Origin of the sequence: Streptomyces sp. P9(2023) (assembly GCF_032436795.1) — a bacterium.
In the GTDB taxonomy this organism is placed as follows: Bacteria; Actinomycetota; Actinomycetes; order Streptomycetales; family Streptomycetaceae; genus Streptomyces.
Genome location: NZ_JAUPWM010000014.1, coordinates 56,346 through 112,835, shown reverse-complemented (window position 1 = coordinate 112,835; position 56,490 = coordinate 56,346). Strand labels below are relative to the sequence as shown.

Below are 56,490 nucleotides of genomic sequence, written 5' to 3'. Positions count from 1 at the left end.
GGCGACGTTCTCGTTGCGCAGGGCGCGGACGGTGGCGACCAGCATCAGCCAGAGCACCGAGACCGGGATGAGGACCTTCCAGCCGAGCTTCATCAGCTGGTCGTAGCGGACGCGGGGCAGGGTGCCGCGCAGCCAGATGAAGAAGAAGAGCAGCAGCTGGACCTTGAGGACGAACCAGAGCATCGGCCACCAGCCGTGGTTCGCGCCCTCCCAGAAGGTGGAGATGGGGTACGGGGCGCGCCAGCCACCGAGGAAGAGCGTCACGGAGACGGCGGAGACCGTCACCATGTTCACGTACTCGGCGAGCATGAACATCGCGAACTTGATGGAGGAGTACTCGGTGTTGAAGCCGCCGACGAGGTCGCCCTCGGACTCCGGCATGTCGAACGGGGCGCGGTTGGTCTCGCCGACCATCGTGACGATGTAGATGATGAACGAGACCGGCAGCAGGATGACGAACCAGCGGTCCGCCTGCGCCTCGACGATCGCCGAGGTCGACATCGACCCGGAGTAGAGGAAGACGGAGGCGAACGCGGCGCCCATGGCGATCTCGTACGAGATCATCTGGGCGGCGGAGCGCAGGCCGCCGAGGAGCGGGTACGTGGAGCCGGAGGACCAGCCGGCGAGCACGATGCCGTAGATGCCGACGGAGGCGATGGCGAGGACGTACAGCATCGCGATCGGCAGGTCGGTGAGCTGCATCGTGGTGCGGTGCCCGAAGATCGAGACCTCGTTGCCGGCCGGGCCGAACGGGATCACGGCGATGGCCATGAACGCGGGGGCGGCGGCGATGATCGGCGCGAGGATGTAGACGACCTTGTCGGCGCGCTTGACGACGACGTCCTCCTTCAGCATCAGCTTGATGCCGTCCGCGAGGGACTGGAGGAGACCCCAGGGTCCGTGCCGGTTGGGCCCGATGCGCAGCTGCATCCAGGCGACGACCTTGCGCTCCCACACGATGGAGAAGAGCACGGTGACCATGAGGAAGGCGAAGCAGAAGACCGCCTTGATCAGAACGAGCCACCAGGGGTCGGTCCCGAACATGGAGAGGTCTTCGGCAGCGAGGACGCTGCGCTGTGCGTCCGCGAGTTGAGCGAGGCCCGTCATGAGCGCACCTCCCGTGCGGGGGCGGCCGGGGCTTCGCCCGGCCGGACGACATGGGTACGGGCGGTCGGGCCCGGCGCGGTGGGCGCGACGGCGGCCGCACGGCCCGGCGCGGGCCGCTGGGCGCGTCCGGCGGGGCGGGTGCCGCAGCCGGTGGCGCGCGGGACGAGCGTGGTCACGCGCCCACCTCCGTCGAGGTCGCCGCGCCGATGCGGACCACGGTGCCCGGGTGGGCGCCGGTGTCGGAGAGGACGCCGCCGCCGGCCGAGTTGAGGGGGAGCCAGACCACTCGGTCGGGCATCTCCGTCACCTGGAGCGGGAAGCGGGTGGTACCCGCCGGGCCGGTGACGGCGAGGACGTCGCCGTCCTTGACCCCCGTCTCGGCGGCGGTGGTGGCCGAGAGCCGGGCGACGGCCGCGTGGCGGGTGCCCGCGAGCGCCGTGTCGCCCTCCTGGAGCCGGCCGAGGTCGAGCAGGAGCCGGTGGCCGGCGAGAACCGCCTCGCCGTCGCCCGGGCGGGGCGCGGCCTGGGCGGGCTCGGTCGGCTCGGAGGCCCGCTGGCCGGTCCAGCCGCCGAGCCGGTCCAGCTCCCGGCGGACCGACCGCAGGTCGGGCAGGGCCAGGTGGGCGTCGAGGGCGTCGGCGAGCATGTGGAGCACGCGCGCGTCCGCCGGCGGCAGCGTCCGGGTCATCTGCTCGGGCTTGAGCGCGGCCTCGAAGAGCCGTGCCCTGCCTTCCCAGTTGAGGAAGGTGCCGGGCTTCTCGGCGACCGCGGCGACCGGCAGGACCACGTCGGCCCGCTCGGTGACCTCGCTCGGCCGCAGCTCCAGGGAGACCACGAACGCCGCGTCGAGCGCCTCACGCGCGCGTGCCGGGTCCGGCAGGTCGCGGAGCTCGACGGCGCCGACGAGCAGCGCGCCCAGTTCGCCGGTGGCCGCGGCCTCGACGATCTGGCCGGTGTCGCGGCCGTAGCCGTGCGGCAGGTCGCGTACGCCCCAGGCGGCCGCGACCTCCTCACGCGCGCGTGGGTCGGTCGCGGGGCGGCCGCCGGGCAGCAGCGTCGGGATCGCGCCGGCTTCGAGCGCGCCGCGCTCACCGGCCCGGCGCGGGATCCACACCAGCTTCGCGCCGGTCGCGGTCGCCGTCCGTACGGCGGCGCTCAGCCCGCCCGGTACGGCGGCGAGCCGCTCGCCGACCACGAGGACCGCACCGTCCTGGCGCAGCGCCTCCGCCGCCCGCATGCCGGCCTCGTCGAGTCCGGTACGGGAGGTCAGCGCGTCCAGCCACTCCGTCTCGGTGCCGGGCGCGGCCGGCAGCAGCGTGCCGCCCGCCTTCTGCAGGCCCCGGGTCGCGAACGCGGCCAGCGCGTACGTCTGCTGGCCGTGCTTCCGCCAGGCCTTCCGCAGCCGCAGGAAGACGCCGGGCGCCTCCTCCTCGGACTCGAAACCGACGAGCAGGACCGCCGGGGCGGCTTCGAGGGAGGTGTACGTGACCCCCGAGCCTCCCCCAAGTTCTCGGCTTCGCTCGAACAGGGAGGTGCCCCCAAGGTCCCGCCCACGCCCCGCGACGGTGGAGGCCAGGAAGTCGGCCTCCTCGCTGGAGTGCACCCGGGCCCGGAAGTCGACGTCGTTCGTGTCGAGCGCGACCCGGGCGAACTTGGCGTACGCGTAGGCGTCCTCGAAGGTCAGCCGCCCGCCGGCCAGGACGCCGGTACGGCCCCGGACCAGTCCACGCGCCGCCGCCTCCAGGGCCTCCGGCCAGGACGCCGCTTCGAGGACACCCGTCTCCGGGTTCCGTACGAGCGGAGTCGTCAGCCGGTCACGCTGCTGGGCGTACCGGAACGCGAACCGTCCCTTGTCGCACACCCACTCCTCGTTGACCTCCGGGTCCTCCGCCGCGAGCCGCCGCATGACCTTGCCGCGCCGGTGGTCGGTGCGCGTCGCGCAGCCGCCCGCGCAGTGCTCGCAGACGCTCGGCGAGGAGACGAGGTCGAAGGGGCGGGAGCGGAACCGGTACGCCGCCGAGGTCAGCGCGCCCACCGGACAGATCTGGATCGTGTTCCCGGAGAAGTACGACTCGAACGGGTCGCCCTCGCCCGTGCCGACCTGCTGGAGCGCGCCCCGCTCGAGCAGCTCGATCATCGGGTCGCCGGCGATCTGGTTGGAGAACCGGGTGCAGCGCGCGCACAGCACGCACCGCTCGCGGTCCAGCAGCACCTGGGTGGAGATCGGTACCGGCTTCTCGAAGGTCCGCTTGTGGCCCTCGAAGCGGGACTCGGCCTGCCCGTGCGACATCGCCTGGTTCTGCAGCGGGCACTCGCCGCCCTTGTCGCAGACCGGGCAGTCCAGCGGGTGGTTGATGAGCAGCAGCTCCATCACCCCGTGCTGCGCCTTCTCGGCGACCGGCGAGGTCAGCTGCGACTTCACCACCATGCCGTCGGTGCAGGTGATGGTGCAGGACGCCATCGGCTTGCGCTGGCCCTCGACCTCGACGATGCACTGCCGGCAGGCGCCGGCCGGGTCGAGGAGCGGGTGGTCGCAGAACCTCGGGATCTCGATGCCGAGCTGCTCGGCGGCGCGGATGACCAGGGTCCCCTTGGGGACGGAGATCTCGGCGCCGTCGATGGTCAGCGTGACGAGGTCCTCGGGCGGTACCGCGGGGGAACCCCCGCCGGCGGAGCCGGCCGTGGTGACCGTCATGCCGTCACCTCCTTGTGGTTGTCCGCCCAGGCGGTCGACTTGGCCGGGTCGAAGGGGCAGCCCCGGCCGGTGATGTGCTGCTCGTACTCCTCGCGGAAGTACTTCAGCGAGGAGAAGATCGGGGAGGCGGCGCCGTCGCCGAGCGCGCAGAACGACTTGCCGTTGATGTTGTCGGCGATGTCGTTCAGCTTGTCGAGGTCGGACATGACGCCCTTGCCGGCCTCGATGTCGCGGAGCAACTGCACCAGCCAGTACGTGCCTTCACGGCACGGCGTGCACTTGCCGCAGGACTCGTGGGCGTAGAACTCGGTCCACCGGGTCACCGCGCGCACCACGCACGTCGTCTCGTCGAAGCACTGGAGCGCCTTGGTGCCGAGCATCGAGCCGGCCGCGCCCACGCCCTCGTAGTCGAGCGGGACGTCGAGGTGCTCGTCGGTGAACATCGGGGTGGAGGAGCCGCCCGGGGTCCAGAACTTGAGCCGGTGGCCCGGCCGCATCCCGCCGCTCATGTCGAGCAGCTGGCGCAGCGTGATCCCGAGCGGGGCCTCGTACTGGCCCGGCGAGGCGACGTGGCCGCTGAGCGAGTAGAGGGTGAAGCCCGGGGACTTCTCGCTGCCCATCGACTTGAACCAGTCCTTGCCCCGGTTCATGATCGCGGGAACGGACGCGATGGACTCGACGTTGTTCACCACGGTGGGGCACGCGTACAGACCGGCGACCGCGGGGAAGGGGGGACGCAGCCGGGGCTGGCCGCGCCGTCCTTCGAGCGAGTCGAGCAGCGCGGTCTCCTCGCCGCAGATGTACGCGCCGGCGCCCGCGTGCACGGTGAGTTCGAGGTCGAGTCCGCTGCCGAGGACGTTCTCGCCGAGGTACCCGGCCTCGTACGCCTCGCGCACCGCCTCGTGGAGGCGGCGCAGTACGGGGACGACCTCGCCGCGCAGATAGATGAAGGCGTGGTTCGAGCGGATCGCGTAACAGGCGATCACGATGCCCTCGATGAGCGAGTGCGGGTTGGCGAAGAGGAGCGGGATGTCCTTGCAGGTGCCCGGCTCGGACTCGTCGGCGTTCACGACCAGGTAGTGCGGCTTGCCGTCGCCCTGCGGAATGAACTGCCACTTCATTCCGGTGGGGAAGCCGGCGCCGCCGCGGCCGCGCAGACCGGAGTCCTTGACGTACGCGATGACCTCGTCGGGCGACATCGCGAGGGCCTTCCGCAGGCCCTCGTACCCCTCGTGCCTCTTGTACGTCTCCAGGGTCCAGGCGTTCGGCTGGTCCCAGAACGCCGAAAGGACCGGCGCGAGAAGCTTCTCGGGGCTGCTGTTGTTGATCTCGGCTGCCAAGGTCATCACTCCCCCTCCCCACTGGCTGATTCGCCGCGCGGGTGGACGATCTTGTGGTGCGGGGTCTCGCCCTTGGCAAGCCGCAGCCCGACGAGCGAGGCCGGGCCGGCCCCTCCGGTGGCCTCGACGGCCCCCTCGCGCTCGTCGGGGAAGCCGGCCAGGATGCGGGCGGTCTCCTTGTACGTGCAGAGGGGCGCGCCGCGCGTCGGTTCGACGGGGCGGCCGGCCCGCAGGTCGTCGACGATCTTCTTCGCGGACGCGGGCGTCTGGTTGTCGAAGAACTCCCAGTTGACCATCATCACGGGCGCGAAGTCGCAGGCCGCGTTGCACTCGATGTGCTCCAGCGTGACCTTGCCGTCCTCGGTCGTCTCGTCGTTGCCGACGCCGAGGTGCTCCTTCAGCTCCTCGAAGATGGCGTCGCCGCCCATGACCGCGCAGAGCGTGTTGGTGCAGACGCCGACCTGGTAGTCGCCCGACGGCTTGCGCCGGTACATCGTGTAGAAGGTGGCGACCGCGGTGACCTCGGCGGTGGTCAGGTCGAGCACCTCGGCGCAGAACCTCATGCCGGTACGGGTCACATGGCCCTCCTCCGACTGCACGAGGTGCAGCAGCGGCAGGAGCGCGGAGCGGGACCCCGGGTAGCGGGCGATGATCTCCTTGGCGTCCGCCTCCAGCCGGGCGCGTACCTCGGCCGGGTAGTCGGGGGCGGGGAGCTGGGGCATCCCGAGACTGGTCTGTCCGTCCGTCATCGGTCGACGCCTCCCATCACGGGGTCGATGGACGCGACGGCGACGATGACGTCGGCGACCTGGCCGCCCTCACACATCGCCGCCATGGCCTGCAGGTTGGTGAAGGACGGGTCGCGGAAGTGGACCCGGTAGGGGCGGGTGCCGCCGTCGGAGACGACGTGCACGCCCAGTTCGCCCTTGGGCGATTCGACGGCCGCGTAGGTCTGTCCGGCGGGGACCCGGAAGCCCTCGGTGACCAGCTTGAAGTGGTGGATCAGGGCCTCCATGGAGGTGCCCATGATCTTCTTGATGTGGTCGAGGGAGTTGCCGAGTCCGTCCGGGCCGAGCGCGAGCTGCGCGGGCCAGGCGATCTTCTTGTCTTCGACCATGACCGGGCCGGGCTCAAGGCGGTCGAGGCACTGCTCGACGATCCGCAGCGACTGCCGCATCTCCTCCAGGCGGACCAGGAAGCGGCCGTAGGCGTCGCAGGTGTCGGCGGTCGGGATGTCGAACTCGTAGTTCTCGTAGCCGCAGTACGGGTCGGTCCTGCGCAGGTCGTGCGGGAGGCCCGCGGAGCGCAGCATCGGTCCGGTGACGCCGAGCGCCATGCAGCCGGCGAGGTCGAGGTAGCCGACGTTCTGCATGCGGGCCTTGAAGATGGGGTTGCCGGTGGCGAGCTTGTCGTACTCCGGCAGGTTCTTCTTCATGGTCTTCACGAACTCGCGCACGGCGTCGACCGCGCCGGGCGGGAGGTCCTGGGCGAGGCCGCCGGGGCGGATGAACGCGTGGTTCATGCGCAGGCCGGTGATCAGCTCGTACAGGTCCAGGATCATCTCGCGGTCCCGGAAGCCGTAGATCATGATCGTGGTGGCGCCCAGCTCCATGCCGCCGGTGGCGATGGCCACCAGGTGGGAGGAGAGCCGGTTGAGCTCCATCAGCATCACGCGGACGACCGTGGCGCGGTCCGGGATCTGGTCGGTGATGCCGAGCAGCTTCTCGACGCCCAGGCAGTACGCCGTCTCGTTGTAGAACGAGGTGAGGTAGTCCATGCGCGTGACGAAGGTGGTGCCCTGCGTCCAGTTCCGGAACTCGAGGTTCTTCTCGATGCCGGTGTGGAGGTAGCCGATGCCGCAGCGGGCCTCGGTGACGGTCTCGCCGTCGATCTCCAGGATGAGCCGGAGCACGCCGTGCGTGGACGGGTGCTGCGGGCCCATGTTGACGATGATGCGCTCGTCGTCGGCCTTGGCGGCGGCCTCGACGACTTCTTCCCAGTCGCCGCCGGTGACGGTGTAGACGGTGCCTTCGGTGGTCTCACGGGCGGAGGCGTGTTCAGTGCTCATCAGCTGTACGACCTCCGCTGGTCAGGAGCCGGGATCTGGGCGCCCTTGTATTCGACGGCGATGCCGCCGAGGGGGTAGTCCTTGCGCTGCGGGAAGCCCTGCCAGTCGTCCGGCATCATGATCCGGGTGAGGGCGGGGTGGCCGTCGAAGACGATGCCGAAGAAGTCGTACGTCTCGCGCTCGTGCCAGTCGTTGGTCGGATAGACCGCGACCAGCGACGGGATGTGCGGGTCGGCGTCCGGGGCGGACACCTCCAGGCGGATCAGCCGGCCGTGGGTGAGCGAGCGCAGGTGGTAGACGGCGTGCAGCTCGCGGCCCTTGTCGCCGAGGTAGTGGACGCCCGAGACTCCCGTACAGAGCTCGAAGCGCAGGGCCGGGTCGTCGCGCAGCGTGCGGGCGACGCGGACGAGGTGCTCGCGGGCGATGTGGAAGGTGATCTCGCCGCGGTCGACGACCGTCTTCTCGATGGCGTTCCCGGGCAGGAGCCCCTGCTCGTCGAGGGCGCCCTCGAGTTCGTCGGCCACCTCGTCGAACCAGCCGCCGTACGGGCGGGTGGCCGCGCCGGGGAGGCGTACGGAGCGGACCAGGCCGCTGTAGCCCGAGGTGTCGCCGCCGTTGTTGGCGCCGAACATCCCGCGCTGGACGCGGACCTCCTCGCCGTGCTCCCCGCGCTGCCCCGGAAGGTTCTGCTCGGAGAGCTCCTTCTCGGGGTTCGGAGTCTCGTCACTCACCGGAGCAGACCCTTCATCTCGATGGTCGGCAGGGCCTTGAGCGCCGCTTCCTCCGCCTCGCGGGCCGCCTCCTCGGCGTTCACGCCGAGCGGGGAGGTCTGGATCTTCTGGTGGAGCTTGAGAATCGCGTCCAACAGCATCTCCGGGCGCGGCGGGCAACCCGGCAAATAGATGTCAACCGGCACAACGTGGTCAACGCCCTGCACAATCGCGTAATTATTGAACATTCCGCCCGAAGACGCGCAAACCCCCATGGAGATGACCCACTTGGGGTTCGGCATCTGGTCGTAGACCTGCCGCAGGACCGGCGCCATCTTCTGGCTGACCCGGCCCGCCACGATCATCAGGTCGGCCTGGCGCGGTGAGCCGCGGAAGACCTCCATGCCGAAGCGCGCCAGGTCGTAGCGGCCGGCGCCGGTCGTCATCATCTCGATGGCACAGCAGGCGAGGCCGAAGGTGGCGGGGAAGACGGATGACTTGCGCACCCAGCCCGCGGCCTGTTCGACCGTCGTCAGCAGAAAGCCGCTCGGCAGCTTCTCTTCGATTCCCATAGGTGCCCCTCAGCCCCTCAGTCCCATTCCAGGCCGCCGCGCCGCCACACATACGCGTAGGCGACGAAGACGGTGAGCACGAAGAGCAGCATCTCCACGAGCCCGAAGATCCCCAGGGCGTCGAAGGTGACCGCCCAGGGGTAGAGGAAGACGATCTCGATGTCGAAGACGATGAAGAGCATCGCCGTCAGGTAGTACTTGATGGGGAAACGGCCGCCTCCGGCCGGAGTGGGCGTCGGTTCGATGCCGCACTCGTACGCCTCAAGTTTCGCCCTGTTGTACCGCTTTGGGCCGATTAGCGTGGCCATGACCACGGAGAAGATCGCAAACCCCGCACCCAGGGCACCGAGCACGAGGATGGGCGCGTACGCATTCACGCTCCTCGCTCCTTCCAGTCGTCCTTGACCGTTGGACCGCACTGTCGGGCGCCTCGGCGGCGTAAAGATCGCCCCCATGTGAGGCAGTTCACAAGCCCGACTGCCCCGCATCCTATGCCCGCCCCTCTGTGATCTGCGACACGGGGTACGTCAACGAGTTTGTGATCTCCACCACCTGACGAAGGATCATGAAGTCGGATGAGCGGTGATCTTGGCACTCGAAGCGCCCAGGTGATCACCAGATGTGACATCCGGACTCGAAAGCGCTGGTCGGAGGGGTGCTGCACTATCAAGAGATGGTGACTACAGGCAAATTGGCGATGGACCCGCGTGGGTGATAAAGCGGTGGCCCGTCGCCCGGTCGAGGGGTCGGGCGGAGCGAAGTGGACGTGTGCGCCGGTTCACGAGTGAACCCGGGCGCCTGATGGACCCCTGATGTGACCTGCGCCACACCACAGGGGACTCAAAGAAATCGGGGCTTGGCCATCGGTGTGAAGAGGTGGTAAGCGGCGGTCAATTCGGACGTTTCATTGAAAACCCGTGATCAAGGGCCAGATGGGCCCTGCCCGAATTGCCCGATACGGCGTCAATAAGGCCGCCAGATAAGCGGATTAGGTGCTTCCGTACGTAACTGTGGCGCAACCCACGTTTCTTGAAGGGAACCGTGAAGCCCTGATAGCGGTTGTCCTCATGTCCCTCACCGCTCACATACCCAGCCACCGGAAGCCCCGCCGTAGCGCCTCGAAGCTCGCGCTCCGTGCCGGAGTTGCCGGTGGCGTCCTCGGCACCATCGCGGTGGCCGGTGCTGCCGGGCCGGCCAATGCCGAGCCGGTGACCGAGACCATCGAAATGCCCACCCTGGGCTCGCTCGACACCGACCTGGCGAGCGCCGTCTCCGCCTCGGCCGAGGCGTCCCAGCAGGAAGCCCTCGACCTGAGCCTGCAGGCCCAGGAGAAGGCCGCCCTGGAGAAGGCCGCCAAGGAAGCCAAGAAGGCCAAGGCCGAGGCGGACCGCAAGGCCGAGGCCGAGAAGGCCGAGAAGGCCCGCGAGGAGGCCCGCGAGCGCGCCTCCCGCACTCAGGCCCGCACCACGCTCTCCGCGCCCTCCTCCGGCTCCTCGTCGTCCTCCTCCGACAGCGGCTCGTCGGACAGCAGCACGCAGGCCCCCACCGGCTCCGCCGCCGCGATCGTGGCCTTCGCCCGCGCGCAGCTCGGCGACGCCTACGTCCTGGGCAGCACCGGTCCGAACTCCTGGGACTGCTCCAGCCTCCTCCAGGCCGCCTACCGCCAGGCCGGCATCAGCCTGCCCCGCGTTTCGAGCGACCAGTCGTCCATGGGTACGTCCGTCTCGCTCAGCAACCTGCAGCCGGGCGACATCCTGTACTGGGGCAGCCGCAGCAACTCGTACCACGTGGCCGTCTACGTGGGCGGCGGCAAGTACATCGGCGCGCAGAACCCGTCGACCGGTGTCGTCGAGCGCTCCCTGGACTGGGACATGCCGTCGGGCGCGGTCCGGATCCTCTGATCACCGCTTCCTGACGACGCGATCTTGACGACGAAAAGCCGTCACTCCTCGGGGGAGTGGCGGCTTTTCCCTCTTTGTCCTACTTACGGAACGTCTCGACGCGCGTGCCCAGACGCTCCTGGAGTCGACCGACCTGCCGGTGGAGCAGATCGGCGACCGCAGCGGGCTCGGTACGGCGGCGAATCTGCGCCGCCACTTCACACGGTCGGTCGGGGTGTCCCCGTCCGACTACCGGCGGGCGTTCAGGCCTTCGGGGCCACCTTCGAGAGGCCGTTGATGATGCGGTCCATCGCGTCGCCGCCGGTCGGGTCGGTGAGGTTGGCCAGCATCTTCAGCGTGAACTTCATCAGGACCGGGTGGGTCAGGCCGCGCTGGGTCGCGATCTTCATGATCTTCGGGTTGCCGATGATCTTCACGAAGGCGCGGCCGAGGGTGTAGTACCCGCCGTAGGTGTCCTTGAGGATCTTCGGGTAGTTGTGCAGGGCCAGTTCGCGCTGGGCCGGGGTCGCGCGGGCGTGCGCCTGGACGATGACGTCGGCCGCGAGCTGGCCGGACTCCATGGCGTACGCGATGCCCTCGCCGTTGAACGGGTTGACCAGGCCGCCCGCGTCACCGACGAGCAGCAGGCCCTTGGTGTAGTGCGGCTGGCGGTTGAAGGCCATCGGGAGGGCCGCGCCCCGGATCGGGGTCGTCATGTTCTCGGGCGTGTAGCCCCAGTCCTCCGGCATCGAGGCGCACCAGGCCTTGAGGACCTCGCGCCAGTCCAGCTCCTTGAAGGCGGAGGAGGAGTTGAGGATGCCGAGGCCGACGTTGGAGGTGCCGTCGCCCATGCCGAAGATCCAGCCGTAGCCGGGCAGCAGGCGGTCCTGCGGGCCGCGCCGGTCCCACAGCTCCAGCCAGGACTCCAGGTAGTCGTCGTCGTGGCGGGGGCTGGTGAAGTACGTCCGTACGGCCACGCCCATCGGCCGGTCCTCGCGCCGGTGCAGGCCCATGGCGAGGGAGAGCCGGGTGGAGTTGCCGTCGGCGGCGACGACGAGCGGCGCGTGGAAGGTGACCTCGCGCTTCTCCTCGCCGAGCTTGGCGGTCACGCCGGTGATGCGGCCGGTGCGGTCGTCGATGATCGGCGACTGGACGTTGCAGCGCTCGTACAGCCGGGCGCCGGCCTTCTGCGCCTGGCGCGCGAGCTGCTCGTCGAAGTCGTCGCGCTTGCGGACGAGTCCGTAGTCCGGGTACGAGGCGAGGTCCGGCCAGTCGAGCTGGAGCCGGACGCCGCCGCCGATGATGCGCAGGCCCTTGTTGCGCAGCCAGCCGGCCTCCTCGGAGATGTCGATCCCCATGGAGACGAGCTGCTTGGTGGCGCGGGGCGTGAGGCCGTCGCCGCAGACCTTCTCGCGGGGGAACGCGGTCTTCTCCAGGAGCAGGACGTCGAGTCCGGCCTTGGCGAGGTAGTACGCGGTGGTGGAGCCGGCGGGACCGGCCCCGACGACGATCACATCCGCTGTGTGCTCGGAGAGGGGCTGCTCGGTCACTGCGGGATCTCCCGAAGGCTCGATGGGGGGTGCCGGTACAGCACGGGACATCCGCAGTCTATGCAGGGGGAGAGAGAGCGAACCGAAGGGCCCGGCGTGGGCCGGACCGCGACGTGTCGGAGCCGTGGCCGCACGAGCGCCCGCCCTTCGGGCGGACGGGCGCGCTACGTCCGCCGTCCGCCCTAGAAGACCGACAGACCGGTCAGGGTCGTGAAACGGTCCAGGGCTGCGACGCCCGCCACGCTGTTGCCCCGCGCGTCCAGTCCGGGGCTCCAGACCGCGAGGGCGCAGCGACCCGGGACCACCGCGACGATCCCACCGCCCACTCCGCTTTTCCCGGGCAGCCCGACGCGGTAGGCGAACTCGCCCGCCGCGTCGTACGTTCCGCAGGTCAGCATCACCGCGTTGATCTGCTTGGCCTCGCTGCGGGACAGGAGACGGGAGCCGTCCGCCCGCAGGCCGTGGCGGGCCAGGAGACGGGCGGCGAGGGCGAGGTCCGCGCAGCTGGTCTCGATCGAGCACTGCCAGAAGTAGTGTTCGAGCAGAGACGGCACCGGGTTGTCGATATTGCCGTACGCGGCCATGAAGTGGGCCACGGCGGCGTTGCGGTCACCATGCTCGTGCTCGGAGGCCGCCACGTCGGCGTCGAAGCGCAGGTCGGGGTTCTGACTCTCCTGCCGCAGGAATTCCAGCACCTCACTGCTCGCGTCGCCTGTCAGGGTCTGCAGCCGGTCGGTGACCACCAGCGCGCCCGCGTTGATGAACGGGTTGCGCGGGATGCCGTTCTCGTACTCCAACTGCACCAGTGAGTTGAACGGGTTGCCGGACGGCTCTCTGCCGACCCGCTCCCACAGGCTGCCACCGCCCTCGGCGAGCGCCAGGGCGAGTGCGAAGACCTTGGTGATCGACTGCGCGGAGAACGGGGTGCGCCAGTCCCCGACCCCGTACAGCCCGCCGTCGACGTCGGCCAGAGCCATGCCGAACTGCGCCGGGTCCACGGACGCGAGAGCCGGTATGTACGCGGCCGGGGCTCCGGCCCCGACCAGCGGGGCGATCTCCGACGCGATCTGCTTCAGAACCGCCGGGTAGTTCGGCTCCATGTGTCAGGCGGCCTTGAACCCTCGGTGCAACGCGACGATGCCTCCGCTGAGATTCCGCCACGCGACCTTCGACCAGCCGGCCTTCTGGAGCAGGCCGGCGAGGGTCGGCTGGTCGGGCCAGGAGCGGATGGACTCGGCGAGGTAGACGTACGCGTCCGGGTTGGAGGAGACCGCGCGGGCCACCGGCGGGAGGGCGCGCATCAGGTACTCCTCGTACACCGTGCGGAACGGCGCCCAGGTCGCGTGCGAGAACTCGCAGATCACGACGCGTCCGCCGGGCTTGGTCACCCGGTACAGCTCGCGGAGGGCGGCCTCGGTGTCCTGGATGTTGCGGAGCCCGAAGGAGATGGTGACGGCGTCGAACACGTCGTCGCGGAAGGGGAGGTTCATGCCGTCGCCGGCGGTGAACGGCATCCACGGGTGCTTCTTCTTGCCGACCTGGAGCATGCCGAGCGAGAAGTCGCAGGGGACGACGTACGCGCCCGCGCGGGCGAAGGGCTGCGAGGACGTGGCTGTCCCTGCGGCGAGGTCCAGGATCTTCTGCGCCGGGCGGGCGTCGACCGCCTTGGCGACCTCCTTGCGCCAGCGGCGGTCCTGCCCGAGCGAGAGCACGTCGTTGGTGAGGTCGTAGTTCGCGGCGACGTCGTCGAACATCGAGGCGACTTCGTGCGGCTGCTTGTCCAGGGATGCGCGGGTCACTGGCGTTCGGCCTCGCAGACTCGGGTACGGGCGGTTCGGGCGGTGCGGGCGGTGCGGGCCCATTCTCGCAGGCGCCCCGACCACGACGACGGCGGCATGCCCGGGGGTGCTCAGCGGCGGCGGTGGACCAGGCGGCCGGTGATGACCGTGGCCACGCAGGTCGAGGCGCCGTGGCGGACCAGGGCCGCGGGGGTGGGGACGTCGAAGACGGCGAAGCGGGCGGGGCCGCCCGGCGCCAGGCGGGGCAGCAGGACCAGCGGCACCGGGGAGAAGGACGGGGGCCCCGGCAGCACCTCCGGGCGCCGGCCGACCACGAGCCCCGCCCGCCGCACCGCGTCCACCGCGCCCCGGCCGCGCAGTTCACCGGCGACGGCGACCGTCCCGTGCGCCAGCATCCGCTGCACGCCGCGCCGGGCCGAAGCGGCCCGCCGGGACGGGTCGGCCCGGAAGATCCGCTGCGCCCGCTCCCCCGTGATCGGCTCGGTGCCGAAGGCGTCGGCCTCCCGCGGGTCCGGGTGGTACATGCCTTCGAGCAGCTCGGGCGCGTACGGGTTGAGCAGCCCCGGCGTGAGGATGCCCGGCCACCGCCGCACCCGTGCCTCCGGGCGCGCCGCGACCAGGTCCTCGAACGGGCCGACGGCGGCGAGGTGCGCGCCGTCGACCAGGACCGCGGTCTCGGGCGACGCCTCGGCTACGTGGATCGTCAGCACGGCGGCCTCAGTTGGCGTCGAGGAGCTTCAGCTCGGGGTGGGCCGTACCGCCCTCGATCGCCGTCGAGGAGATGTGCGAGACGACGCGCTCGTCGACCGGGTCGTTCGCCGGGTCCTCGTGCACGACCAGGTGCTCGTACGTCGTCGCCCGCTGCGCGGGCACGCGGCCCGCCTTGCGGATCAGGTCCATGATCTCCAGGCGGTTCGACCGGTGCTTGGCGCCCGCCGAGGAGACGACGTTCTCCTCCAGCATGATCGAGCCCAGGTCGTCGGCGCCGTAGTGCAGCGACAGCTGGCCGGCCTCCTTGCCGACGGTCAGCCAGGAGCCCTGGATGTGGGCGATGTTGTCCATGAAGAGCCGCGCGACCGCGATCATCCGCAGGTACTCGAAGATCGTCGCCTGCGTACGGCCCTTGAGGTGGTTGTTCTCGGGCTGGTACGTGTACGGGATGAAGGCCCGGAAGCCGCCCGTCCGGTCCTGTACGTCACGGATCATCCGCAGGTGCTCGATGCGCTCCGCGTTCGTCTCACCCGTGCCCATGAGCATGGTGGAGGTCGACTCGACCCCGAGCTTGTGCGAGATTTCCATGATCTCCAGCCACCGCTCGCCGCTCTCCTTGAGCGGGGCGATCGCCTTCCGTGGCCGCGCCGGGAGCAGCTCGGCGCCGGCGCCCGCGAAGGAGTCGAGGCCGGCCGCGTGGATCCGGGTGATCGCCTCCTCGACGGAGACGCCCGAGATCCGGGCCATGTGCTCGACCTCGGACGCGCCGAGGGAGTGGATGACCAGCTGCGGGAAGTCCTTCTTGATGGCCGCGAAGTGCTTCTCGTAGTACTCGACGCCGTAGTCCGGGTGGTGGCCGCCCTGGAACATGATCTGCGTACCGCCGAGCTCCACGGTCTCCGCGCAGCGGCGCAGGATGTCGTCGAGGTCGCGGGTCCAGCCCTTGGCGGTGTCCTTGGGCGGCGCGTAGAAGGCGCAGAACTTGCACGCCGTCACGCAGACGTTCGTGTAGTTGATGTTCCGCTCGATGATGTACGTCGCGATGTGCTCGGTCCCCGCGTACCGGCGCCGGCGCACCGCGTCGGCGGCCACGCCCAGCGCGTGCAGGGGCGCGGAGCGGTAGAGGTCGAGCGCCTCCTCGGGGGTGATCCGGCCACCCTCGGCGGCACGGTCGAGCACGGACTGGAGGTCGGCCTTCTCGGTCACCGGGTGCGTCCCTTTCGGAGGGGTTCTTGGGCTTCTTGGCGGGCTGAACCAGCCTACGCGAGGGCGCCGTACTCGCCTCACAGCACCCCGGCACCCGGACGTTGTCGCGGGCCGCTGTGCCCTCACTCCGTGACCACTGCGGCAGGCCATGCGAGCAGCGGGGCCGTCACGGGATCAGCCGGCCGACTCAAGGCCGACGCGCCAGGCAGGGAGGAGCTCGTCCAGGAGCGCCTCCGTCCGCGGAGGCAGGCCGCGCGAGCCGCCGTTCGCGACGAGGGAGGCGGCGAGCTCGCTGAGACGGGCGGTGTCTCCGGCGGCATGGGTCGCGCGGAGCAGCTCGTTCCACAGCCGCTCGTCCGTCGGCGAGGAGGACAGCCCCGCGGTCAGCGCGACGATGGCCGGCTTTGGCTGGTTCCGGCCGAGGTGGTGCTCGGCCAGGGCGAGCGCCACATCCGCGACGAGCAGCGGCAGTCGCGCGTCGATGATCTCGTGCGAGAGCCAGCCATAGCGGCCCTCCGGCCGGTTCGCCAGCAGCGGACCGCGTACGAGGCCGAGCGCGTCGGTCAGCAGCCGCTCCCGTACGGTCGCGCTGCCCGCGCCCTTCCCCTGCGTCGCCTCGTGGTGCAGCGAGCGCAGCACGTCCAGGTCGGAGACGACGGACGGCGCCAGGGTGAGGCGGCCGGCCGCGTCGGGCCGCAGGCGCGGCGAGCCGTCCGGGTCGGAGCCGAGCCAGTCGCGCAGCCGCTCGATGAGCGCGTCCCGTACGTCCTCGGTCGCGCCGCGCGGCCACAGAGAGGCGGCGAGCACGCGTGGGTGCACGCCCTCGCGGTGCAGCAGGAGCAGGGCCAGGGCCTCGTGCATCAGGACGCCGCGGTCGCTGTCGGGCGCGTCGAGGCCGATGAGCTCGTACGGCCCGACGAGACGGGCGTAGACCGCCGGACGGCCCCGCTCACTGATGTCGACGAGGAAGGGGGCGGTGGACGGGTCCGGGTTCGGGTCGTCGCCGGGCTCGGCGTCTCGGAAGAGCTGGACGACGGCCTCGTGCTGGGCGCGCGGGAGCATCTGGGCGTCGAGTTCGAGGCCGAGGAGGGGGGCGAGCAGACGCCCCTCGGCGTTGATCTCCAACTCCCAGGTGGCGCCGGGCAGTTCCCCCCGCTCCGTGCCGACAAGGTAGCCCAGGCCGAGACGGCCCGCACCGGCCGCGAGCTCGGCGAGCCTCGCGGCCTGGGCATCGGTGGGCTCGGCGGCGAGCAGGACGAGGTGCGGCGCCCAGCGGTTGTTCTGCGTGTGGCCGGTGCGGCCGGTGAGGACCGAGTCGTGCCCGGCGGCACCGAGCGCGCCCCGCCGCTGCCGGGTCTCGGCCTCCATGGCCTCCAGGAGGTCCTCGACACCGGCGAGGTGGCGCAGCCGGGTGGGTGCGAGCGCGCCGAGCTCCTCGCCGAAGCCGACGAGGGTGATCGTCATACGGTCCGACCAGCCGTTGGTGGCCAGCTCGGCGGCGATGGAGGCCATGACGGCGGCCCGGTCCTGCTCGGCCCCGGTCAGCGAGACGATGCCGGGCACGGACTCCAGGTTGAGCAGCAGTCGGGAGCCGTCGAGGGTGCCGAGGCTGACCAGACCGGGGTACGGGGCGGCGGTGTCGCTGCTCGCGTCCGCGGTGGCGTACGCGAGGGCGGCGGAGCGCTCCAGGCGCCAGAACGTCGGGTCCTGGCCCTGCTGCCAGGGGGCGGGCGGACGGTTCTCCGGCTGGGCGAGCTGGAGGTGCAGTTCACCTTCGGCCAGCCAGGCCGCGTACACGACCGGCAGGGGCCGGGACTCGGCCTCCAACGTGGCGGACAGCCCGCGCAGGGACTGGTCCAGGAGACGTACGGCCTCGGGGTCTGCGCCGACCATCAGCGCGTCGTGGACGTCGGCGGCGGCGCCGGTGGGTGCGGGGGGTTCCATGCCCGTACGACCAGTGACGGCGGCCATCGCGGACTGCCACAGCGCCGTACGGCGGCGGCGGCCGAGCGCGGCGAGAAGTCCTGCGGCGAGGAGCGGGGAGGCGATGAGGGCCTCGGGGAGACCGAAGGAGGAGCCGTCGGTGACCGTGGCGACGTCCGAGCCGGAGTCGGTGCCGGAGTCCGGGGCGGCGGGCCGCTCCCGCGAGGGCCGCTGCTCGGGCAGGGCGATCTGGGTGGTGTCGGTGTCCACGGCACCGCCCCCGCCCTGCCGTCCGCCGTCCTGCTGCTTCCCGCCGGCACCACCCTCAACGTGCGCGCGGTCGCCGGTCTCGATGTACTCCCCGATCTGCCGGCGTACTTCCTCGGAGACCTTCGGCGCCTCGTCGGGCATCTCGACGAGATCGCCGCCGAACGCGTCCGCGGGCAACTCCATGATCCAGCCCGGCCGGATGAGGCTCGCCTGCGAGAGCTTCGAACCGTCGGGCTGTGCCCGGTCCTTGTTGAGCTGGTAGATCTCCCCGTACCGGCGGCCGTCGCCGAGATGGCGCTCGGCGATCTCCCACAGGGAGTCGTGGTGACGGCCCTCCGGAGGCTGGATCCGGTAGAACTTCGTGCCCTGCCCCTCAGTGGCCTGCGTCGCACGCGCCGCCTCCCGCGCGCGCTCGGCGGCCTGCGCCTGCGCCTGCTGTTGGACGAGCTGGCCGGGGGTCTGCTGGGCCGCCGCCGCCACCGCCGGGCGGTGCTGCTCCTCCAGCGTCTGGCCGAGCTGCGAGAGACCGGGCGCGAAGCTCGCCGCGCTCGCGGTCACGAGGAGCAGCGCCGCCACCAACTGACGGGCGAGCGCCTGGCTCGCGCCGGCTCCGGGGATACGCGAGGGCATGCCGACCCCGGAGACCACCGCCTTCACCTCGACCAGCACGCAGGCGGTGAACTGTGCCCAGGCCAGCCAGACCACCACCGTCAGCACGCTGATGAAGGTGTTGACGGTGATCTGCCGCTGGAGCATGTCCAGCGAGGGCATCTCGTCGGGCAGCGGCCAGCCCACGAAATACGCCAGCGCTCCGGGTACGCCGACGACGAGGGCGGCCAGCGCGAGGAACGCGAGGAACGCCTTGGCGAAGTCGCCGAAGGTGCACCGGGGCGGTCGCGGACCGCTGCTCGTACGGGAGGAGGTGGTGGGTGCCATGGCAGGCTTCCTGTGGAGGAGGGTGGTGGGGCCCGGGTTGGTGGCGCCAGGGGCCAGCTCGGCCGGGCGGCCGGGCGCTCTACCCGGCGACGGACTCGGCGACCGATCTGCCTCGTACGGTCATCGAACCGCCGTAGAGGACACCGGCCAGGACCGGCTCGTAGGTGAGCTGGATCTCGACCTCGACGCGCTGGGCATCGGCCGACACGCACCCCGAGGCCGAGGCGTCGGGGATCGACATACCCGTCTCCCGGACGAATTCGCGTACCCGGGCATCACAGTTCGCGAAGTTGATCGGAGCCCCGCCGCCGGAACCGTCATACAGGGACTCCTTGTCGATGTCCTGCGCCGCGTACCGGGCGGCCTGCTCCGCGATGTCCGCGGCCCGCTCGCGCTGGGAGATCAGCAGCCCGCCGTCGATGACGAAGGCGGCCAAGGTCATGAAGACCAGCGCGAAGAGGATGAGGGCGCCGGCGCCCGAGCCCCGGTCGTCGAGTTGGTCCCGGCCCTCCCGGAGCCGGGCGCGTACTCTGTACGGCCCTCTCACGCCGCCCTCCGGAAGGGGTCGAGCGGCGAGGTCGACCGGCCGGTGATCCTGGTCTCGATGTCGAGGCCGAGCATGGCCAGGCCCCGGATCTGACAGCTGACCTCGACGGTGAAGAACCCTCCGGGTTCGAAGCCCGCGCTGGTCTTCGTCACCGTCACCGGGCCCACGCACACATCGGCGAGGTCGGCCTCCGCCGCCCTCCTCGCCTCGGTGTGGGCCGCACCGCTGTCCTTCTGGATCGAACCGGCCCTGGCCGCGTCGCGAGCGGCGCCGTCGACCGCGCCCCGCCCCTCGACGAGCTGGCCGAAGGCGACCATGACGAGGACGAGGAGAAAAGCGACGGGGGCGATGATGACCACCTCGACGGTCGAGATGCCCCGGTCGTCGGCCCGGCGCTCTTCGCCGCACCGTTCGGGTATCCATGCGCGCGCACGGTTCAGCACTACGGCGTCAGCCCCCTTCCGGCACGAATCGCTCGATCGGCCCCTGCGACCGCGCGTGGACCGTCATGTCGAGGCCGGGGAAGACGCTCGGCACCCTCCCGGTGATCTCGACGCCCACCGAGTCCTGCACCGCGTACGTCCGCACGGTGGGATCGAGGACCAGCTGCGGTCCCAGTTGGTCGATGTAGCTGTGGGCGACCTCGGACGCCTCTCCCCTCCAGCCCGGGTTCTCGTCCGCCTGCGTCCGGGCCTCGCGCGCACCCGCCTGGGCGGCGGCCTGCGTCACGTGATCCGCGAAGGAGTACAGGGCGAATTGCACCGTCGCGAAGATCAGGAAGAAGAGGAAAGGGGTGAGAAAGACGAACTCGACCGCGGACATGCCGGAATCGCCGCGGGTGGAGGCAGCCTCCACCCGGCGGCGTACGGCGGTGCGCAGGCGATCCGCGAGTCGGTTCATGGCGGCGGCCACCGATCCGTGCTCAGCCCTACTTGCACGTGCCGCTGTCGGTGGCGCCCGTGATGCAGTTCTCGACCTTCTCGGCGCCGGTTTCGAGAGCCCGGCTGATGACGACGGCGACCACGCCGACGATCGCCACGACGACGGCGGAGATGATCACCCACTCGACGGCGGACGCACCGCGGTCCAACTCGCCCGAGCGGGCGCGCTGGACCCGCCCCCGGAGAAACGTGACAAGGAAATCGGTGGCCGGGTTGCTGAGACGGAACTTGCTCATCGTTCGGGTCCTCTCGAAGAAATGGCAGTGGGGGCGTCGCCCCAGGTCAAAGGGCTCCCTGGAAGACACGCATCCCAGCCGGGAAGATCAGGAAGACCAGGAAGCCGGCGCAGAGCAGCAACTGGGCGACGAGCATCGACTGTGACTTCTCGCCCGCCGCACCTTCGATTTCGGCCATCTCCCGATGGCGCATCGTCTCGGCCCTGGACGACAGCGACTCGCGTACCTTCGCGCCGTCGTCGGCGACGAGCCCGAGGGAGGCCCCCAGGTCCTTCAGCTCCTCGATGCCCAACTCCTCACCGAGCCGTCCCAGCGCCTGCCACTGGCTGGTGCCGGTGATCCGGGCGTCCGCGAGGGTGTGGCGAATCCGGCGCAGAGCCCAGCCGTCGGACACGTCGGCCGCGGCCATCAGCGCCTCGGGCAGACCGCGCCCACCGGCCAGGTTCATGGCTACGAGGTCCAGGTAGGCCCCGACGACACGGCGCAGGTCACGGCGCTTGGCCGCCGCGTCGCGCCGTACTTCGAGGTCCGGCAGGAAGAAGAAGATGCCCGCGAAGGCGAGAGCCATCCAGATCGGCACGACCGGACCGCTGCCGAAGCCGAGCGTCCAGACCACGGCGAACACGAACGGGCCGAAGACGAGCCCGGCCGCACTCAGCAGGACCTTGGTCGCCAGGAAGTTCTCCCAGCTGCGGTCGAGAACCGCCAGATCGGAGCGGAGCGAACGCAGTTCCCAGCCCTGTTGCACGAAGAAGTCGGCGACCCGCGTGCCCACGCGTTCCCGCAGCGCGCCGAGCCGCCCCGGACGCCCGTTCACCGGGCGCCGGAAGCTCGACTCGTACGCGACTCCACGCGCCCGCATCGCGTCGATCCGGGCCACGGTCGCGACCGCGCCCCGCTTGGACGGCACGAGTGCTCGTACCAGTGTGTAGACGCCGAGACCGAGGACGGCCCCGATCACCACCGGCAGGGTGAGGTTCATCGCGGTGCCACCTCCTTGCGGGCGGACGGCACCTGCGGCCGCTCGAACCGCACCGGGGGCTCGTCACGGACCAGGAATCGCTCGGGAGTCTCGATCGTGGACAGCTTGCGCAGCCACCAGAAGCCGAGCGCGAACAGGCCGCACACACACGCCAGGACGACCTGGCCGAGCGGTGTGCCGTACGGGGCGACGAAGTCCCGGTTGAAGATGGACAGTCCGGCGACGAAGGCGAGGCTCACCCCCACGACGATCTGGACGCTGCGCCGCGTGCTGGCCCGCTGGGCCATCACTCGCTGACGCATGTCGACCTCCTCACGGGCGGACTTGGCCAGCGCGCCGAGGACCTGCCGCAGACCTGGACCGCGCAGCCGCGCGTTCAGAATCAGGGCGGCCACGATGATGTCCGCGGAGGCGTCGTCGATCTCGTCGGCGAGCGTCTGCAGGGCGTCCGGCAGCGGCGTACGGGCCCGCAGCCGGTCCACCAGCGCGTCCAGATGGGGCCGCAGCGCAGGCGTCGCGGCCCGTGCCGAGGCCGGGATGGCCTGTTCCAGGCCGACGGCGCCGGCGATGGTGTCGCGCAGCGACTCCGTCCAGGAGGCCAGCGCCTCGACCCGGCGCATCGCGGCCCGCTCCTCCGCGGCTCCGCCGAAGAGGCGGTCCCAGAAGAAGACCAGGACACCGGCGGCGATACCCATGACGGCCCAGCGGGTCAGCAGCAGGACGACGAGCGCGACACCGATGGCGAGCGAGCCCCGACGGCCCGCGAACCGGACCAGTTCGGCGAGCCGCTCACTCGATCTGGTCTTCTCGTGCTCGGCCTTCACGGGCAGGCCGCGCAGCGCGAGGACGAGCAGCGCGAGGCCACCGCCGACGACGACGCCGCAGACCAGGGCGTACAGGACGGGCAGGGAGAAGACGCCGCCCATGGAGGAGATACCGTTCATGTCTCTCCGCTCACCCCCAGGATCCGCTGGGGTGGTAGCCGAACGCGGCCAGCTCGTCGGCGCAGGAGATCGGGGCGTGCGGAACGATCCGGCCGTCGGGGGTCTCCGCGAAGACCTCGCTGGAAAGCACGCGGCCGTCTACGCCGTTCACTTCGCGTACGGAGGTGACCATACGGCGCAGGGTGCCGCCGTTGTGGAAGTTGTTGCGGCGCTCGACGAAGACCACGAAGTTGATGGCGCCGGCCACCAGCATCTGGCTCGCTTCGATGGGCAGCCGCTCGGTGGCCTGGAGCGCGTACGTGGAGATACGGCTGAAGACCTCGCTGGAGCTGTTGGCGTGGATCGTGGAGAGCGAGCCGTCGTTGCCCTGCGACATCGCGTTGAGCATGGTGACGATCTCGTCGCCGAGGACCTCGCCGACGATGACCCGCGAGGGGTTCATACGCAGTGAACGGCGCACCAGCTCCGACATCATGACGGCGCCCTGCCCCTCCGAGTTGGGCAGCCGCTCCTCGAAGGCCACGACGTTCGGGTGCAGGTCGGGAAACTGGTCGAGGCCGAGCTCCAGAGCACGCTCGACGGTGATCAGTCGCTCCTGCGGCGGGATCTCGTTGGCGAGCGCCCGCAGGAGCGTGGTCTTTCCGGCGTTGGTCGCGCCCGCGATCATGATGTTCTTACGGGCCCGGACCGCGCAGGCCAGGAAGTGGCCGAGCTCCGGGGTGAGCGTGCCGTTGCCCACCATGTCTGACATGAAGACCTTGCCCAGGCGGGCCCGCCGGATGGAGAGCGCGGGGCGGCGGGTCACGTCCATGACGGCCGAGAGGCGCGAGCCGTCGGGCAGCCGTAGGTCGAGCTGAGGGTTCGCGGAGTCGAAGGGGCGCGAGGACAGGCCCGAGTAGGCGCCGAGGACCTGGATCAGCTCGATGAGCTCCTCGTCGGTCTCGGCCACCGGGTCTGCGCGTACCTCGGCGCCGTTGGCGTAACCGACGAAGACATGGTCGCAGCCGTTGACGTCGATGTTCTCGACCTCGGGGTCGTCGAGGAGCGGCTGGAGCCGGCCGACGCCGAAGAGCGCGGCGTGCACGGCGGCCGCGAACTGCTCCTCGGTCTCCGCATCGAAGGGAGTCCGGCCGGCGTTGATCTCCGCCCGCGCGTACTCCTCCAGTATCTGGGCGATGACGGCGCGGGCGTACTGCCGCTCGTCCTCGCCGGACATCGGGGTGACCCCGGACACCTGGTCGAGGCGCCGCTGTTCGGAGACGCGGTCGCCCGCCTCCTGCCGGAAGCGCTTGACGAGCTGATGGTCGACGCTCATCGTCCCGCGCCCTGGTCGGGAGCGGCCGACCAGCCGGCCCCGTAACTCTGGTAGAGATCACGGGAGATCTGGCGGGCGGAGCGAATCAGCAGCGACTTGTCGAGCCGTCCGCGTCTGCGCCCCGCCAACTGCTCGGCCCCGGCAGGATCGTGGGCGAGGATACCGAGCACCCGGGCGCCGGACTGCGAGCCGATGAGCATGCTGTTGACCTGGTTGGCGACCTTGGAGGAGTCGCCCGGGTCGGCCACGAGCAGGACGCCGATGAGCGGGGTGGCGAGCTGCGCCGCGCCACGGTGTGAACCGTGCAGACGGTTGGCGAGCGCGAGGGCCCGGTCCCGTACGCGGGCGATGGACTCCGGCTGCGTACGCGCGATGAGCAGCACGAGGCCGGCGTGTGCGAACAGCTCCAGGGCAGGGGACTCGCCACTGATCCGGCCGCAGTCGGCGATGACGTCGGCGGGGGCCTGCGGGGAGTCGGCGAGCGCGGCGAAGGAGCGGCCGAGCAGCGGCCACTGACCGGCCAGCCCGGCGGCCTGCTCGGCGGAGCCGAGGCCGACGAGGACGTCGAGGCCGCCGGAGAGCGTCTGGGAGTGGTCCCAGAGCTGGTCGGGGGCGAGGCCTCGGCGGGCGGTCGCGGCGATGGACAACATGCCGGTGTTGGGGTTGAGCGGGCCGCCGTGGGCGGCCTGGCCGCGGTAGACGAGGTCGCCGCCGGCCGGGTCGGCCTCGGCGAGCAGCGCCCGGCGTGGCCAGACGGCCGAGAGGGCGACGGCCGCGGTGGTGACACCGGGCGAACCCTTGTCGGCGGCGAGAGCGATGAGCGCCATGTCTTCAGCTGCTTCCTGTGCGCCCGTGGATCAGCCGCTGCTCGACGGGACCAGCACGAGGGCGACCTCGCCCGCGGCGGCGGCTTGGGTCAGCTCGGCGATCTCGGAGCCGTTGACCATGACGGTGACGGGAAGGCTGCCACTGCCGACGGAGTCGCCGTCGCCCACGAGGATGTCGTTGACCGTGGCGTCCTGCACGAGGAGCGTGTTGGATCCGCTGCCCTTGTCGCTCTTGCCGGCGTCGCCGCCGACACGGTAGGCGGAGACCTTGTCACCGACCTTCAGACCGACCGGGTACTGGCCCTCCTTGAGGGAGAGCCCGACGAAGGCCTTGCCGTCGGGGAGCCCGGCCTTGTCCGAGAACATCTCACCGATGGCGACGGTGCCCGCGACGAGGGTGTTCTTGGTCTGGAGCTTCTTGAGGACGTCCTTCTGCTCCCAGCGGACGTAGTTGATGTCCGGGTCGTCGGCGACCATGACGGGCGCGATGGCGGCGTCGGTCACCGACTTGCCGGCGGGAACGTCCTTGGTGATCCGTACGACTTCGATGCGCTCCCCGGCGCGCAGCACGAGCACGGTGGCGCCGAGCGCGCCCACGAGGATGAGCAGGACGGCGAGCGCCGCCAGGGCGGGCTTGCGCTCCCGCGGGGGTGTGGGGAGCCGTTCCCCGACGTGCTGGGCGGGCCCGGAACTCCTGTGGTTCCCCGCCCCCGTACGCTCCTGGACCCTCACGCGACCGCTCCCCCGTGCCCACTGAACCCAATTCGCTCATTTGCCAACGCTTCAGGAGTTGTCGGCGAGTTGAGCGGACCTACGACATACGTCAGGTCATCGCACCGTAGCAGCAGCACATAGACCCCTCAAGGCGGGTTCCGGGTCCCGAACCTCACGCGCGGCGCCACAGCGAAGTCACAGGTACCCGCACCGACAGCCGGAGGACTCCCCCCACCCACCTTCGACCGCCCTGCCAACACCGGGTCGGCGACGGCGGGTTCAGGCCTGGCGGCCGCTCTTTCGAGGGAGGGGTTGGCATATGCCGGACCGGCTTGCCGAAGGATCACTACCGTCCGCCACATGGTCAGCTCATCCCATGAAGCGATGCACCGCATCTTCGAGAAGGACCCCGGAGTCTTCGCCCGGACCTTCCGCGCTCTCGACCTGCCCTTCCCAGACCCGGTCCAGGTGTCCCTCATGCCCACCGACCTCACCGAGATCAGGCCCCTGGAACGGCGCGTCGACACCCTGTTGAAGATCGACACTCTCTCGGACGACAGCTACCTGCTGGCCGTCGAGGCACAGGGGAGGAAGGACACCGGCAAGCCCGCGAGCTGGGCGTACTACGCCGCCCACCTCCACGCCAAGTACCGCCTCCCGTCCGTCCTTCTCATCACCTGCCAGGACAAGGGCACCGCCACCTGGGCCGCCGGCCCCTTCACCTTCGGCCCCACGTACTGGCCCACCTTCACCGTCCGCCCCCTCGTCCTGGGGCCGCACAACGTCCCGCCCATCACCGACCCGGTCGCTGCGGCCAAGGACATCCCACTCGCGACACTCTCGGCGATCACACACGGTAAAGATACGAACGCCGGTGCCATACTGAAGGCCCTGGCCGCCGCCCTGAAGACCATCGACACGGAGACCGCGGAGATCTTCGCCGAACTCACCGAACTCGGCCTGGGCGCCGCCCCGGCCGCCAAGCTCTGGAGGCATCTGATGACCGTAGACCTCGCCTTCTTCCGCTCCGAGACCTCCCAGCGCCTCCGCGCGGAGGGCCGGGAAGAGGGCCTCGTCCAAGGCCGCGCCGAAGACATCCTGCGCATCCTGGAAAGGCGCGGCGTCAAGACCCCCGACACCGTTCGCGAGCAGGTCTCCACCTGCGCCGACCTCGACGCGCTCGACACTTGGTTCGACCGCGCCCTGACCGTCACCACCGCCGAGGACCTCTTCACCGAGAGCACTGGCTGACGCCGCAGGTCAGGCGCTGGGCGCCGGTCGGGAATCAGGCCGGCGCCCAGTTCGGCAGTGTCGAGCGGGCCTTCTGACGTGGCCCCGCATCCGGATCCGGCCACTCGGTGGATCAGCGGTTCAGGTCCGTGACCGCGACACCGAACCCGCCGTAGTGCGCAGGCTCCACCCCCGCGATCACGGCCACAGGCGTATAGCCGGCCCCGATGCTGTGCACCGCCACGACAACCGCCGCGCACCCCAACGGCAGGCCTGCGTGCCGCAGCCGCAGGGCCTCAGCGGCCTGCCCATGACGACGGCTCCGCCTCACCCTCACTCACCTGATCGGCCGACAAGTACCCTACGGCCACGGGGGCCGGGCTTCGCCGCGAGTCTTCCGCAAACGCACCCACCCGAGAGGAATCGCATGCTGGACCTGACCAAGAGCGCCGGCGCGGAACACCTGACCGGCATCTCCATACTTCAGGCGGGAGTTGCCTGGAAGACCTCCGGCGGCGGCCAGAAGGGATGGCGCGGAAAGCTCAAGCGCGCGAAGGGCACCGACCTCGATCTCGCCTGCGTCGCCCTGTCCGGAGGCCGAGCCGTGCGGATGGCGTGGTTCGACAACGAAGACGCCTTCGACGACGGCTCGTTGACCACTCTCGGGGACAACACCACGGGCCGGGGCAAGGGTGACGACGAGACCGTCGTCGCACGGCTCGACGACATTCCGGCCCAGGTCGACGCGCTCGTGTTCATCGTGTCCGCCTACAAGGAGGGTGTCTCCTTCGACAAGGTCGAGGCGGTCACGCTCAACGTCTACGACGGCGGCCCCAGCGGAACGCTGCTCGGCTCGTACTGGCCGGACATCGACAGCCGCAAGAACGCGTGCGTCATGGCCACCGCCAAGCGCGGCGCGGACGGCTGGACGATCCAGATCGTCAACAAGATGGGCGACGCCCGCACACGAGACGCGCTCCTGCAACTGGCGAAGCGTCACGCGGCGTAACACCGGACCCTTCGTAACAGCCCGCCGGTTTCGTCCGAGCCGTGGACTTGGCCGGCGGGGTCCACGGGCCGTCCGCCAGCCGCTCCCAGGGGTGGGCGGACGGCCGAACGAGGAGCCGCTACGGGCCGTTGGGGCGTGGGCTGGTGGCAGGTGCACGCGCTACCTCACTGAGAAGAGGAGCCGCTCCGCGTGGTGGGGGTCACCGCTCCCGAACACGTCCTGCGGGCGACGGAAGAGCGCTCGCCCATCTCGCACTCCCCGGCCCGGCCGGAGCGTGCCGCGTCCTCGCGGACCTACTGAATCGTGCGGCCCGAATTCACCGTTCACCCTCTGCCCGGCTGCGCCAGCCTGGCGTGAGCAGGTGGAGCACGTCCGGCAAGGGCGGGAAGTGCGGTGCGCAGTCGGGGCAGGCGTAGACGTTGAAGCCGGGCCCGGAGTTCTGGTGCACCTCGGAGACGACGACCGGGGCAGTCGTGATCCGGCCGCAGCGCACACACATCCGCACCGGCCTCCGCGCCCCCGGCGCACCGCCACTGGCCGCGCACGGCTGACACACCCACTGCCGCCGCACGCCGCCCGTCGTACCGGTCGTGACCGTCACGTGCGGCCCGGCCGTCGAACCGCACACCTCGCACGCCGCCGCGTCCGCGTCCGTGGCGGGCGCCTCGGTGAGGCACGGCCAGGTCGCTCCGGGCGCATCCAGGTGGTCACCCTCGTGCCCGCCCGGAAGGACGCACGGGGGAAGGTGACGCACCGGCCCGGGACGCTCCGAGGCGGGCCGCCGCGCACCGCACACCGGAGCCGCCGCAGACTGGGGAGTCTCGGAGACCTCCGCCATCACGCCACCCCCAGCCCGTGCATGACCCGGATGTCCAGATCGATACCGAAGTCCGCCGCCAGCACCAGGGCGAGCCGCCGCTGCCGCTGCCGCGCCCGCTCCTCCCGCTGGTCATGGGCAAGGAGGTAGGGGCGGACCATGGCCGTCTCGTACCCGTTCAGCGGCACGTCGAGCCCGTAGGGGGAACGGGGGGCGGGAAGCCGTGCGGGCCCCGGACGCGGGGACGCGTCCGCCGTACTCGAAGTCGGGCATACGGGGACCCGGTCGGCCACCCGCAGGGCGGCGCGGGCGCGGTGCCGACCGCTGCCACGCGGCCCGAACACCAGCCTCGCCCACAGGGCGATGGCGCGGACAAGGTCAGACATGTCGACGCTCCTTTGCAGCGTTGGCCACGCCCCCGGACGGTTGCACCCGTCGCGGGGGTCCTTGCTGTGGACGTTAGCCTCACTCGTAGACCTTGTCTACCTCGTCTACAACGTTGCCCATATGCTCAGCGTATGACACGTAGCTAACGTCCTAATCATGGATATCGACCGTTTTGATCCGACCCCCATCTACAAACAGGTGGCGCGAGTCATCCGTGAGCGGATCAAGTCCGGTGAACTCCGACCGAAGGACCCGATCCCGTCAGAGTCGAAGCTGGTCGCGGATTACGGCGTCGCGAGGGACACGGCGCGGCAGGCAGTCGCTCTGCTGCGCTCGGAGGGATGGGTGATCACCCTTCCGCAGCGGGGCAGCTTCGTCGCCGCGCAACCACCCGCCGAGGCGCCCGAGGGGGACGCGTCCTCCGGCTGACGCACGGCCGTCCGCTCTTACCTGGCCCCTGATCAGCGCGAACGCGCTCCGCACGGCAGGGTACGCCTGGCGCAATTCGACATGGAGCCTCGCGAGGGCGCCCTTATGCTCCCTGCGGATGCAGAAGCCGTTCGGGTCGGCGGCGACCGTGACCGCCGCCACGCTGGAGGTCGGGTGGGGCTCGCCGCACTCCCCATCCCCCGCCCATACGCCCGCACGCGACCTGGTACACCGCACCCGCAGCGCTCCTGTTCGCGGCGCTGGCGTTCGCGGGTTGGCTGCTGGGCCTGTTCCTCTGCGCGGGCAAGCACGTCGTCTGCGACACCGCGACGAGTTGCACGAGGACGCCGTACAAAGCCGGCTACCAGGACCCCGCGTGGCCGCATTGGCCGTTCTGGACGGCGGGGTGTGCGCCGCCCTCGCGGTCGCGGGCTTCGTCGGGCTGATCCTCGCGCGGCGGCACTCGGCACGTAACGGCCGAATCCACGCGAGTGGGCCAGCGGCCTGGTAACGGTGAGGTGTTCGCCGTGGCGAAACCAACCACCACCCCGATAGCGTCAGAACGCTCGAGACTTCAGTTGTCCCACGGGGAGTTGCCAGTGAACCGCCGATCTTTGCCCGTTGCTGCCGCGCTCACCGCGGTGGCCACTCTCACCTTGACCGCCTGCGGCGGCACCGGCCAGCCAAACGCCGGCGACAAGATCGGCGGCGTCGACACGACACCTACGTCGGCGGCGCCAAGCCCCTCGGCTACGCCGGGAAGCGAGCGCCCGAAGATCACGCTCCCGGCCGACGTCATGGACGAGTTCCAGGGCTGGAAGACCGGGGATGCGACGAAGGACAGGATCCTGAGCGACGCCGCCCAGGCGCGCGTAGCCACCAACTTCGCTGTGACGCAAGGGAATCCTGAAGAGAAGGCGATGGCCTTCTACCGTCAGGGCGACGCCCTGATCAGTGGAATGCAGTGGGTACAGCAGTTCGTGGACGCCAAGCTCACGTACACCGGCACGGTGCGCTATTACGACCCCAAGATCGAGCTGTTCGACAAGAGTTCTGCGGGCCTCGTGTACTGCTCCGACGAGAGCCAGGCATTCGGCAAGGAGCGTGCTTCGGGGAAGGTCAACAAGACCCCGGCGACAAAGAACAACTACATCCTTTACAGCACCCGCCTCGAACTGAACAAGCAGGGTGTGTGGCAGACCACCAAAATGGCTTCGGTGAAAGGACACCAGTCGTGCACGCCATGAGTCGAAGCAGCGCGCTCGCGGCTGCCTGCATCTTCATAGGCGCCTCGGCACTCACGGTCCAGAGCGCTTACGCGGAGATCCTCCCTGGTGGCTCCGACGGTAAGACCGGGGCGAGCGGCAAGTCCGAGGGGCGCGCCCTCACCTCGCTCGTCACCTTCACGGGCTCCACCGGAGGCTCCACCAGCGCCAATAGTGGCTCCTTCACGGCCGCTGGCAACTGGACCCCGCCCGCCTGCTGGTACGAACCCCGCGCGGCCGCGGAGTTCCAGAAGTACGTCGAGGGCTTCTACGAGTCGACCGTCAACTACCCCGGGCAGCACAGCTACGCCAAGACCGCCGCTGGCCAGTTCCGGGACATGTACAAGGACGGCGAGTTCAAGAACTACAACCTCGACAAGGCCGACGAGGGCGCCTTCTGGGTCGGCGTCCAGGACGAGAACCGCTTGGACGAACCAGGCGCCTGGACCTGCAGCAAACTCCCCTTCTGGGTCGAGAACGGCAACCCGCCCAACGTCGAGAACGCCATCACCCCTGACATCCTCGCCCAACTCGCGTACAACCAGATCAACGTCCCCGAAACACGCGTCACACTGGCCCCCGCGAACAACACCAAGGTCAACCTCGCCACCTGGGCCTGGCTCGACTCGGCAACCTTCAAACCCGCCTCCGTCACGGCCTCCCTCAACGTCGCCGGCGTCAACATCTCGGCCACCACCACGGCCACCCCGCGCTCCCTCAGCCTCAAGCCAGGCACGAAGGACGCGACGCTTCACCCCGGCTCCGGGGAGTGCACCTTCCAAGACGGCCGCATCGGCGCTCCGTACACCGCGGGCTCTGCCGACAAGACCCCACCCTGCGGGCTGACTTACCTCCGCTCCTCGGGCAGCGGCACGTACAAGCTGGAGTCCACGCTCACCTGGGGCGTCTCCTGGACCGGCACGGGCACGGGCGGCGGCACGCTGCCCGACGGCACCTTCGGCGCCGCCCAGAACATCAAGGTCCAGGAAATCCAGGCCATCAACCGGTGAGCATGAACCCACTGTCACAGGGATGGGATCCCGGGCGGTGGCGCATCACCGTCCACTGGGCGTGCGCCGCAGCCACGAGTTTCGTCGGGCTGGCGGCGCTCTCACGTGTGTCGCGCTGGCGTTAGCCCCGCACGGGCGGATGTCGACGCTGACGCGCCGGCGAGGGTGGAGTCTCAGGTGAGGGCGACTCGCGGGTGAAGTTGAGGGCACAGTCGAGGGCGCAGGTGGGTTGAGTGCACGGTCGAGGTCAAGTTCGCCGTCGAGGCCGAGGGCGAAGTCGAGGAGATCACCAAAGTCCCGGTTGCTCGAATGATCCTGCGAATGCAGGACTAAACCGGACCTCAAGGGGATCAGCAGTCTGACGACCTGTACCGTCCCAGACTCAACACGCCAGAGCGCCACGGACAGGCATGACGAGGAGTGAGAGTGTCAACGGGGATACGCAACGGCCGGATCACACCACCGAGCGGGACGGCCGGACCAGGGGTCAGCCCGTGGCGGTCGGCGCGGAGGACGGTCGGGCTAGTGGTGTTCGCGTGGGCAATCGCCGCAGCTAACACCTGCATCGCCTACGTGACCTTCGGCTCGAACTGGATCCCCATCATGATCGGGGTGCTCCTCTGTTTTGCCTTCACCGTACTGTTGATCCTGCTCCACCGCGCCTGGTGGCTGGCGTTGCTGTCCACGATGCCTTCGCTGTTCGTCCTCGTCGGATCCGTCCAGTACGCGCCCGAGGGTGCCCTGGATCGCCTCGGCGTACGCGAGAGCGTTGTGGTCGCGGCGGACAGCGCGGCCGGTACGTCCAGCAAGAACCACCGCCTCACCCTTCGGGGTATGGACGGAAACGAGCTGGAAGAGAAGCTGACGTACCGGGGTCGTTCCGGGGCTCCAGAGGTGGGCGACCGGCTCGACATCGTTCGTGATCCGGACGGCAAGGTACCGATGGCGCAGGCCGACACCGTCGACGCCTCAGGCGAGTTCGGTACTTTGGTCGGCGGCACGGTGATGTGGACTCTGATGGCGATCCTGGCGGGCAGGCGTGGCCATGTCCTGCGCCGCCGGGGCCACGAACTCGGCGAGCCGATCGACTGGTGACGCGGGCCCATGGTCTGCACTCTGCACGCGCCTCCTCTCCCGATTTACCCCCTATCGGCTCCTCATCGGAGATCCGATGCCCAGCTGGCGAGGCGGCCCATCGGATTACAGATGTCGCACATCGTCGTGGCCGCGAACTGCTGGAGCACGGTCACGACTTCCTCGACACCGAGCAGGCCGGCCCCCTTGTAGAGGCCGCAGCCGCAGCGGTGGATGGCGTCCCTTGAAGTGGTGTAGCCGCTCTTGGCCGATGTGCGCCCGGCTCGCCATCGCGTTGCCCCTGGTGGACCGCTCGTGCGCCCTGAACAAGGACGGGCCACCGTGCAACTCTCCGCGGTGAACAGTAAATCCGACCGGGAGGTGCACGATGTCCACCTTGATGTCGTCCCAGTGTTCGACGAACTTCGTGCCACCGTAGATGGCGCCGGTGATGACAGCGGCCCCGATCGTGATGGGGTTCGAGGCGGGCCGTCAGCCGCCCCGACGCATGACGCGTAGCCCCACCGCGTCCTGCTGCTCAACATCGGAATCGGTTAGGACATGGAGGGGGACGAACAGCACCATCCAGTAGAAGCCGAACAGCCAGCGTCCCACCAACTGGAGAAGCCGCGGGCGGCCGCTGTCGACCGCCCTCACCACACGAAGGCCGCAGACCGCCTTGCCGATGCTGGTTCGCGTGGCGAAGGTAAGTCCCACGTGGTTACAGAAAGAGAACGCGAGGGCGACTGTCAGGATCGCCACCCACCACCAAGAGGCGATCGGCGCTTGCGGGTCCGAGCTGCCGGAAGCGAACGCGAGGACACCTCCTCCGAGCCCGAACAGCACAGCCAGGGCCGCATCGAGGGCCACGGCCATGAACCTGCGGCCCTCGGTGAGGCGCGTTGACGATTCCTTTGATCTTGCCCTCATGGAGTTCCCTACATTCCCGTAGTGGGCTTCTTCTTTTCGGCTTCTTCCTTCTCTACTCGCTTGAGAGCGTCATCGATCGCGGTGCGCGCATTCGCGAGAGCCGTCTCAATCTGTTTCTTGCGGATCGACCACTCGCCGCGGAAACGATCACTGTTCGGCCCTGTCCAGGTGTCAGGTCCGCAGAGCGTCTGAACGTTTCCAGCGGCGTTCTCGATTTCCTCCGCGTATCTTTTCAGTCGTCGGACGTCCTCACGGCAATCACTCTCTCGAGTCATGCGGAAATCCCCTTCTATAGATTTTAATGGGATGCGCGTGCGGGTGGTTCGACAAGTTCTGCAATCATTTGATGGAGGGTAGTGGACCCGACGGATCGGGATTGTATTCCCGTAGGCGCGTTGGGCTTTTCAACGAAGACAGTCCAGACAACCTTGTCCGTTGCGTACGTGGTGAGCAGAGGCCCCGGGGCGTCGGCCAGGGCCACTATCTGTCCGACCACGAGAGCGTTGTTGATGGTGTCGTTGAGGGGGCCGTTCAGACGGCCTTCATTGAGGTGCTCCGGCTCAAGCAGTTCGACCGGACCGTCCTTGTCCGCGACATCGAAGGGGTCGACCAGGAGCTGAACTAGCTCTGCGGCATCTCTTGCCGTGCTCGCCAGGGTGAACATGTGCAGACCACCCGCAGTGACTCGCTCCACGAGGTAGAGGTCGTCGGCGTGTACATACACGAACGCATGCGCGAGTCCACTCGACGTGTGCTGCTCGGCAGCCAATGCCCTAGAAGAGGTCCGACGCAAGGTGAGAGCCAGACTCACTTCAGGGGTGATCCTCATGTCGACATCGACGGGGCGTCGACTCAGGGTTGTCTGCGACGACTCGTCCGAGCGCATGAGCGCATCGAGCTCTCCGATATTGGAGACTTCTACGACCTGCCGTGAAACCAAGGACCGCAGCGCCGTTGCGAGTGCCCAATCTCGCTCCTCGGCTTCCATCTTCATAAGATGCGGAGTGGGCGCAATGCACTCCTGAATCGACTCAGGGTCGAGGATGGCGAGCTCCTCGTCTGTAAGTCTGAGTAGTGGCTGGGTTCCTCCCTCCGAGAGTGCGGACCCCAGGGTTTTGCGAAACTTTTCGAGTTCCACATCAAGCTCGGGCTTCATCATTCCCTTCCCCCTGTTACCAGAATGAATATTTCCTGATGGCGTTCGGCACAAGATTCGTCACAGCACTCTTGGCCCCGTTGTACACTTCCGTCGCCTTGTCTCCTATTTTCTTTGCATGCTCCACGGTTGCATTCAAGGCCTTCTTGGCGCCGTCCTTAATGTCGTCACCCCATTTATCCCAGGCCCAACTTCCAAGGAAGTATGCGCCGGCCACCCCAAGGGCAACCCAGCCGACGACCGGGACGGCAGCGGCTACCGCGGCAGACGCGCCCAGAGCGGTTGCCATGCCCGCGCCGCCGAGCACGGCAACGGCACCGGCGGCCTGAACTCCACCCATACCGCGGTCGACCCAGCCCTGAGCCCCGTCGTGCGTAGGTAAGATCATCTCCTTTACTCCGCTGATTATATTCAGGGGAAGGAGGACCCGCGTTGCAAGAAATCCAGTTCCAGGCGCCTTGTTGAAGAGTTTCGACGCGTACGGAATCTTGAGCCTTTCAGCAAATTTCCGTACGCTCTGCTGCCACTTCCATGGTTCGTGATATAGATTCCTGATGCTCTGCGCCTTGAGCAGCTCACGAAGGAGCTCTCCGCGCTTTGCCGCGATACGAGATGTCTCGACCCCAAAATACTTGTTCAGCTCAAATACCGCGCGGGCTCCCGCAATGTTTTGCCCCTGCTCCCACATCTTGTACAGGCGAAGCGACGCCTCGATGGCCGTCGGGATTTTGAGGACCTTGAGCGGGGTCTTGATGTCCTTGAGAGTGCCCTCCTTGAATTCCTGCCAGGTTTCCAACACTCCGGCAAGGCTGGCGAACATCAAAACAGCCTCAGGGTTTCCCTGTGCTATCCCCAGGCGCCGTCGCAGATCCCTAGCCTCTTCCTCCGCCCATGTTGCCTTACTGGGGAAACTTGACATACCTTCGGCTCCGGCTTCCCATTTGGAGAGAATGCCATTGATCAAGCCGCCTTGAATGGACAGGGTGCCCCCCATCACGTCGATGGCAGCGGCAAGTTTGGGCCCCTGGACGTCGTTGATTCCTCTGAAGCTCATCGTCTGCTCTCCATTGGTTCCTGTCGGCGCGGAGGATACCGGCGAGCCCATGAACGTCGGCGGCGGCTGCGGCCGGTCGCGCGCCGCTCTGCGGCCATGCTGGCCCGGCACTGGGGCGGACGCGTCCTCGCCCCTTCCTCTCAAATGGGGTCGAGATCAGCGCAGCGGTCGCGGTGAGGTAGTGGTAACCAGCCAAGAGCGGTGGCTGACTGGCGACTCCCCCTGCGAGTGCTGGTGCGGGCAACACGACGCTAGCTGGGCAGCTAGGTTTCGCCACGGCGATCTCACTTCTTCGGGTTCTGCAGGTCCTTGGCGCTCTGGTCGCGGTCCTGCGCCTCGGCGCGGAGGGAGGAGGCGACCGTGGAGCAGGTGGTGCGGAAGCTGTTCAGCTTTCCGCGCACGTCGTCGGCGTTGGGGCCGGACCAGCTCTTCATCGTCGTCGTGCTGTACGCACGCGGCTGGTCCATCAGCGCTTCGACGTGGTCGGCGAGCCGACGCAACGCGGCGGCCTGCGACCTGAGTTCTTGAATGTCCGGATTCGCCATAGCAGCCTCCCCCGCTGTCATACGGACGTCCCAGCATAGCCAAGCCCTCAGGGGCGCGGCGGGCCTCTCGCGTCCTGTCCTCGTAGCCAGCTGATTCGCGCTCGGGACGAGTCCGGAGCGGTGGCGATCCAGTGCCGGACAACTCCTCTCAGGAACCAAGGTTGTTGCGGTAGCGTCCCCTGGTGCGAGCGGAACGTCCGTTCGTCGCAGTGACACGGGGAGGACAGTCATGACCACGCGCGGCGCGGATATCGAGCGACTCCGGGATCTTGCCAAGCTGTTCGGCACCAAGGCGGGTGATCTGCAGAGCCTGATCACCGCTCTGAACACGGCGACCAGCAGCAGCACCGGCTACTGGAAGGGCCCGAAGTCGAACCAGTTCCGTACGGACTGGGAGAACGCACGTGGGACCTTCTCCAAGTGGGTCGACACGCTCAACGACGCCCAGAAGTCAGCGTCCACCAGCGCCGACAACATCGAGCGCGCAACCTGATCCACGCGGGGAGCGGTACGGAAAGCCGTACCCTGGCCTGTACGGGATCGCCACGCACAGGGGCGTCCACCTCTCCGGGTGGACGCCCCTGTGCGTAACGCTGACTCGGAACCTCAGCCCGCCATCACGCCCTGCACCGGCCGGAACGAGCCGCCCGCCACCAGCAGTCCGCTGCCCGTCGGCCCGCCCCCGATGTTCGCGGGGAGCCGGATGCCGAACAGCTCGCCGTCCTGCGAGGACTGCGGAGCCAGCAGCAGCCCGTTGCGCGACTTGCGGGCAGCGGTGACGAAGCCCCGGTACTGCGAGGACAGACTGTCCGTCGTACCGGCCGCCAGCACCCCAAGACCCCCGTCCACGCCCTTGCGCAGCTCCGCCTCCAGCGCCTCGTCGAGCCGGGTGTCGTAGAGCAGTTCCGCGTCGTCGGCCACAATCACGTACGCCCTGCCCTCCGCCTTCTCGAGCAGCTCCGCCAGATCGTCCTCCCGGCTCTCCGCGTTCAGTACGCCCAGCACCCCCGGCCTGCCCTCCAGATCCCGCAGCGGCGAGCGGCGCGGAGTGACCAGGGCGACCGGCGTGCCCGCCGCGAGCAGCGACTCCGTCGCGCACAACAGAGCCGTCGAGCGGCCCGACTTCGGCGGTCCTGCGATCACGAAACCGGGGCCGGACTCCTCCAAGTCCACGCCGAGCGGCGACAGTTCGTCCCCACCGACCGCGAGCAGCGCCCACAGCGACGACGGTGCGGCGAAGTCCGGGTCGAGGGCCAGCGCCTCCCGGGCCGTGATCCGCGACGGCAGCGCGTCCACCCGCATCGGGCGGCGCCCGGCCGGGATTCTGCCGTGGCGGGCGTGCGCCTCCTCGCCGATCTCGCGGAGCGTACGCACCTGGGCCTGGCCCGCCGGGTCCGGGTCGAGCAGGGCGATCTGCGTCTCGTCGATGCCTGTGTCCGTGATGCGCAGGGCACGCCCCGGCGGCATGTTCTTGGGCACCTCGCGCGGCTGGATGCCGGCCATGGAGTAGTCGTTGGGGTCGGCGAAACGCGTGATCAGCCGGTCCGCGAAGGCGGAGGCCACCAGGCCGCTCAGCCCACTGCGGTCAGCGGTCATGACCACCTTGAGGCCGACCGCCGAGCCCTCGCGGAAGACCCGCTGGATCATCTCGACCAGCTTGCCGTAGTCGTAGTTCTCGAAGGTCGAGACGAAGCCCTCCCAGCTGTCGAGCAGCAGGACCATCCACGGCAGACGGTCCTCTGGGGCCGCCGACGCGCGCTGCTCGGTCGCGCTCGACGCGCCCTGCATGGCAAGGAGTTGCTGACGTCGGGTGATCTCGCCGAGCAACCGCTCAATGAGCCGCCGTACGCGGTCGGGCTCGTCACGGTTCACGACCGCGCCGACATGCGGCAGCCGCACCAGCGGCAGCAGCGCGTTCGAGCCGCAGTCGATCGCGTACACATGCACATCGGTCGGCGAGGTGGCGCGGGCCAGCGCGCCGCCGAGCGTCCGCAAGGCGGTGGAGCGGCCCGAGCGAGCGCCGCCCGCCAGCATGGTGTGCTCGCCCTCGACCAGGTCGAGGGCGAAGGGCTTGCGGCTCTGCTTGGCGGGCAGGTCGGTCAGTGCGTAGCCGATCGGCTCCACGTCCCCGTGCGCGGGCGGCTCGCCCGCCACGGCGGCCAGTTCGTCGACGGTGACGTGCGCGGGCAGCGGCGGTAGCCAGGGGCTGCGCGGGGCGGGGAAGCCCATCTTCTCCGAGCCGGCCCGGATCGCGTCCACGAGCACGGCGAGGTCGGTGACCATCGTGCCGTCGTCGTCCGCCTCCGCGGCCCGGGGCAGTGGCCGGCTGAGCGAACCCCAGCCGAGCGGGATCAGGGACGCCATGGGCCCGAGCTTGCCGGTGGCCGGCCGTCGGCCACCGATCCGGGCCGACTGCACGCCCACGAGGGACTGCGCGCCGGAACGGACGTACGCGCGTCCCGGCGTCGACTTCGCGATGGCCCCGGCGTCCGGTGCGTCGATGACGTCCGAGGACTCCGTGGCGTCGGTCACGCGCAGTGCGATACGGAGGTTGGTGTTGGCCCGGATGTCGGCGCTGACCACACCCGCCGGACGCTGGGTCGCCAGCACCAGGTGCACACCGAGCGAACGGCCACGGCGGGCGATGTCGACCAGACCGGCGATGAAGTCGGGCAGTTCGGCGACGAGCGAGGCGAACTCGTCGATCACCAGCACCAGCCGGGGCATCGGCTCCAGCTCGGGGCGGAGCCTGCGCGTGTCGTTGTAGTCCTCGATGTCCTTCGTGCCCGTGTCGAAGAGGATCGCCTCGCGGCGGTGCAGCTCGGCGGCGAGCGATGCGAGGGCCCGCTCCGTCAGGTGCGCGTCGAGGTCGGAGACCATGCCGACGGTGTGCGGCAGCCGGGCGCAGTCCATGAAGGCGCTGCCGCCCTTGTAGTCGATGAGGACGTAGTTGAGGGCGTCGGGCCGGTTGGCGACAGCAAGCGACGCGATGATCGTCTGGAGCAACTCGGACTTACCGGCACCGGTGGTGCCCGCGACCAGCGCGTGCGGCCCGTCCTTCCGTATGTCCAGGGTGAATGTTCCGTCCGCCGCGATACCGATAGGCGCGGCCGTCGTCGAACCGCCCGTGCGCCAGATCCGCTCGATGTCGTCACCGCTCGGATCGGGCATGTCGAGGATGTTCAGCAGCCGGGCCGCCGTCGGCAGGGCGCTGCCGGCGTCGTCACGGCTCACATCCCGTACGGGAGCCAGCGAACGGGCCAGCAGTTCGCACCACTCGGGACCGACCTGGTCGGCCAGCACCTCGCCGGCTGACTCCAGACCCGAGCCGCGCAGCCGCACATGCGTGGGCGACTCCGCCGTCCAGCAGACGACGGCTCGGCACTCCTCCGGCAGCAGCCGCTCGTCCTCGTCGACGCAGAGCGCGAAGATCCCGTACTGCGGCCCCTCCTGGAGCAGCTGCGGCACACCGGGCGTACGGCGCAGCAGCCGGGCCCCGTCGAGCACGAGCAGGACGTGCGGGTCCGGATTCGTCCCGCCGCCCCCCATCGTGTGCTGGTTCTGCCGGGCGATCTTGCGCCGTCCCAGCTCGTTCAGGAGCTCGTTCACCCGGCGGGCGATGGCCTCGGAGTCGGATCCGACCAGCGCGACACAGTCCTGGCCCTGCTGCGGTGAGGTGTGCGGCAGCCATTGCGCCCAGGACCAGTCGGCGCCCGCGTCACGTGCCGAGGAGATCACGACCAGCGACAGATCGCGGGGGCTGTGCAGGGCGGCGGCCTGCACGGTCAGCCAGCGCGCCGTGGCCAGCGCCCGGCCCCGGTCGCCGGCCACACCGACGACGCCCAGCTCGGGGAAGGACAGGGCCACTGGCAGGTCGGGCAGCATCGGCGGCTCCGGCCGGTCCTCCTCGTAGCCGCCACGCGCCATCGCGAGCTCGATCTCGGCAGGCAGCGAGCCCACGCCGATGCGCAGCCGCAGCGCGTCCACATCGGTGAGCCGCCGTTCCCACAGCCGACGGCGCGGCCCGGTGGCGAACAGCAGCACCTGCGCCGGATCGGGGTTGTCGGCCCGCCTGTTCTTCTGATCCTCCTTGCCGAGGCGGACCAGCTCGGCCTCGTACGCGGCGAGATCCTTCTTGTACTGCTTGAGTGAGACCTTGTTCTTCTGCTTGCCCTCGCGCAGATCGCTGATCCATTGGCCGAGCAGCATGATCGGCGTCATCGCCATGAACAGCAGCATGTAGATCTGCCAGGTCAGGAAGTACATCATCAGGCCGAAGGCCATCGGGATGAGCGCCGCGATCAGCTGGAAGCGGGCGCGCTCTCCCCGGGACGGCAGCGCGGGCACGACCAGCCGGGGTACGGGCCGTATCGGCGACAGCCGGGGCGGGCGGTTGTAGGCGAGCCCGCCCTCACCGGTCGCGGACAGGTGCGCGTCCGGCTCGGTGACCTGGTCGAGGACGAAGAGCGAGTCCCCGACCCGTACGAGGGTCCCCAGCGGCCACTCCCGGTCCCCCTCGACCTCCTCGTCGTCCAGCAGGAGCGTGGCGCCGGGCTGCACGTGCAGCGTGGCGGTGCCCTGCGCGTCGACGGACACGCGGGCGGCTACCGACGGCAGCGAGTGATCCGGCACCGGCAGGGCGCAGCCGGGAGCGGAGCCGATCGTGGCCGTACCGATGCCGAGGCGGGCGACCCGGCCGGCACCGGGGCCACCCGCGACCCTCAGCTCGTACCGCCCCACGGGCTCCCCACCGCGCAGCAGCGGACCGATCGCGTCGTCCACCGAGATCCGCAAACCGTCCCGCAGCAGCCCGCCGACCGGGGCCCCGGGCTCGCAGCGCTGTCCGTCCGCCCAGAGGGTAGGGCCGGGGGACGGGGGCTGGAGGGCGGGGACGTAGCGGGGGTCCGGGGTGGTGCTTGCGAGGGGGACGACGACGTTCGGTACCCCCGCGTGCGGGGGGTGGGGCTGGGCGTGGGTGCCGAGGGCCGTGGCGAGCGCCTCCGCGACGTCGCGCGCCGTCGCCCTGTCGTCGGCGCTGACCACGACGTCCTGCGGCGCCGCCCCCTCCCGCACGACTGTCACCAGAACTCGCATGGTCGGCGTCCTCCCCCGCGCACGCATACCGCCGGTGCGCCCCTTGGCCCGTCACTGATCCAACGAGGCTATTAGCTGGGCGGAACTCCGGGAACACGTACCCCCTGGTGCGGTGGCGAGGGCGGGTGGCCCGAATCACGGTGATGGGAGGCGAGCGCGGGCCAACCGACGAGCCTGATCCACACTCCTCCCTTCCGTAATCAGTCGTTGTGTCCGAAACACCCGGAGTCACCCCATGACACGCCTCCCCAGGGTCCCCAGGATCCTCGCCACCGTCCTCGCCCTCGGGGCCACGGCCGCTCTGGTCAGCGGCTGCTCGGGGGAGGGCGCGCCCGTCACGTTCGACACCCCCGGGAGCGGCACGACGACCCTGCGGGCGAAGGGCCCTGCGAACGTCCCCGAGACTGTCCTCCCCACCGGCCCCAAGGCGAGTTTCACGACCGCCAACACATTGGAGGACGGCACCAAGATCGGGGTCACCACGCTCGCCGGGGCGAAGTCCGGTTTCACCGGCAAGGTGTGGGTGTGGGCGCCGAAGCAGTATTTCGACCCGAAGTACGCGGAGAGCGGCTTTCCGGTTCTCGTGGCGCTGCCGGGCGGTAACGGGTATCCGATGAATTACTGGATGGGTACGGACCTCAAACTCCAGTCGAGCATCAGCACATGGTCACAGGAGGGAAAGAGCCTTCCGTTCATTGTGGTGATGCCCGTTCTCAACCCGGACGACAAGTTCTACTACGACGGAAGCGATATCCCGGGCCAGCCGAAAATGGGCACCTGGCTCACGGAGGACGTGCCCGATTTCGTCCGGGCGAATTTCCGTACCTTCGCGTCCCGTGACGGCTGGGCATTCATGGGTTCGTCCTCGGGCGCCTTCGCCGGACTGAAGGCCGTGCTCCAGCGCCCGGAGAAGTTCAAGGCCGTCATCGCGTCGGGGCCCGACACCGTGCCCGACTCGCCGCTGTGGGCGGGGCACGAGGCCGAACGGCAGGCGAACAACCCGGAGAAGCTGGCCAAGGCGCTCGGTGCGAAACCGGACACCGGGAAGAACCGGGTCTACCTCGCGTTCCAGATCGGAACGAAGGAGTCCGGCATGGGCCGCCTGAAGGCCTTCATGCGGGACTACGGGAAGGGCCCGGTGAAGACCCGCCTCCAGGTCATCCAGGGAGGCGGGCACAACGCGAAGAGCTACGTCCAGGGGATGGAGGACGGGTCCATCGCCTGGATCAGCAGGCAGATGCAGGGGCCCGTGCCGTCCTCCTGATGCGTCAGGCTGATGCGTCAGGCTGACGCGTCAGGCTGACGCGTCAGGCGCGGTGGGCCCCGAGGAGTTCCACCCTTACGTCCGCCGGGAAGCCGGTCGTCGGGCCGGTACGGCGGGCGAACTCACGTACCCCCGCCAGCTGCTCCGGGCCGAAGCGGAAGTCCAGGGTCCGGAAGTACCGCTCCAGCAGCTCGGCGTCGAACGACTCCCACCTCGCCGCCTGCTCGGCGACCTTGGTGACCTCCTCCAGGGACAGGTCCCGCGAGGCCAAGAAGGCCTGGTGGACCTCCCGTACGGTCTCCGGCTCACGCGCCAGGAAGTCCTTGCGCGCCGCCCACACCGCGAAGACGAACGGCAGCCCCGTCCACTCCTTCCACATCAGCCCCAGGTCATGGACCTTGAGCCCGAGGCGCGGGGCGTCGTGCAGCGAGGCCCGCAGGGCGGCGTCGCCGATGAGGACGGCGGCGTCCGCCTCCTGCATCATCAGGCCGAGGTCGGGCGGACACGTGTAGTAGTCGGGCCGTACGCCGAACTGCTCGGCGAGCAGCAGCTGCGCGAGCCGTACGGAGGTTCGGGACGTGGAACCGAGCGCCACCCGCGCCCCGTCCAGCCGCTCCAGCGGGCGCTGGGAGACGATCACGCAGGACATGACCGGGCCGTCGCAGCCCACCGCGATGTCCGGCAGGGCGACCAGATCGTCCGCGTTGCGGAGGTACTCGACGAGGGTGATGGGGCCGATGTCGAGCCCGCCGCCCACCAGGCGCTCGCTGAGCTTCTCCGGGGTGTCCTTGGTCAGCTCCAGGTCGAGGAGCGTTCCCGTGCGGGCCAGACCCCAGTAGAGGGGCAGACAGTTCAGGAACTGGATGTGTCCGACGCGGGGCCGGCTGCGCTGGTGGTCATCGGTTGCATTGTCCACATCGCGAGGCTAGACCGGTCTCGTACGGTGGGCACCGCCGGGGCGCGCGTGGCGCTCGACCGGTCGCTTGAGCGGTCGCTCGACCGGTCGCTTGAGCGGTCGCTTGAGCGGTCCCCTCACGGCCGCTCGCGGGGCCTCTCGGGCGGTGATCGCGTCAGCACGTCAGAGGCTCGTCAAACGTGTGGGTGACGTGATCTTTCCCTCTAGTGCGCCGCACACACTGCGTGCTACGCTCCTCGCAAGTTGCAGTTTGGTTTCCCTTGCAGTACAGAGCCTGCGGAGCATGTGACCCGCAGGCTTTTGTAGTTTTCAGACTTGTTTGCAGGTTCTGGAGCAGGGCAACCCTTTGGCCCAAGGAGGGCTTATGGCTACCGGAACCGTCAAGTGGTTCAACGCTGAAAAGGGCTTCGGCTTCATCGCCCAGGACGGCGGCGGCCCGGATGTCTTCGTCCACTACTCCGCGATCAACGCTGCTGGCTTCCGCTCCCTTGAGGAGAACCAGCAGGTGAACTTCGACGTCACGCAGGGTCCGAAGGGCCCCCAGGCGGAGAACGTCACCCCGGTCTAAGTTGCCCGGATCGGCGATCGCGCACGGCTAGAGAAGTACCCAAGGAGCCCCGCTCCGTGCCTTCGGGCACGAGCGGGGCTCCTGCCTTTCCCCGTCGTCCTGCCTTTCCCCGTCCTGCCTTTTCCCAGCCCGGCCTTTTAGGCTGGACGTATGACCGAACGGAAACCTCCCGGCGTCAGCTTCGAGTCATTCGTGGACAAGCAGATCCGCGAAGCCGCGGAACGCGGCGAGTTCCGGAAGCTGGCCGGCTTCGGCAGACCGCTGGAGGACGACACCGCGCCGTACGACGAGCTGTGGTGGATCAAGCGCAAGATGCACCGCGAGGGCGCATCCGTACTCCCGCCCGCACTCGCGCTCCGCAAGGAGGCCGAGGACGCGCGGGACGCGATCGGCGAGGCCGGCTCCGAGGCGCAGGTGCGCCGGATCATCGGCGAGATCAACACCAAGATCGCGCAGGCCCTCGCCCGCCCGCCGGCCGGCCCGCCGCTGAACTTGCGGCCCTTCGACGTGGAGGCGACGGTGGCGGAGTGGCGGAAATCCCGGGCATCGCGGAAGTCCCGGGCATCGCGGGAGTCGCGCCGCCCCGACCGAGACGGCGAGCGAGGAGCTGGGTGACATGAAGAGCGCCGACCTGCTGGTGGACGCGTTCGGGCGCGTCCAGGAGGCCGTGTACGGGGCCGTCGAGGGGCTGTCGGAGGACGAGCTGACGGCCCGGGTCGACGAGGACGCGAACACGATCGCCTGGCTTGTCTGGCATCTCACCCGGATCCAGGACGACCACGTCGCGGGCGCCTTCGAGACCGAGCAGCTCTGGACGGCGGACGGTTGGAAGGCCCGCTTCGGACTCCCCTTCTCCGCACGCGCCACCGGTTACGGCCACTCCAGCAACCAGGTCGCCGCGGTCCGCGCCCCGGCGGAGCTGCTGCTCGGCTACTACGACGCCGTGCACGAACGCACCCTGGAACACCTCGGAAGCCTGACCAACGCGGACCTGGACCGCGTCGTGGACGACGCCTGGGACCCGCCGGTCACCCTCGGCGTACGGCTGATCAGCGTGATCGCGGAGGACAACCAGCACGCGGGCCAAGCGGCGTACGTACGAGGCGTGGTGGAGCGGCGCGGGGCGTGACCCGGCCGGGGTCACCGGAGCTGGATCGCGCCGGCCCACACCCCCTTGCCCCGACACCCCTCCCCCACAACTCCCGTAAGACATCCGAACATTCATACAACCCTCCCCCGCGATCAAGAGTCTGATCGGGAGTGGCGCATGGTGCGCCAGCGTTCCTTGGGGGAGGACCCATCGTGCTCCACGAACGAGCCGCCACTCATCGCCGCCTCGCCGCCGCCGGTGCCAGTGGGTTTCTGACCCGTAGCGGGTCGGACGAGAAGCCGGAGCTGCGCTGGACCCGGTACGCGGACGGGTCCTCGACCGCGCTGTCCACCGACTCCAACTACCGTGTCGACAACATCGGTTCGGACGTCGTCGCGATCGGTGACGAAGGCGCCCCGGCCGCCCGGAAGCAGATCGGCGGCGGCTGGAACACGTACAGCCACCTCGTCGGCATCGGCGACGGCAACAAGGACGGCCGCCCCGACCTGTACGTCTCCGGGCCCGCCGACTCCTCGTACTTCTACGCCGGTACGGGCGACCGGCTCGCGCCCTTCGCGACCCGCACGCCGACCGAGGTCCTGCTGGGCGGCACGTACCCGCACATCCTCTGAGCCTTTCCTCCCCACCACCGGGCGCGCCACCACGGCGCGCCCGGTCCTCCTGCCCCCTCCTCGTGAAGGAACCGAAAGTGATCCAGACCCGCGTGCCCCGGCGCCGACTCGCCGCCGCCGTGACCGCCGTCCTCGCCGTCACGGCCGGTACGGCCCTGGCATCGGCGCCCGCTACGGCCGCGACCCTTACCGCCGCCGTCGCCGCGAACGCCCCGGCAGCGAACGCGCCCGCCGACGCCCAGGCGGACGTCATCAGCATCCCCCGTACCACCAGGATCCTCAGCGCCGGCCCGTCCGGCTTCCTCACCACCGAGGTCACGCCCGACCTCAAGAGCATCTACCGCTGGACGAGCACCGTGGACGGCACCACCACCGTCCTTCCGGAGCGGTACAACGGGTACAAGGGCGGCGGGTCCGACACCATCGTGACCAGGGAGGACACCACCACCTACTACTGGCTCCACGACATGGCGTCGCCCGGCAGCAGCCCGAAGCTCATCGACCAGAGGGACAGCCGCCTGATGTGGCAGGGGGTCGTCGGCAGGACGCTCGTCTTCACGGCCCGGGACGACACCACGCAGACGAGCCAGGTCCACCTGGTCGGCGAGGGCAACAGCCGGCAGGTGACCGGCCTTCCGGCGACCCTCAGGTACCAGAACATGGCCGCCGTCTCGGACTCCGAGGTGATCATCCGGTACTTCACGCGCGATGCCGCCGGCACCAACACCTTCTACGTCGCCGTCGTGGACGTCGCGACCGCCTCCGTCGTCGAGCAGCGCGAGATCCTGCCGTCGGGGGGCGGCTCGCAAGCGGCCGCCTCCGGAGGCCGCATCGCCTGGGTCGACGCCGTGACGCCCTGGGCCACCAGGGTGATGACCGCAGAACGCGGCGGGGACGGCAGCTCCCCGGCCGTGCAGGTGGCCGACATGGGCAACGCCGTCCGCACCCACGTCGGCGTCCTCGGCGACTGGGTGACCTACGCCGCACCGGGCGGTGCCGGCGGCACCTTCCCGTCCGACCGCTACGCGCTGATCGCCGCCAACGCCCTCGACGGAACGACGGTCAGGCTGCTCGACCACGCCGAGTCCACCGTCCCCGCGGCCGACGGCTCGCTCCTGGTGCTCGGCGGCTCCCTCGACCGCGGCGAGGGGATCTACCGGATCGCGCTCGGCACGGACGGCAAGCCGACCGCCACGCTGGTCGCGAGCACGGGCGAGCCCACCGCGCTCGGCCTCGTCGCCACGAACGTCCCGCCGGTCGTCGACCTCGACCGGAACGAGGGCGCCAAGCTCTCCTGGACGCTCTCCCGGAGCGAGGCCGAGGGAGCGGTGACGATCCGTCACAACCGTACGGGCAAGAGCAAGGAGCTCACCTTCCGCGCCCCGTCGACCACGGGCCCGAGGGTCGTCGACTTCTCCTGGAACGGCCTCCTCTCCGGCCCCGGCATCAACGAGTTCGCCCCCAGCGGCGACTACACGTGGGAGGTCAACGCCCGCCCGCTCAACGGCATCGGCCCGGACCTCAAGCAGACCGGCACCTTCAAGGTCACCCGCACGGCGGGCCCGCACGACTACACCGACAACAGCAGCCCGGACCTGCTGGCCCGTGACACCTCGGGCGTCCTGTGGCGCGACGACACCGTCAAGACGGGGTCCATGACCGAGGCGTCATCGACCGGCCGGGTCCGGATCGGCAGCGGCTGGCAGATTTTCGACCGCCTTGAGGCCGTCGGCGACATCGCCGGCAGCACCACCGCCGACCTCGTCGCCCGCGACAAGGACGGCGTCCTCTGGCTCTACCAGGGCAAGGGCGACGGCAACTTCGCCGCCCGTACGAAGATCGGCGCCGGCTGGCAGGCGTACGACAAGATCACCGGCGGCAGCGACCTCAACGGAGACGGCCGTTCCGACCTGCTCGCCACCGACACCGCGGGCGCGCTCTGGTTCTACAAGGGCACCGGCGACACCGTGACGCCGTTCGCGGCCCGTGTGAAGGTCGGCACCGGCGGCTGGGGCGGCATCAACCAGTTCACGGCAGTAGGCGACATCGCCGGCAGCGCGATCGGTGACCTCGTCGCCCGCGACACCGCCGGTGTCCTCTGGCTGTACCAGGGCAAGGGGGACGGCACCTTCACCGCCCGCACGAAGATCGGCGGCGGCTGGGGCGGCTTCACCCACCTCGTCGGCATCGGCGACGCCGACCGCGACGGCCGCGCCGACCTCTACGCGGTCGGGGCGTCGGGCGCCAAGTTCTACGCCGGCACCGGCGACCCGGTCGCCCCGTTCAAGCCCGCCGCGGCCTCGTACCTGCACTCCCCCGCGACCGACCTCGACTCGGTCCTCTGACTCGGTACTCCGACTCGGTTCTCCGACTCGGTTCTCCGACTCGGTTCTCCGACACGGATTCCGATACGCATGAAGAAAGAGCAGGAAAGCGTGCACAACGCTCGTAGATCCACCGGATCCACCGGATCCACCGGATCCGCCAGATCCACCACGTCCGGCCGTCGGCTCGCCGCCGCCGTCCTGACCCTCTCGACGGTCACCGCCGTCACGGGGACGCTCGTCGTCGCCGGGCCGGCGGCCGTCGCCGCGCCGCAGTCCGCGCCCGCCTCCCCCGTGGGGCCCGCGCAGGCCACGGACGCCGTCCTCCCGATCCCGGCGGACGCCGAGATCGTCTCCAGCGGCACCACCGGCTTCCTCACCGCCCGCCCCGACGGCGCGGGCGGCTCCACCCTCACCTGGACGAAGTTCGCCGACGGCTCCACCACGCCCATCGAGGGCACGCGCGCGCTGAAGACCTCCTCGGACACCGTCGTCACGGTGGACGGCAGCCGGTACACCTTCCGTGACATGGCCGCGGGCGGCTTCTCCAGCCACTCGATCGACCTGGTCCAGGTCCTCGGCCCCGAAGCCACGTTCGTCGGCGTGGCCGGCACCACCCTCTTCGCGACCAAGCCCGACGGGTACGGCGACCCGGAGCTCCGCCGGATCAGCCGCCAGAACGGCGTGCTCGTCAACCAGCTGCTCTCGAACTACAAGAAGGAGCAGAGCTACCAGGTCCTCGGCGCCTCCGGCACCGACGTGCTCGTCCTCTCCACGATCGGTACGGGGACCAACACCACCTACCACCGGGCCGTGGCCGACCTGACCGGCGACCGGTACGCCGTCAAGTACCAGCCCCAGACGGGTGCCTGGAACCTCGGCGTGACCGGGGCGATCACCCCGAAGTACATGGCCTGGACCGAGCACCCGGGCAGCTCCACCAAGATCGTCGTGGACGACCGTGCCGTCTGGGGCGGTTCCGAGCACAGCTTCGACCTGGGCGCCGGACAGAGCGCCGTCCTCGCCGGGATCGTCGGCGACTGGGTGGCGTACGGGCAGACCGACGGCGGTACGGCGACCGAGCCGAACGCCCTGCACCCGCTCACCGCCCGCTCGCTCACCGGCGCCGGGACGGTCAAGCTCCTGGACCACATGAGCTCCTCGGCCGTCGCGCCGGACGGCAGCCTGCTGGTCCGGGGCGGCACGGTGGCGTACGGCGAGGGTCTGTACCGGATCACCGCGGCGGAGGGCGGCGCACCGGTCGTCACCCAGGTCGCGCGCACCGGGCAGCCCACGGCGGTCGAGATCACCGGCAGCACGGTCCCGGCGGTGGCGGAGCTCGACAGGAACAACGGCCGGGTGACGATGAGGTGGGAGTTCTCCCGCCCGAACGTCTACACCGACGTCACCCTGCGGCACGTCGCCTCCGGCAAGACCCTCAAGCAGCGGCTCTACCAGCCCTCGGCAGGCACCTTCACCTGGAACGGCCTCCTGGACGGCGTCAGCGCCCCCAACGGCACGTACCGGTGGGAGATCCTCGCCACGCCGCTCAACAACATCGGCGGAGCCGCGTACTCCGCCGGGGAGTTCAAGGTCACCCGGCAGGCGAACCCGCACGACTACACCGACAACGGCTCGACCGACGTCCTCGCCCGCGACGCCTCGGGCACGCTGTGGCGGGACGACACCTTCGACTGGCCGGTCTCGGGCCAGGTGACCCCGGCACGCCGCACGAAGATCGGCACGGGCTGGAACACGTACGCCCAGATCGAGGCCGCCGGGAACATCGCGGGCGGTGCCGCCGGTGACCTCGTCGCCCGCGACACCACCGGCGTCCTGTGGCACTACCTCGGCAAGGGCGACGGCACCTTCACCGCCCGTACGAAGATCGGCGGCGGCTGGGGCGGCTACAACAAGATCGCCGCGGGCTCCGACCTCAACGGTGACGGCCGCCCGGACCTCCTCGCCACCGACACGGCCGGTGACCTGTGGCTCTACAAGGGCACGGGCAGCGCGAGCGCGCCGTTCGGCGCCCGCGTGCGGATCGGCGGCGGCTGGAGCATGTTCAACCAGCTCACCGCGGTCGGCAACATCGCCGGAGGCACGGCGGGCGACCTCGTCGCCCGCGACAAGGACGGCGTCCTCTGGCTCTACCAGGGCAAGGGCGACGGCACCTTCACCGCCCGCACGAGGATCGGCGCGGGCTGGAACGCCTTCAGCCAGCTCGTCGGCGTCGGCGACACGAACAACGACGGCCGCCCCGACCTGCTCGGCCACGGAGCGGACGGCACGTACGTCTACCTCGGCACGGGCTCGGCGACGGCCCCGTTCAGCCGCGCGAACACCTCGCTGTACGCGGGCGAGGGAACGAAGTTCACGATGGTGTCCTGATCGTCGGCCCCCTCCGCCTCTCCCGGTCCGGGCCGCGCCGGGCGGGAGAGGCGGAGGGGGCGCGTACCGCCCGCCGGAAGTCCCCATTCCTCTCGTACAACCCTTCGCCAACCCCACGAGTCCCACCCGCAACGGCGGATCACCGCCGCCCGCGCATTTCTGTGGGAGGGACCCCCTTTGATCCACGTTGGTTCGCCCCGGCGACGTCTCGCCGCGGCGGTCACGGCCGTCCTCGCCGTCACGGCGGCGGGCCTGGCGACCCCGGCGGTGGCGACTACGCCGCCCGGCGCCGAGACTACGGCCACCGCTACGGCCACGCAGCAGGCCGCCATCTCGCTGCCGCCCGGCTCTCGCTACGTAAGCCATGGCCCTTCGGGACTGCTGACGATCCTGCGGACGGACAAGGGAGCCGAGTACCGCTGGACCCGGTACTCGGACGGCGTCACGACCCTTCTGCCCGCACGCGAGTACCTGGGCAGCCCGCAGACGGACCTGGTCGTGACGTCGGCGGGGAGCGTCCACACGTTCCACGACCTCGCGGCGGGCACCACTCCCGTGACGATCGACGCCACCAAGCTCGGCCCGGACGCGAAACTCCGCCGTCCGATCGGCACCACCCTCGTCATGGACAAGCCCAACAGTGCCGGTGGCACCGAGGTACACCTCGTCAGCAAGCCGGGCGACACCGTTCTGGACCGCAAGGTGACCGGTCTGCCGGAGAACGCTTCGGTGTACCGGTACGACATGTCCACACTCGACACTCTGATCCTCACCTACAACACCGTGGGCGGACCCGGGAAGCACCTCGCCCTGGTGGACGTCGCCACCGGCGCGGTCGTCGAGGACCGTGCCCTCCCCGTGGTCAGCGACGAGGGCGACGCCGGTATGTCCGCCACGCAGGTGATCTGGACCGAGCAGTCGGCCACCGGCGCCGTGACCTTGGCGGTGGCCCGGCGGGGGGACACCTCGGCCGAGCCCGAGCGCGTCGTCCTGGGATCCGGGACCGTCCGCACCGAGCTACTGGGCGACTGGGTGACCTACGGGGCGACGTCCGCGCCAACCGACAATCGCGATCCCAACCTTCTCTATGGCCTGACGGCGCGCTCGCTGACGTCCGGAAAGACCGTCAAACTCCTGGACAGCATGCGGAGCAGCGTCTTCAGCGAGGCCGACGGCAACCAGATCGTACGGGGCGGCACGGTCGAGCACGGCGAGGGCTTCTACCGGATCTCCGTCGGCACGGACGGTACTCCCGTCGCCACCCTCGTGGCGAGCACGGGCGAGCCCACCGCGGTCGTCGCGGAGGTCTACAAGCCGCTTCCCGACGTGGTCGACTTCGAGCACGGTGACGCGAAGTTCTGGTGGTACGTCAAGCGCGGCAACGCCGAACTGAAGGTCGAACTGACCCACACCGCGTCCGGAAAACGATGGACCTCCGAGCCCTCGTACCTGGACAGGCCATACGTCACCGGGGCGATCTGGACCGGCCAGTTCGGCGACTACACCTCCGCCTACAACGGCGCCTACACATGGCGCATGACGGCACGGCCCACCGACGGCATCGGGCCGACGGTCGAGCAGACCGGCACGCTCAAGGTCGCCAACAAGCCCGCCCCGCACGACTTCTCGGACAGCGGCGCCCCCGATCTGCTCGTCAAGGACGACTCGGGACGGCTGGTCGGATACGACGGCCACCAGACCCTGATCGCCCAGCGGTACCAGCGGGAGCGGGTCGACTACGGCACCGGGTGGAACATCTACGACCGCGTCGCGGCCCCCGGGAACATCGGCGGATCCGTGCACGCCGACATCCTCGGCCGGGACCGGAGCGGCGTCCTGTGGCTCTACACGGGCACCGGCAAGGGTTTCGCGCCGCGTACGAAGATCGGCGCCGGCTGGCAGACCTACGACAAGCTCACCGGCGGCAGCGACCTGACCGGCGACGGCCGCCCCGACCTGGTCGCCGCCGACAAGGCCGGTGACCTGTACCTGTACAAGGGCACGGGCAACGCCGCCGCCCCCTTCGCCCCCCGCAAGAAGATCGGCTGGGGCTGGGGCATCTACAACCAGCTCACCGCCACCGGCAACCTCGGCGGAGCCGCCGCCGGCGACCTCGTCGCCCGCGACAAGGACGGCGTCCTCTGGCTCTACCTCGGCAAGGGCGACGGCACCTTCGCCGCCCGTACGAGGATCGGCGGGGGCTGGGACCGGTACACCGACCTCGTGGGCGTCGGCGACACCAACAGGGACGGTCGCCCCGACCTGGTCGCGCAAGGCGTCATGGGCGGCACCTACGAGACCCTCGCCCTCTACAAGGGCACGGGCATCTGGCGAGCGCCTTTCGGTTCCCGTAATGAGGTCTACACCCCTCAGCAGCTCGGAACGGGGAACGTCACCCTGTTCTGACCCCGGCGGGGTTCCGTCAGCGGGACCGTCGCCCATACGGTCTTGCCGACGCAGCGGGCCTTCACGCCCCAGGCGGTGGCGAGGGCGGATACGAGCACGAGCCCGTATCCGCCCTCGTCGGGCCTTGCGACGGGGACCGGCTCGCGGTCGCCCCGCGTGTCGGAGACCTCGATCCGTACGTGGTCCTCACCACGCTCCATCCGCACCTCGAAGTCCCGCCCGGCCACGCGCCCGTGGGTGGCGGCGTTGTTGGCGAGCTCGGCGACGACCAGTTCGGCGGCGGCGGTATCCAGGACGTCCCAGTCGCGGAGCTGCTGCACGGCGAGCAGCCGGGCGAGCCGGGCGCCGCGCCGGGTGGCCGACAGCCGGAGGACGAACTCACTGGTTGGGGTGGCTTTTTCGGACTTCATATCCCCGAGCCTGGCCGCCCGGTTCTACCCTGACCAGGAGCGACAATACGACGCTGAGTGACAGTACGGGCACGCCAAGAAGGCGGTACGGATGTCGGGGAACGAGGAGGAACGGCCGGAACGGCCGTCCGAAGTCGACGGTACGGCGCACTTGTTCAGTGCGATCGGAAAGATCATCAAGGTTCTGCGTAAGAACGCGGGCCTGAGTCAGGCGGAACTCGCCACGGCCACGCACTGTAGCGAGGACCTGGTGTCGTCTGTGGAGCGTGGAGTACGGACGCCTCAGCCGGACTTCCTGCTGCGGGCGGATCCCGTTCTGAAGGCGGGCGGGGTACTGCTGGCGGCGGTGGACGACGTACGGGAGGCGCTGGCGCGGGCGCGGACGCGGCACCCGGATTGGTTCCGGGACTTCGCGAAGGCGGAGGCGGAGGCAGTGGCCTTGCACTACTACGAGGTGCAGGCCGTGCCGGGCATTCTGCAGACACCGGCGTACGCGGAGACCGTGTTCCGCTATCGCCGCCCGCTGTACGACGAGGAGACCATCGAGAAGCGCCTGGCCGACCGCCTGGCCCGCCAGGTCATCTTCGACAAGTGGCCGGCCCCGACGATGAGCTTCGTCATCGAGGAGGCCGTACTGCGCCGCCCGTTGGGCGGCCGCGAGGCGTTCCGGCAGCAGCTGCGCCGCCTCATCGAGGTCGGCAGACTGCGGGCCGTACACCTCCAGATCATGCCCACCGACCGCGAGGAACACCCCGCACTGGGCGGCTCGTTCACTCTGCTCACCCCGAAGGGCAGGCGGGAGGTCGCGTACACCGAGAGCTACGGACACCCCCGGCTGATCACCGACCCAGAAGAGGTACGCATGTACACCGAGCGCTATGGGATTATCCGCGCACAGGCACTCACGCCCCACGAGTCCCTGGAGTTGATCGATAAGATGCTGGGAGAGCTATGAGCACCACGGATCTGGCCTGGTTCAAGAGCAGCTACAGCGACGGCGAAGGCGGCAACTGCATCGAGGTCGCCTACGACTGGCACAAGTCCAGCTACAGCAGCGGCGAAGGCGGCGAGTGCATCGAAGTCGCCGCCCACCCCACCACCATCCACGTCCGCGACTCCAAGGTCCCCCACGGCCCCCAGCTCGCCGTCGCTCCGACGGCGTGGGCGTCGTTCGTGGCGTACGCGGGCGTGTGAGCGTCAGAACGCGAAGACGTGGCCCGTCTTCGCGTTCAGCTCGCAGCCGTTGCCGAACGTCTTCTTCCAGTCGACAGGCACCTTGTTGAAGGTGCCGACGGCCGTCACCGTGACCGGGTCGTAGATCATCGGGCAGGCCTTGTCGGCGTTGCCGGCGAGCTGGTCGAAGTCACCGTTCGCGAGCTGGAGCTCGTCGCAGGCCGTCTCGGCGACAGGGTGGTTGCCGCCGGTCGGGCGACAGCCGAGGTAGACCTCCGTCACGTCGCCGGTCGCCTCGGAGGTGACCGTCAGGAGGATGCGGGTGGCCGGGGTCGGGGCGGCGGCGTCGGCCGTTCCGCCGAGGCCGGGGGCGGCGAGGGCGACCGCGGCCAGGGCGAATGCAAGGGTGCTCTTCATGACCCGGCCAACGAGGGGTGCTGCCCCCGGTCACTGGGCTCTACCGGGCTCCACTCCGATGACCGGGAAGTTCATCCGGCGCGGCGGCAACTATCCCTACAATTCTGTGACTTGACTGCCGATGCGGATCGCAGGATAGCTTGGCTATCCTGTGGCTCATGCAGGGGGAACCGAACAACACGTCGCATCTGAACGGCAGCGGAGCCACACCGCTGGAGCCGGGGGACCCCCGGCGAATCGGGGCATTCACGCTGCTCGGGGTGCTCGGCTCGGGCGGCATGGGGCGGGTGTATCTCGGGGCGGTGCCGGGGCGGTTCGCGGCGGTGAAGCGGGTGCTGCCCGTGCTCGCCGAGGACGCGGACTTCCTGAGCCACTTCGGGCACGAGCTGGACAACCTGGCCCGGCTGCCCGGCGGGGCCAGTGTGCGGCTGCTCGCGAGCGACCGCACCGCGAAGCCGCCGTGGTTCGCGACCGAGTACATACCGGGTGTCACCCTCAACGAGGCGATCAGACTCCATGGCGGCCCGCTGCCCACCGAGGCCCTGTGGCGGCTGCTGCGGGAGGCGGCGGCCGGGCTGCGGGCGGTGCACGCCGCCGACGTGGTGCACCGGGATCTCAAGCCGTCCAACGTGATGCTCACCTCCGACGGCCTGTCGCTCATCGACTTCGGGGTGGCGCGCGCGGCGGACCAGAGCCGGCTGACCAGGACCGGCATGGTCATCGGCACGCCCGCGTACATGGCGCCGGAACAGGCGGTCGCCGACCCGCATGTGACCGGCCAGGCGGACGTCTTCGCGCTCGGCAGCCTGCTCCTTTACGCCTCGACCGGCCGCCCTCCCTTCGGCGACGGATCGGGCCCCGGCCTGCTCTACCGGGTCGTCCACGGAGAGCCCGACTTCGGGAAGCTCACGGAGACCGCCCCCGCTCTGGCGCACCTCGTACGGTCCTGCCTCGCCAAGGATCCCGCGGAGCGGCCGACCGCCGCCCAGGTCGTCGAACTCACCGACGGCTACGCGGACGACACCCCGTGGCCTGCGGCCGTCATGGCGTCGGTCGAGGAGCGGGCCGCGTTCGCCGCGACGCCACCCACGGCCGAAGAGCTCGCGGACCTCTCGGGCGAGGAAGAGGCCACAGCTGCTGACTCCGTCGAGGACATCGGGACGGTGGCGCTCGTCCAGCGGGGTTCCCACGAGCCCTCGACCGCGGGCGCCGACGCCGCCGCGGCCACCGGGCCGGGCGCGAAGGCGCCGCGGCAGGGTCGGCGCAACCGATTCGTCATGCTCGTGGTCCCCGTCGTCGTGGCCACCGGCACCACCCTGACCGTCGCCCTCGGTCCGTACGAGATCGGCCGACAGGGCGCGGGCCCCGACTCCTCGGCGGCGCGGCCGTCCGCCACCTCCTCGCAACCGGCGCCCGGCAACTCCGGGCCGGCGGACGTGACCCCGTCCTCCGCCGGACCGTCCTCCGCCGGGCCGTCCTCCTCCGCGCCGGGATCGCCCTCGGGGCAGCCGTCGGGGGCGGGCCCTGGCGGTGCGGCTGCGGGTGGTGCGGCGGCAGGCGGCGGAGCGGGTGGCGGCGGTGCGGCGGCGGGCGGCACCGGCTCCGGGCCCGGCGGCGGCGGGGACG

Annotated in this window: 55 protein-coding genes (2 of these 55 running past the window's edge); 20 read left to right on the top strand and 35 right to left on the bottom strand. The window is 69.8% G+C overall.

Annotation, left to right across the window (positions count from 1 at the left end; all coding sequences use genetic code 11):
* The 9 genes in view from nuoH to Q5762_RS20075 are tightly spaced (at most 17 nt apart) and all read right to left on the bottom strand, a layout consistent with a single transcriptional unit that may run on beyond the window.
* Window positions 1-1,107, bottom strand: partial view of an NADH-quinone oxidoreductase subunit NuoH gene (nuoH, locus tag Q5762_RS20115; protein ID WP_315893551.1) — the 5' portion only. 279 nt of this gene lie to the left of the window's left edge; 1,107 of the gene's 1,386 nt are visible here — the first part of the coding sequence; the start codon lies at window positions 1,105-1,107; its stop codon lies beyond the left edge, outside the window.
* On the bottom strand, window positions 1,104-1,283 hold the full coding sequence (locus Q5762_RS20110) for a hypothetical protein (protein ID WP_315893550.1): 180 nt from the start codon (window positions 1,281-1,283) through the stop codon (window positions 1,104-1,106). The genes nuoH and Q5762_RS20110 overlap by 4 nt, the downstream gene beginning before the upstream one ends.
* Complete coding sequence (locus tag Q5762_RS20105) at window positions 1,280-3,802, bottom strand: NADH-quinone oxidoreductase subunit G (RefSeq protein WP_315893549.1); 2,523 nt, start codon at window positions 3,800-3,802, stop codon at window positions 1,280-1,282. Before Q5762_RS20105 ends, Q5762_RS20110 begins: the two co-directional genes overlap by 4 nt.
* The gene (gene nuoF, locus Q5762_RS20100; protein ID WP_315893548.1) at window positions 3,799-5,148 is read right to left on the bottom strand and encodes an NADH-quinone oxidoreductase subunit NuoF; all 1,350 of its coding nucleotides are present in this window, start codon (window positions 5,146-5,148) and stop codon (window positions 3,799-3,801) included. The genes Q5762_RS20105 and nuoF overlap by 4 nt, the downstream gene beginning before the upstream one ends.
* The gene (gene nuoE / locus Q5762_RS20095) at window positions 5,148-5,891 is read right to left on the bottom strand and encodes an NADH-quinone oxidoreductase subunit NuoE (RefSeq protein ID WP_315893547.1); all 744 of its coding nucleotides are present in this window, start codon (window positions 5,889-5,891) and stop codon (window positions 5,148-5,150) included. The genes nuoF and nuoE overlap by 1 nt, the downstream gene beginning before the upstream one ends.
* A complete protein-coding gene (locus Q5762_RS20090; RefSeq protein WP_315893546.1) occupies window positions 5,888-7,210 on the bottom strand; it encodes an NADH-quinone oxidoreductase subunit D in 1,323 nt (440 codons plus the stop codon). Before Q5762_RS20090 ends, nuoE begins: the two co-directional genes overlap by 4 nt.
* Entirely contained in the window at window positions 7,210-7,941 is a 732-nt protein-coding gene (locus tag Q5762_RS20085) for an NADH-quinone oxidoreductase subunit C (RefSeq protein WP_315893545.1), read from the bottom strand. Before Q5762_RS20085 ends, Q5762_RS20090 begins: the two co-directional genes overlap by 1 nt.
* Window positions 7,938-8,492: an NADH-quinone oxidoreductase subunit B family protein gene (locus Q5762_RS20080; RefSeq protein WP_315893544.1), complete on the bottom strand. Its 555-nt coding sequence runs from the start codon at window positions 8,490-8,492 to the stop codon at window positions 7,938-7,940. Before Q5762_RS20080 ends, Q5762_RS20085 begins: the two co-directional genes overlap by 4 nt.
* A 17-nt stretch (window positions 8,493-8,509) precedes the next feature.
* Window positions 8,510-8,869: an NADH-quinone oxidoreductase subunit A gene (locus Q5762_RS20075; RefSeq protein WP_003992243.1), complete on the bottom strand. Its 360-nt coding sequence runs from the start codon at window positions 8,867-8,869 to the stop codon at window positions 8,510-8,512.
* A 690-nt stretch (window positions 8,870-9,559) separates the two neighbouring features.
* Here Q5762_RS20075 and Q5762_RS20070 point away from each other — a divergent pair.
* Complete coding sequence (locus Q5762_RS20070; protein ID WP_315893543.1) at window positions 9,560-10,393, top strand: C40 family peptidase; 834 nt, start codon at window positions 9,560-9,562, stop codon at window positions 10,391-10,393.
* 118 nt (window positions 10,394-10,511) lie between these two features.
* Entirely contained in the window at window positions 10,512-10,670 is a 159-nt protein-coding gene (locus tag Q5762_RS20065) for a hypothetical protein (RefSeq protein WP_399495208.1), read from the top strand.
* On the opposite strand, the gene Q5762_RS20060 is transcribed toward Q5762_RS20065, so the two are convergent.
* The 15 genes from Q5762_RS20060 to Q5762_RS19990 form a co-directional block, all read right to left on the bottom strand.
* Window positions 10,636-11,973 (bottom strand): geranylgeranyl reductase family protein, encoded by a 1,338-nt coding sequence (locus tag Q5762_RS20060; protein ID WP_315893542.1) that lies wholly within the window; start codon window positions 11,971-11,973, stop codon window positions 10,636-10,638. The two genes, Q5762_RS20065 and Q5762_RS20060, sit on opposite strands and share 35 nt — an antisense overlap.
* Before the next feature lie 131 nt (window positions 11,974-12,104).
* A complete protein-coding gene (locus tag Q5762_RS20055; protein WP_315893541.1) occupies window positions 12,105-13,022 on the bottom strand; it encodes a glutaminase in 918 nt (305 codons plus the stop codon).
* 3 nt (window positions 13,023-13,025) lie between these two features.
* Complete coding sequence (locus Q5762_RS20050) at window positions 13,026-13,721, bottom strand: demethylmenaquinone methyltransferase (RefSeq protein WP_315893540.1); 696 nt, start codon at window positions 13,719-13,721, stop codon at window positions 13,026-13,028.
* A 110-nt stretch (window positions 13,722-13,831) separates the two neighbouring features.
* Complete coding sequence (locus tag Q5762_RS20045; RefSeq protein ID WP_315893539.1) at window positions 13,832-14,431, bottom strand: hypothetical protein; 600 nt, start codon at window positions 14,429-14,431, stop codon at window positions 13,832-13,834.
* 7 nt (window positions 14,432-14,438) lie between these two features.
* A complete protein-coding gene (gene mqnC / locus Q5762_RS20040; protein WP_315893538.1) occupies window positions 14,439-15,638 on the bottom strand; it encodes a cyclic dehypoxanthinyl futalosine synthase in 1,200 nt (399 codons plus the stop codon).
* Window positions 15,639-15,812: 174 nt separating this feature from the next.
* On the bottom strand, window positions 15,813-18,767 hold the full coding sequence (locus tag Q5762_RS20035; protein ID WP_315893537.1) for a BTAD domain-containing putative transcriptional regulator: 2,955 nt from the start codon (window positions 18,765-18,767) through the stop codon (window positions 15,813-15,815).
* Window positions 18,768-18,846: 79 nt separating this feature from the next.
* The gene (locus Q5762_RS20030; protein ID WP_315893536.1) at window positions 18,847-19,314 is read right to left on the bottom strand and encodes a pilus assembly protein TadG-related protein; all 468 of its coding nucleotides are present in this window, start codon (window positions 19,312-19,314) and stop codon (window positions 18,847-18,849) included.
* The gene (locus tag Q5762_RS20025; RefSeq protein WP_399495207.1) at window positions 19,311-19,757 is read right to left on the bottom strand and encodes a TadE/TadG family type IV pilus assembly protein; all 447 of its coding nucleotides are present in this window, start codon (window positions 19,755-19,757) and stop codon (window positions 19,311-19,313) included. The genes Q5762_RS20030 and Q5762_RS20025 overlap by 4 nt, the downstream gene beginning before the upstream one ends.
* 7 nt (window positions 19,758-19,764) lie before the next feature.
* A complete protein-coding gene (locus tag Q5762_RS20020; protein ID WP_315893535.1) occupies window positions 19,765-20,214 on the bottom strand; it encodes a pilus assembly protein in 450 nt (149 codons plus the stop codon).
* Between the two features lie 28 nt (window positions 20,215-20,242).
* A complete protein-coding gene (locus Q5762_RS20015; protein ID WP_315893534.1) occupies window positions 20,243-20,491 on the bottom strand; it encodes a hypothetical protein in 249 nt (82 codons plus the stop codon).
* A 46-nt stretch (window positions 20,492-20,537) separates the two neighbouring features.
* Window positions 20,538-21,473, bottom strand: a complete 936-nt coding sequence (locus tag Q5762_RS20010; RefSeq protein WP_315893533.1) for a type II secretion system F family protein — start codon at window positions 21,471-21,473, stop codon at window positions 20,538-20,540.
* Entirely contained in the window at window positions 21,470-22,417 is a 948-nt protein-coding gene (locus Q5762_RS20005) for a type II secretion system F family protein (protein WP_315893532.1), read from the bottom strand. Before Q5762_RS20005 ends, Q5762_RS20010 begins: the two co-directional genes overlap by 4 nt.
* 10 nt (window positions 22,418-22,427) lie before the next feature.
* The gene (locus Q5762_RS20000; protein WP_315893531.1) at window positions 22,428-23,732 is read right to left on the bottom strand and encodes an ATPase, T2SS/T4P/T4SS family; all 1,305 of its coding nucleotides are present in this window, start codon (window positions 23,730-23,732) and stop codon (window positions 22,428-22,430) included.
* On the bottom strand, window positions 23,729-24,559 hold the full coding sequence (locus Q5762_RS19995; protein WP_315893530.1) for a hypothetical protein: 831 nt from the start codon (window positions 24,557-24,559) through the stop codon (window positions 23,729-23,731). The genes Q5762_RS20000 and Q5762_RS19995 overlap by 4 nt, the downstream gene beginning before the upstream one ends.
* A gap of 30 nt (window positions 24,560-24,589) precedes the next feature.
* The gene (locus Q5762_RS19990) at window positions 24,590-25,291 is read right to left on the bottom strand and encodes a hypothetical protein (protein ID WP_315893529.1); all 702 of its coding nucleotides are present in this window, start codon (window positions 25,289-25,291) and stop codon (window positions 24,590-24,592) included.
* A 342-nt stretch (window positions 25,292-25,633) separates the two neighbouring features.
* Between Q5762_RS19990 and Q5762_RS19985 the strand changes: the two genes are divergently transcribed.
* Together Q5762_RS19985 and Q5762_RS19980 are read left to right on the top strand one after the other, a co-directional pair.
* The gene (locus tag Q5762_RS19985; protein WP_315893528.1) at window positions 25,634-26,524 is read left to right on the top strand and encodes a hypothetical protein; all 891 of its coding nucleotides are present in this window, start codon (window positions 25,634-25,636) and stop codon (window positions 26,522-26,524) included.
* A gap of 406 nt (window positions 26,525-26,930) precedes the next feature.
* Window positions 26,931-27,512 (top strand): TerD family protein, encoded by a 582-nt coding sequence (locus Q5762_RS19980; RefSeq protein ID WP_315893527.1) that lies wholly within the window; start codon window positions 26,931-26,933, stop codon window positions 27,510-27,512.
* 316 nt (window positions 27,513-27,828) lie between these two features.
* Here the strand turns inward: Q5762_RS19980 and Q5762_RS19975 are convergent, their stop codons facing one another.
* Entirely contained in the window at window positions 27,829-28,266 is a 438-nt protein-coding gene (locus Q5762_RS19975) for a hypothetical protein (RefSeq protein WP_315893526.1), read from the bottom strand.
* Window positions 28,267-28,349: 83 nt separating this feature from the next.
* Window positions 28,350-28,715 (bottom strand): hypothetical protein, encoded by a 366-nt coding sequence (locus tag Q5762_RS19970; protein ID WP_315893525.1) that lies wholly within the window; start codon window positions 28,713-28,715, stop codon window positions 28,350-28,352.
* A gap of 157 nt (window positions 28,716-28,872) precedes the next feature.
* Between Q5762_RS19970 and Q5762_RS19965 the strand changes: the two genes are divergently transcribed.
* The 4 genes from Q5762_RS19965 to Q5762_RS19950 all read left to right on the top strand — a co-directional run bounded on the left by Q5762_RS19965 (window position 28,873) and on the right by Q5762_RS19950 (window position 32,515).
* Window positions 28,873-29,145, top strand: coding sequence for a winged helix-turn-helix domain-containing protein (locus Q5762_RS19965; protein WP_315893524.1), 273 nt, complete (start codon window positions 28,873-28,875; stop codon window positions 29,143-29,145).
* 599 nt (window positions 29,146-29,744) lie between these two features.
* Window positions 29,745-30,392 carry a hypothetical protein gene (locus Q5762_RS19960; protein ID WP_315893523.1) on the top strand — a complete coding sequence of 216 codons (648 nt, stop codon included), beginning with the start codon at window positions 29,745-29,747 and terminating at the stop codon, window positions 30,390-30,392.
* Window positions 30,389-31,420 carry a hypothetical protein gene (locus Q5762_RS19955; RefSeq protein ID WP_315893588.1) on the top strand — a complete coding sequence of 344 codons (1,032 nt, stop codon included), beginning with the start codon at window positions 30,389-30,391 and terminating at the stop codon, window positions 31,418-31,420. Before Q5762_RS19960 ends, Q5762_RS19955 begins: the two co-directional genes overlap by 4 nt.
* A 525-nt stretch (window positions 31,421-31,945) precedes the next feature.
* Window positions 31,946-32,515 (top strand): hypothetical protein, encoded by a 570-nt coding sequence (locus Q5762_RS19950; RefSeq protein WP_315893522.1) that lies wholly within the window; start codon window positions 31,946-31,948, stop codon window positions 32,513-32,515.
* 471 nt (window positions 32,516-32,986) lie between these two features.
* On the opposite strand, the gene Q5762_RS19945 is transcribed toward Q5762_RS19950, so the two are convergent.
* The 5 genes from Q5762_RS19945 to Q5762_RS19925 form a co-directional block, all read right to left on the bottom strand.
* Window positions 32,987-33,370, bottom strand: coding sequence for an RDD family protein (locus Q5762_RS19945; RefSeq protein WP_315893521.1), 384 nt, complete (start codon window positions 33,368-33,370; stop codon window positions 32,987-32,989).
* Between the two features lie 62 nt (window positions 33,371-33,432).
* Window positions 33,433-33,699: a hypothetical protein gene (locus tag Q5762_RS19940; protein WP_315893520.1), complete on the bottom strand. Its 267-nt coding sequence runs from the start codon at window positions 33,697-33,699 to the stop codon at window positions 33,433-33,435.
* Between the two features lie 23 nt (window positions 33,700-33,722).
* Window positions 33,723-34,583, bottom strand: a complete 861-nt coding sequence (locus tag Q5762_RS19935) for a hypothetical protein (RefSeq protein ID WP_315893519.1) — start codon at window positions 34,581-34,583, stop codon at window positions 33,723-33,725.
* A 13-nt stretch (window positions 34,584-34,596) separates the two neighbouring features.
* The gene (locus tag Q5762_RS19930; protein ID WP_315893518.1) at window positions 34,597-35,634 is read right to left on the bottom strand and encodes a hypothetical protein; all 1,038 of its coding nucleotides are present in this window, start codon (window positions 35,632-35,634) and stop codon (window positions 34,597-34,599) included.
* A gap of 284 nt (window positions 35,635-35,918) precedes the next feature.
* The gene (locus tag Q5762_RS19925) at window positions 35,919-36,179 is read right to left on the bottom strand and encodes a hypothetical protein (RefSeq protein WP_315893517.1); all 261 of its coding nucleotides are present in this window, start codon (window positions 36,177-36,179) and stop codon (window positions 35,919-35,921) included.
* 229 nt (window positions 36,180-36,408) lie between these two features.
* Between Q5762_RS19925 and Q5762_RS19920 the strand changes: the two genes are divergently transcribed.
* Window positions 36,409-36,672: a WXG100 family type VII secretion target gene (locus Q5762_RS19920; protein WP_315893516.1), complete on the top strand. Its 264-nt coding sequence runs from the start codon at window positions 36,409-36,411 to the stop codon at window positions 36,670-36,672.
* Window positions 36,673-36,785: 113 nt separating this feature from the next.
* On the opposite strand, the gene Q5762_RS19915 is transcribed toward Q5762_RS19920, so the two are convergent.
* Entirely contained in the window at window positions 36,786-41,273 is a 4,488-nt protein-coding gene (locus tag Q5762_RS19915) for an FtsK/SpoIIIE domain-containing protein (protein ID WP_315893515.1), read from the bottom strand.
* A gap of 235 nt (window positions 41,274-41,508) precedes the next feature.
* Here Q5762_RS19915 and Q5762_RS19910 point away from each other — a divergent pair, with 235 nt between their 5' ends.
* Window positions 41,509-42,537: an alpha/beta hydrolase-fold protein gene (locus tag Q5762_RS19910; protein ID WP_315893514.1), complete on the top strand. Its 1,029-nt coding sequence runs from the start codon at window positions 41,509-41,511 to the stop codon at window positions 42,535-42,537.
* A 43-nt stretch (window positions 42,538-42,580) separates the two neighbouring features.
* Here Q5762_RS19910 and Q5762_RS19905 read toward each other — a convergent pair whose 3' ends face one another.
* On the bottom strand, window positions 42,581-43,453 hold the full coding sequence (locus tag Q5762_RS19905; protein WP_315893513.1) for a menaquinone biosynthesis protein: 873 nt from the start codon (window positions 43,451-43,453) through the stop codon (window positions 42,581-42,583).
* 364 nt (window positions 43,454-43,817) lie between these two features.
* On the opposite strand from Q5762_RS19905, the gene Q5762_RS19900 reads away from it, so the two are divergent.
* From Q5762_RS19900 to Q5762_RS19870, 7 genes are all read left to right on the top strand, one after another.
* On the top strand, window positions 43,818-44,021 hold the full coding sequence (locus Q5762_RS19900) for a cold-shock protein (RefSeq protein ID WP_014144190.1): 204 nt from the start codon (window positions 43,818-43,820) through the stop codon (window positions 44,019-44,021).
* A gap of 150 nt (window positions 44,022-44,171) precedes the next feature.
* Window positions 44,172-44,636, top strand: coding sequence for a DUF1992 domain-containing protein (locus Q5762_RS19895; RefSeq protein ID WP_315893512.1), 465 nt, complete (start codon window positions 44,172-44,174; stop codon window positions 44,634-44,636).
* A 1-nt stretch (window position 44,637) separates the two neighbouring features.
* On the top strand, window positions 44,638-45,150 hold the full coding sequence (locus Q5762_RS19890; protein ID WP_315893511.1) for a mycothiol transferase: 513 nt from the start codon (window positions 44,638-44,640) through the stop codon (window positions 45,148-45,150).
* A gap of 173 nt (window positions 45,151-45,323) precedes the next feature.
* Window positions 45,324-45,743 carry a hypothetical protein gene (locus tag Q5762_RS19885; protein ID WP_315893510.1) on the top strand — a complete coding sequence of 140 codons (420 nt, stop codon included), beginning with the start codon at window positions 45,324-45,326 and terminating at the stop codon, window positions 45,741-45,743.
* Window positions 45,744-45,820: 77 nt separating this feature from the next.
* On the top strand, window positions 45,821-48,088 hold the full coding sequence (locus Q5762_RS19880; RefSeq protein ID WP_315893509.1) for a VCBS repeat-containing protein: 2,268 nt from the start codon (window positions 45,821-45,823) through the stop codon (window positions 48,086-48,088).
* Window positions 48,089-48,157: 69 nt separating this feature from the next.
* A complete protein-coding gene (locus Q5762_RS19875; RefSeq protein WP_315893508.1) occupies window positions 48,158-50,458 on the top strand; it encodes a VCBS repeat-containing protein in 2,301 nt (766 codons plus the stop codon).
* A 177-nt stretch (window positions 50,459-50,635) separates the two neighbouring features.
* Entirely contained in the window at window positions 50,636-52,864 is a 2,229-nt protein-coding gene (locus Q5762_RS19870) for a VCBS repeat-containing protein (protein ID WP_315893507.1), read from the top strand.
* Here the strand turns inward: Q5762_RS19870 and Q5762_RS19865 are convergent.
* Window positions 52,828-53,274: an ATP-binding protein gene (locus tag Q5762_RS19865; RefSeq protein ID WP_315893506.1), complete on the bottom strand. Its 447-nt coding sequence runs from the start codon at window positions 53,272-53,274 to the stop codon at window positions 52,828-52,830. The genes Q5762_RS19870 and Q5762_RS19865 overlap by 37 nt on opposite strands.
* Window positions 53,275-53,365: 91 nt before the next feature.
* Between Q5762_RS19865 and Q5762_RS19860 the strand changes: the two genes are divergently transcribed.
* Window positions 53,366-54,229 carry a helix-turn-helix transcriptional regulator gene (locus Q5762_RS19860; RefSeq protein WP_315893505.1) on the top strand — a complete coding sequence of 288 codons (864 nt, stop codon included), beginning with the start codon at window positions 53,366-53,368 and terminating at the stop codon, window positions 54,227-54,229.
* Complete coding sequence (locus Q5762_RS19855; protein WP_315893504.1) at window positions 54,226-54,468, top strand: DUF397 domain-containing protein; 243 nt, start codon at window positions 54,226-54,228, stop codon at window positions 54,466-54,468. Before Q5762_RS19860 ends, Q5762_RS19855 begins: the two co-directional genes overlap by 4 nt.
* Window positions 54,469-54,471: 3 nt before the next feature.
* Here Q5762_RS19855 and Q5762_RS19850 read toward each other — a convergent pair whose 3' ends face one another.
* Complete coding sequence (locus tag Q5762_RS19850; RefSeq protein WP_315893503.1) at window positions 54,472-54,864, bottom strand: SSI family serine proteinase inhibitor; 393 nt, start codon at window positions 54,862-54,864, stop codon at window positions 54,472-54,474.
* A 158-nt stretch (window positions 54,865-55,022) separates the two neighbouring features.
* Here Q5762_RS19850 and Q5762_RS19845 point away from each other — a divergent pair, with 158 nt between their 5' ends.
* Window positions 55,023-56,490 carry the 5' portion of a protein kinase domain-containing protein gene (locus Q5762_RS19845; protein ID WP_315893502.1) on the top strand. Its footprint extends 524 nt past the window's final position, so 1,468 of the gene's 1,992 nt are visible here — the first part of the coding sequence; its start codon is at window positions 55,023-55,025; its stop codon lies off the right edge, out of view.

Excerpts from the sequence above, each read along its gene's own strand:
- Q5762_RS20090 (WP_315893546.1), bottom strand. The coding sequence starts at position 7,210 with ATGAGCACTGAACACGCCTCCGCCCGTGAGACCACCGAAGGCACCGTC.
- Q5762_RS20105 (WP_315893549.1), bottom strand. The coding sequence starts at position 3,802 with ATGACGGTCACCACGGCCGGCTCCGCCGGCGGGGGTTCCCCCGCGGTA.
- Q5762_RS19995 (WP_315893530.1), bottom strand. The coding sequence starts at position 24,559 with ATGGCGCTCATCGCTCTCGCCGCCGACAAGGGTTCGCCCGGTGTCACC.
- Q5762_RS19985 (WP_315893528.1), top strand. The coding sequence starts at position 25,634 with ATGGTCAGCTCATCCCATGAAGCGATGCACCGCATCTTCGAGAAGGAC.
- Q5762_RS20020 (WP_315893535.1), bottom strand. The coding sequence starts at position 20,214 with ATGAACCGACTCGCGGATCGCCTGCGCACCGCCGTACGCCGCCGGGTG.
- Q5762_RS19980 (WP_315893527.1), top strand. The coding sequence starts at position 26,931 with ATGCTGGACCTGACCAAGAGCGCCGGCGCGGAACACCTGACCGGCATC.
- Q5762_RS19860 (WP_315893505.1), top strand. The coding sequence starts at position 53,366 with ATGTCGGGGAACGAGGAGGAACGGCCGGAACGGCCGTCCGAAGTCGAC.
- Q5762_RS19930 (WP_315893518.1), bottom strand. The coding sequence starts at position 35,634 with ATGAGCTTCAGAGGAATCAACGACGTCCAGGGGCCCAAACTTGCCGCT.
- Q5762_RS19940 (WP_315893520.1), bottom strand. The coding sequence starts at position 33,699 with ATGACTCGAGAGAGTGATTGCCGTGAGGACGTCCGACGACTGAAAAGA.
- Q5762_RS19850 (WP_315893503.1), bottom strand. The coding sequence starts at position 54,864 with ATGAAGAGCACCCTTGCATTCGCCCTGGCCGCGGTCGCCCTCGCCGCC.
- Q5762_RS20000 (WP_315893531.1), bottom strand. The coding sequence starts at position 23,732 with ATGAGCGTCGACCATCAGCTCGTCAAGCGCTTCCGGCAGGAGGCGGGC.
- nuoF (WP_315893548.1), bottom strand. The coding sequence starts at position 5,148 with ATGACCTTGGCAGCCGAGATCAACAACAGCAGCCCCGAGAAGCTTCTC.
- Q5762_RS20015 (WP_315893534.1), bottom strand. The coding sequence starts at position 20,491 with ATGAGCAAGTTCCGTCTCAGCAACCCGGCCACCGATTTCCTTGTCACG.
- Q5762_RS19965 (WP_315893524.1), top strand. The coding sequence starts at position 28,873 with ATGGATATCGACCGTTTTGATCCGACCCCCATCTACAAACAGGTGGCG.
- Q5762_RS20080 (WP_315893544.1), bottom strand. The coding sequence starts at position 8,492 with ATGGGAATCGAAGAGAAGCTGCCGAGCGGCTTTCTGCTGACGACGGTC.
- Q5762_RS19970 (WP_315893525.1), bottom strand. The coding sequence starts at position 28,715 with ATGTCTGACCTTGTCCGCGCCATCGCCCTGTGGGCGAGGCTGGTGTTC.
- Q5762_RS19925 (WP_315893517.1), bottom strand. The coding sequence starts at position 36,179 with ATGGCGAATCCGGACATTCAAGAACTCAGGTCGCAGGCCGCCGCGTTG.
- Q5762_RS19900 (WP_014144190.1), top strand. The coding sequence starts at position 43,818 with ATGGCTACCGGAACCGTCAAGTGGTTCAACGCTGAAAAGGGCTTCGGC.
- Q5762_RS19935 (WP_315893519.1), bottom strand. The coding sequence starts at position 34,583 with ATGATGAAGCCCGAGCTTGATGTGGAACTCGAAAAGTTTCGCAAAACC.
- Q5762_RS20035 (WP_315893537.1), bottom strand. The coding sequence starts at position 18,767 with ATGGCACCCACCACCTCCTCCCGTACGAGCAGCGGTCCGCGACCGCCC.
- Q5762_RS19865 (WP_315893506.1), bottom strand. The coding sequence starts at position 53,274 with ATGAAGTCCGAAAAAGCCACCCCAACCAGTGAGTTCGTCCTCCGGCTG.
- Q5762_RS19955 (WP_315893588.1), top strand. The coding sequence starts at position 30,389 with ATGAGTCGAAGCAGCGCGCTCGCGGCTGCCTGCATCTTCATAGGCGCC.
- nuoE (WP_315893547.1), bottom strand. The coding sequence starts at position 5,891 with ATGACGGACGGACAGACCAGTCTCGGGATGCCCCAGCTCCCCGCCCCC.
- Q5762_RS20060 (WP_315893542.1), bottom strand. The coding sequence starts at position 11,973 with ATGTCCCGTGCTGTACCGGCACCCCCCATCGAGCCTTCGGGAGATCCC.
- Q5762_RS20005 (WP_315893532.1), bottom strand. The coding sequence starts at position 22,417 with ATGAACGGTATCTCCTCCATGGGCGGCGTCTTCTCCCTGCCCGTCCTG.
- Q5762_RS19890 (WP_315893511.1), top strand. The coding sequence starts at position 44,638 with ATGAAGAGCGCCGACCTGCTGGTGGACGCGTTCGGGCGCGTCCAGGAG.
- Q5762_RS19915 (WP_315893515.1), bottom strand. The coding sequence starts at position 41,273 with ATGCGAGTTCTGGTGACAGTCGTGCGGGAGGGGGCGGCGCCGCAGGAC.
- Q5762_RS19895 (WP_315893512.1), top strand. The coding sequence starts at position 44,172 with ATGACCGAACGGAAACCTCCCGGCGTCAGCTTCGAGTCATTCGTGGAC.
- Q5762_RS19945 (WP_315893521.1), bottom strand. The coding sequence starts at position 33,370 with ATGGCCGTGGCCCTCGATGCGGCCCTGGCTGTGCTGTTCGGGCTCGGA.
- Q5762_RS20055 (WP_315893541.1), bottom strand. The coding sequence starts at position 13,022 with ATGGAGCCGAACTACCCGGCGGTTCTGAAGCAGATCGCGTCGGAGATC.
- Q5762_RS19855 (WP_315893504.1), top strand. The coding sequence starts at position 54,226 with ATGAGCACCACGGATCTGGCCTGGTTCAAGAGCAGCTACAGCGACGGC.
- Q5762_RS20070 (WP_315893543.1), top strand. The coding sequence starts at position 9,560 with ATGTCCCTCACCGCTCACATACCCAGCCACCGGAAGCCCCGCCGTAGC.
- Q5762_RS19875 (WP_315893508.1), top strand. The coding sequence starts at position 48,158 with ATGAAGAAAGAGCAGGAAAGCGTGCACAACGCTCGTAGATCCACCGGA.
- Q5762_RS19910 (WP_315893514.1), top strand. The coding sequence starts at position 41,509 with ATGACACGCCTCCCCAGGGTCCCCAGGATCCTCGCCACCGTCCTCGCC.
- Q5762_RS19920 (WP_315893516.1), top strand. The coding sequence starts at position 36,409 with ATGACCACGCGCGGCGCGGATATCGAGCGACTCCGGGATCTTGCCAAG.
- Q5762_RS20010 (WP_315893533.1), bottom strand. The coding sequence starts at position 21,473 with ATGAACCTCACCCTGCCGGTGGTGATCGGGGCCGTCCTCGGTCTCGGC.